Origin of the sequence: Aestuariivirga sp. (assembly GCF_044238155.1) — a bacterium.
Taxonomy (GTDB): domain Bacteria; phylum Pseudomonadota; class Alphaproteobacteria; order Rhizobiales; family Aestuariivirgaceae; genus Aestuariivirga.
Window position 1 is genome coordinate 1 of the sequence record NZ_JBIIDX010000004.1, and the last position, 44,657, is coordinate 44,657.

The 44,657-nt window shown below is 62.6% G+C and carries 47 protein-coding genes; 20 read left to right on the plus strand and 27 right to left on the minus strand.

Annotated elements, in window-relative coordinates; translation table 11 throughout:
* The 5 genes from ACILRN_RS00820 to ACILRN_RS00840 form a co-directional block, all read left to right on the plus strand.
* Nucleotides 1-965: glutamate--tRNA ligase (locus tag ACILRN_RS00820; protein WP_395684693.1), on the plus strand; the 965-nt coding region annotated here is incomplete at its 5' end.
* Nucleotides 962-1,687, plus strand: coding sequence for a glycosyltransferase family 2 protein (locus ACILRN_RS00825; protein WP_395684694.1), 726 nt, complete (start codon nt 962-964; stop codon nt 1,685-1,687). The genes ACILRN_RS00820 and ACILRN_RS00825, both read left to right, overlap by 4 nt.
* Nucleotides 1,688-1,882: 195 nt before the next feature.
* A complete protein-coding gene (locus tag ACILRN_RS00830) occupies nt 1,883-2,176 on the plus strand; it encodes an HU family DNA-binding protein (RefSeq protein ID WP_395684695.1) in 294 nt (97 codons plus the stop codon).
* 154 nt (nt 2,177-2,330) lie between these two features.
* Nucleotides 2,331-4,766 (plus strand): FAD-dependent oxidoreductase, encoded by a 2,436-nt coding sequence (locus tag ACILRN_RS00835; protein WP_395684696.1) that lies wholly within the window; start codon nt 2,331-2,333, stop codon nt 4,764-4,766.
* A gap of 4 nt (nt 4,767-4,770) precedes the next feature.
* A complete protein-coding gene (locus ACILRN_RS00840) occupies nt 4,771-5,244 on the plus strand; it encodes a YbaK/EbsC family protein (RefSeq protein ID WP_395684697.1) in 474 nt (157 codons plus the stop codon).
* 13 nt (nt 5,245-5,257) lie between these two features.
* Here the strand turns inward: ACILRN_RS00840 and ACILRN_RS00845 are convergent, their stop codons facing one another.
* The 6 genes from ACILRN_RS00845 to ACILRN_RS00870 are packed head-to-tail and all read right to left on the minus strand — an operon-like array spanning nt 5,258 to nt 11,644.
* A complete protein-coding gene (locus tag ACILRN_RS00845) occupies nt 5,258-5,788 on the minus strand; it encodes a sarcosine oxidase subunit gamma (RefSeq protein ID WP_395684698.1) in 531 nt (176 codons plus the stop codon).
* Nucleotides 5,781-8,735 (minus strand): sarcosine oxidase subunit alpha family protein, encoded by a 2,955-nt coding sequence (locus ACILRN_RS00850; protein ID WP_395684699.1) that lies wholly within the window; start codon nt 8,733-8,735, stop codon nt 5,781-5,783. Before ACILRN_RS00850 ends, ACILRN_RS00845 begins: the two co-directional genes overlap by 8 nt.
* Entirely contained in the window at nt 8,732-8,977 is a 246-nt protein-coding gene (locus tag ACILRN_RS00855) for a sarcosine oxidase subunit delta (RefSeq protein WP_395684700.1), read from the minus strand. The genes ACILRN_RS00850 and ACILRN_RS00855 overlap by 4 nt, the downstream gene beginning before the upstream one ends.
* On the minus strand, nt 8,974-10,233 hold the full coding sequence (locus tag ACILRN_RS00860) for a sarcosine oxidase subunit beta family protein (RefSeq protein WP_395684701.1): 1,260 nt from the start codon (nt 10,231-10,233) through the stop codon (nt 8,974-8,976). The genes ACILRN_RS00855 and ACILRN_RS00860 overlap by 4 nt, the downstream gene beginning before the upstream one ends.
* Before the next feature lie 49 nt (nt 10,234-10,282).
* Nucleotides 10,283-11,482 (minus strand): multidrug effflux MFS transporter, encoded by a 1,200-nt coding sequence (locus ACILRN_RS00865; RefSeq protein WP_395684702.1) that lies wholly within the window; start codon nt 11,480-11,482, stop codon nt 10,283-10,285.
* Nucleotides 11,483-11,488: 6 nt separating this feature from the next.
* Entirely contained in the window at nt 11,489-11,644 is a 156-nt protein-coding gene (locus ACILRN_RS00870) for a hypothetical protein (protein WP_395684703.1), read from the minus strand.
* Nucleotides 11,645-11,725: 81 nt separating this feature from the next.
* Between ACILRN_RS00870 and ACILRN_RS00875 the strand changes: the two genes are divergently transcribed.
* A complete protein-coding gene (locus tag ACILRN_RS00875) occupies nt 11,726-13,288 on the plus strand; it encodes a trimethylamine methyltransferase family protein (RefSeq protein WP_395684704.1) in 1,563 nt (520 codons plus the stop codon).
* 4 nt (nt 13,289-13,292) lie between these two features.
* On the opposite strand, the gene ACILRN_RS00880 is transcribed toward ACILRN_RS00875, so the two are convergent.
* From ACILRN_RS00880 to ACILRN_RS00895, 4 genes are read right to left on the minus strand one after another with little or no spacing between them, the layout of a single operon-like run.
* Entirely contained in the window at nt 13,293-14,420 is a 1,128-nt protein-coding gene (locus ACILRN_RS00880; RefSeq protein ID WP_395684705.1) for an aromatic ring-hydroxylating dioxygenase subunit alpha, read from the minus strand.
* Nucleotides 14,417-14,713, minus strand: coding sequence for a HigA family addiction module antitoxin (locus ACILRN_RS00885; RefSeq protein WP_395684706.1), 297 nt, complete (start codon nt 14,711-14,713; stop codon nt 14,417-14,419). The genes ACILRN_RS00880 and ACILRN_RS00885 overlap by 4 nt, the downstream gene beginning before the upstream one ends.
* A 7-nt stretch (nt 14,714-14,720) precedes the next feature.
* Nucleotides 14,721-15,029: a type II toxin-antitoxin system RelE/ParE family toxin gene (locus tag ACILRN_RS00890; RefSeq protein ID WP_395684707.1), complete on the minus strand. Its 309-nt coding sequence runs from the start codon at nt 15,027-15,029 to the stop codon at nt 14,721-14,723.
* Between the two features lie 16 nt (nt 15,030-15,045).
* Entirely contained in the window at nt 15,046-15,966 is a 921-nt protein-coding gene (locus ACILRN_RS00895) for a DMT family transporter (protein WP_395684708.1), read from the minus strand.
* Nucleotides 15,967-16,059: 93 nt separating this feature from the next.
* On the opposite strand from ACILRN_RS00895, the gene ACILRN_RS00900 reads away from it, so the two are divergent.
* Genes ACILRN_RS00900 through ACILRN_RS00910 form a run of 3 tightly spaced genes read left to right on the plus strand, consistent with a single transcriptional unit; the run spans nt 16,060 to nt 19,048 of the window.
* A complete protein-coding gene (locus ACILRN_RS00900; RefSeq protein WP_395684709.1) occupies nt 16,060-17,517 on the plus strand; it encodes an amidase in 1,458 nt (485 codons plus the stop codon).
* A gap of 37 nt (nt 17,518-17,554) precedes the next feature.
* Nucleotides 17,555-18,631, plus strand: coding sequence for a DUF4432 family protein (locus tag ACILRN_RS00905; protein WP_395684710.1), 1,077 nt, complete (start codon nt 17,555-17,557; stop codon nt 18,629-18,631).
* A 57-nt stretch (nt 18,632-18,688) separates the two neighbouring features.
* Nucleotides 18,689-19,048 (plus strand): hypothetical protein, encoded by a 360-nt coding sequence (locus ACILRN_RS00910; RefSeq protein ID WP_395684711.1) that lies wholly within the window; start codon nt 18,689-18,691, stop codon nt 19,046-19,048.
* Between the two features lie 37 nt (nt 19,049-19,085).
* On the opposite strand, the gene ACILRN_RS00915 is transcribed toward ACILRN_RS00910, so the two are convergent.
* The 5 genes from ACILRN_RS00915 to ACILRN_RS00935 all read right to left on the minus strand — a co-directional run bounded on the left by ACILRN_RS00915 (nt 19,086) and on the right by ACILRN_RS00935 (nt 23,199).
* Nucleotides 19,086-19,889, minus strand: coding sequence for an alpha/beta hydrolase (locus tag ACILRN_RS00915; protein WP_395684712.1), 804 nt, complete (start codon nt 19,887-19,889; stop codon nt 19,086-19,088).
* 2 nt (nt 19,890-19,891) lie between these two features.
* A complete protein-coding gene (locus ACILRN_RS00920) occupies nt 19,892-20,515 on the minus strand; it encodes a dimethylsulfonioproprionate lyase family protein (RefSeq protein WP_395684713.1) in 624 nt (207 codons plus the stop codon).
* Nucleotides 20,508-20,654: a hypothetical protein gene (locus tag ACILRN_RS00925; protein WP_395684714.1), complete on the minus strand. Its 147-nt coding sequence runs from the start codon at nt 20,652-20,654 to the stop codon at nt 20,508-20,510. The genes ACILRN_RS00920 and ACILRN_RS00925 overlap by 8 nt, the downstream gene beginning before the upstream one ends.
* Before the next feature lie 9 nt (nt 20,655-20,663).
* Nucleotides 20,664-21,782 carry an ABC transporter ATP-binding protein gene (locus tag ACILRN_RS00930; protein ID WP_395684715.1) on the minus strand — a complete coding sequence of 373 codons (1,119 nt, stop codon included), beginning with the start codon at nt 21,780-21,782 and terminating at the stop codon, nt 20,664-20,666.
* A gap of 130 nt (nt 21,783-21,912) precedes the next feature.
* Nucleotides 21,913-23,199: an aminopeptidase P family protein gene (locus ACILRN_RS00935; protein WP_395684716.1), complete on the minus strand. Its 1,287-nt coding sequence runs from the start codon at nt 23,197-23,199 to the stop codon at nt 21,913-21,915.
* Between the two features lie 87 nt (nt 23,200-23,286).
* Between ACILRN_RS00935 and gcvA the strand changes: the two genes are divergently transcribed.
* The 3 genes from gcvA to ACILRN_RS00950 are packed head-to-tail and all read left to right on the plus strand — an operon-like array spanning nt 23,287 to nt 26,187.
* Complete coding sequence (gene gcvA / locus ACILRN_RS00940) at nt 23,287-24,198, plus strand: transcriptional regulator GcvA (protein ID WP_395684717.1); 912 nt, start codon at nt 23,287-23,289, stop codon at nt 24,196-24,198.
* Nucleotides 24,199-24,252: 54 nt separating this feature from the next.
* The gene (gene moaA / locus ACILRN_RS00945) at nt 24,253-25,260 is read left to right on the plus strand and encodes a GTP 3',8-cyclase MoaA (protein WP_395684718.1); all 1,008 of its coding nucleotides are present in this window, start codon (nt 24,253-24,255) and stop codon (nt 25,258-25,260) included.
* Nucleotides 25,261-25,278: 18 nt separating this feature from the next.
* Nucleotides 25,279-26,187: a DMT family transporter gene (locus ACILRN_RS00950; protein WP_395684719.1), complete on the plus strand. Its 909-nt coding sequence runs from the start codon at nt 25,279-25,281 to the stop codon at nt 26,185-26,187.
* Here ACILRN_RS00950 and ACILRN_RS00955 read toward each other — a convergent pair.
* Nucleotides 26,156-26,917, minus strand: coding sequence for a sulfite exporter TauE/SafE family protein (locus ACILRN_RS00955; protein WP_395684720.1), 762 nt, complete (start codon nt 26,915-26,917; stop codon nt 26,156-26,158). The genes ACILRN_RS00950 and ACILRN_RS00955 overlap by 32 nt on opposite strands.
* Before the next feature lie 82 nt (nt 26,918-26,999).
* Here ACILRN_RS00955 and ACILRN_RS00960 point away from each other — a divergent pair, with 82 nt between their 5' ends.
* Both ACILRN_RS00960 and ACILRN_RS00965 read left to right on the plus strand, forming a co-directional pair.
* Nucleotides 27,000-28,037 carry a type III polyketide synthase gene (locus ACILRN_RS00960; RefSeq protein ID WP_395684721.1) on the plus strand — a complete coding sequence of 346 codons (1,038 nt, stop codon included), beginning with the start codon at nt 27,000-27,002 and terminating at the stop codon, nt 28,035-28,037.
* A gap of 8 nt (nt 28,038-28,045) precedes the next feature.
* A complete protein-coding gene (locus ACILRN_RS00965) occupies nt 28,046-28,579 on the plus strand; it encodes an isoprenylcysteine carboxyl methyltransferase family protein (protein ID WP_395684722.1) in 534 nt (177 codons plus the stop codon).
* Here the strand turns inward: ACILRN_RS00965 and ACILRN_RS00970 are convergent.
* The 3 genes from ACILRN_RS00970 to ACILRN_RS00980 are packed head-to-tail and all read right to left on the minus strand — an operon-like array spanning nt 28,549 to nt 32,083.
* Nucleotides 28,549-29,037, minus strand: coding sequence for a copper chaperone PCu(A)C (locus ACILRN_RS00970; RefSeq protein ID WP_395684723.1), 489 nt, complete (start codon nt 29,035-29,037; stop codon nt 28,549-28,551). The genes ACILRN_RS00965 and ACILRN_RS00970 overlap by 31 nt on opposite strands.
* 20 nt (nt 29,038-29,057) lie before the next feature.
* Nucleotides 29,058-30,659, minus strand: coding sequence for an amidohydrolase (locus tag ACILRN_RS00975; protein WP_395684724.1), 1,602 nt, complete (start codon nt 30,657-30,659; stop codon nt 29,058-29,060).
* Nucleotides 30,656-32,083, minus strand: coding sequence for a PLP-dependent aminotransferase family protein (locus ACILRN_RS00980; RefSeq protein ID WP_395684725.1), 1,428 nt, complete (start codon nt 32,081-32,083; stop codon nt 30,656-30,658). The genes ACILRN_RS00975 and ACILRN_RS00980 overlap by 4 nt, the downstream gene beginning before the upstream one ends.
* Nucleotides 32,084-32,156: 73 nt before the next feature.
* On the opposite strand from ACILRN_RS00980, the gene ACILRN_RS00985 reads away from it, so the two are divergent.
* Nucleotides 32,157-32,801 (plus strand): pyridoxamine 5'-phosphate oxidase family protein, encoded by a 645-nt coding sequence (locus ACILRN_RS00985; protein WP_395684726.1) that lies wholly within the window; start codon nt 32,157-32,159, stop codon nt 32,799-32,801.
* Between the two features lie 39 nt (nt 32,802-32,840).
* Here the strand turns inward: ACILRN_RS00985 and ACILRN_RS00990 are convergent, their stop codons facing one another.
* The 4 genes from ACILRN_RS00990 to ACILRN_RS01005 are packed head-to-tail and all read right to left on the minus strand — an operon-like array spanning nt 32,841 to nt 36,401.
* The gene (locus ACILRN_RS00990; protein ID WP_395684727.1) at nt 32,841-33,251 is read right to left on the minus strand and encodes an ion channel; all 411 of its coding nucleotides are present in this window, start codon (nt 33,249-33,251) and stop codon (nt 32,841-32,843) included.
* Entirely contained in the window at nt 33,248-33,607 is a 360-nt protein-coding gene (locus ACILRN_RS00995; RefSeq protein ID WP_395684728.1) for a nuclear transport factor 2 family protein, read from the minus strand. Before ACILRN_RS00995 ends, ACILRN_RS00990 begins: the two co-directional genes overlap by 4 nt.
* Nucleotides 33,604-34,998, minus strand: coding sequence for a M20/M25/M40 family metallo-hydrolase (locus tag ACILRN_RS01000; RefSeq protein ID WP_395684729.1), 1,395 nt, complete (start codon nt 34,996-34,998; stop codon nt 33,604-33,606). Before ACILRN_RS01000 ends, ACILRN_RS00995 begins: the two co-directional genes overlap by 4 nt.
* Before the next feature lie 11 nt (nt 34,999-35,009).
* A complete protein-coding gene (locus ACILRN_RS01005; RefSeq protein WP_395684730.1) occupies nt 35,010-36,401 on the minus strand; it encodes a M20/M25/M40 family metallo-hydrolase in 1,392 nt (463 codons plus the stop codon).
* A 77-nt stretch (nt 36,402-36,478) separates the two neighbouring features.
* Here ACILRN_RS01005 and ACILRN_RS01010 point away from each other — a divergent pair, with 77 nt between their 5' ends.
* Together ACILRN_RS01010 and ACILRN_RS01015 are read left to right on the plus strand one after the other, a co-directional pair.
* Entirely contained in the window at nt 36,479-38,026 is a 1,548-nt protein-coding gene (locus ACILRN_RS01010) for an SLC13 family permease (protein ID WP_395684731.1), read from the plus strand.
* 12 nt (nt 38,027-38,038) lie between these two features.
* Nucleotides 38,039-39,046, plus strand: a complete 1,008-nt coding sequence (locus tag ACILRN_RS01015; protein WP_395684732.1) for a universal stress protein — start codon at nt 38,039-38,041, stop codon at nt 39,044-39,046.
* Nucleotides 39,047-39,059: 13 nt separating this feature from the next.
* Here the strand turns inward: ACILRN_RS01015 and ACILRN_RS01020 are convergent, their stop codons facing one another.
* The 3 genes from ACILRN_RS01020 to cobT all read right to left on the minus strand — a co-directional run bounded on the left by ACILRN_RS01020 (nt 39,060) and on the right by cobT (nt 42,128).
* Nucleotides 39,060-39,704 (minus strand): hypothetical protein, encoded by a 645-nt coding sequence (locus ACILRN_RS01020; protein ID WP_395684733.1) that lies wholly within the window; start codon nt 39,702-39,704, stop codon nt 39,060-39,062.
* A gap of 202 nt (nt 39,705-39,906) precedes the next feature.
* Nucleotides 39,907-41,034 carry an Mrp/NBP35 family ATP-binding protein gene (locus ACILRN_RS01025; RefSeq protein ID WP_395684734.1) on the minus strand — a complete coding sequence of 376 codons (1,128 nt, stop codon included), beginning with the start codon at nt 41,032-41,034 and terminating at the stop codon, nt 39,907-39,909.
* Between the two features lie 68 nt (nt 41,035-41,102).
* Nucleotides 41,103-42,128, minus strand: coding sequence for a nicotinate-nucleotide--dimethylbenzimidazole phosphoribosyltransferase (gene cobT, locus ACILRN_RS01030; RefSeq protein WP_395684735.1), 1,026 nt, complete (start codon nt 42,126-42,128; stop codon nt 41,103-41,105).
* A gap of 63 nt (nt 42,129-42,191) precedes the next feature.
* On the opposite strand from cobT, the gene cobS reads away from it, so the two are divergent.
* From cobS to ACILRN_RS01045, 3 genes are read left to right on the plus strand one after another with little or no spacing between them, the layout of a single operon-like run.
* Nucleotides 42,192-43,010, plus strand: a complete 819-nt coding sequence (gene cobS, locus ACILRN_RS01035; protein WP_395684736.1) for an adenosylcobinamide-GDP ribazoletransferase — start codon at nt 42,192-42,194, stop codon at nt 43,008-43,010.
* Nucleotides 43,011-43,047: 37 nt separating this feature from the next.
* Nucleotides 43,048-43,491, plus strand: a complete 444-nt coding sequence (locus ACILRN_RS01040; RefSeq protein WP_395684737.1) for a TIGR02281 family clan AA aspartic protease — start codon at nt 43,048-43,050, stop codon at nt 43,489-43,491.
* A gap of 57 nt (nt 43,492-43,548) precedes the next feature.
* Nucleotides 43,549-43,875 carry a DUF1289 domain-containing protein gene (locus ACILRN_RS01045; RefSeq protein ID WP_395684738.1) on the plus strand — a complete coding sequence of 109 codons (327 nt, stop codon included), beginning with the start codon at nt 43,549-43,551 and terminating at the stop codon, nt 43,873-43,875.
* A 2-nt stretch (nt 43,876-43,877) separates the two neighbouring features.
* Here ACILRN_RS01045 and dusA read toward each other — a convergent pair.
* A partial coding sequence (dusA, locus tag ACILRN_RS01050) for a tRNA dihydrouridine(20/20a) synthase DusA (protein WP_395684739.1) occupies nt 43,878-44,657 on the minus strand: 780 nt, incomplete at its 5' end.

The following is a 44,657-nucleotide window of genomic DNA, read 5'->3' on the forward strand; positions in this document are numbered from 1 at the left end:
CCGCCCTGAAGCTTTCCGCCGACGACAGGGCCCGCCTCGAGGCCGAGGGCCGCAAGCCTCATTGGCGCTTCCGGCTCGATGGGCGAGCCGTGGCCTGGGACGACCTGATCAGGGGGCCGCAGCACATCGACACGGCATCGCTCTCCGACCCCGTCCTGATGCGCGAAGACGGCAGTTATCTTTATACGCTGCCCTCGGTGATCGACGACATCGACTTCGGTATCACCCACGTGATCAGGGGTGAGGACCATGTGGTGAACACGGCGGTGCAGATCGAAATCACCGAGGCGCTCGGAGGCAAGCCGCCGTTCTATGCCCATCACAGCCTGCTCACGGGAGCTGACGGCAAGGGCCTGTCCAAACGCCTCGGCTCTCTCTCCATCACCGCAATGCGCGAGAGCGGCCTAGAGGCGATGGCCGTGGTGAGCCATGCAGCGCTTCTCGGCACATCCGACAACATCCATCCGTGCACGGATTACAGTGAACTGACCGAGGGCTTTGCACTGGACAAGCTGTCGCGCGCGCCTGCACGCTTCGACGAAACAGAACTCCTGCAGCTCAACGCCAGGCTACTGCATCATCTGCCCTGGGGGTCCGTGAAGGACCGGTTGCCCGGCTGTAGCGAGGCCTTCTGGCTGGCCGTTCGCGGCAATCTCACGAAACTGGGCGATGCGGAAACATGGCGGGAGGTGACCGAGGGTTCCGTTACGCCTGTGATCGGCGCAGCAGACCGTGATTTCATAAGCGCAGCACGCGGGCTTCTGCCGCCCGAGCCATGGGATGCCAGCACCTGGAAGACATGGACCGAGGCCGTCAAAGCCGGGACGGGGCGCAGGGGCAAGGAGTTGTTCATGCCGCTGCGTCTGGCCCTCACCGGGCTCGATCATGGACCGGAACTGGCCCAGCTCCTGCCGCTGATCGGGCGGGACCGGGCGTTGGAACGGCTCGAACAGCAACCAAAATGAACGGCATTTCCGTCATCATCCCCACCCGTGGGCGCCACCATTTCCTGCGAGAGGCCATTCTGAGCGTGCTGAGCCAGGCCGAACAGCCCCGCGAAATCATCGTGGTGGATGACGGCACCGGAGCAAAAGAGGCCGTGGGCCCGCTCCATCCCCTGATCCGCGTGCTCGACAACAAGCAGCGCGGCCCGGTACCGGCCCGCAACCTGGGGGTCGCCGAAGCCAAAGCTGACCTCATCTGTTTTCTCGATGACGACGACTGGTTCATCGACAAAGATTATCTCGCGTACGCAACACATGCCTGCGCGAATGGCGCAGACTTCTGCTACACCGATGGCCGACTGGTATTCGAAGATGGCCGGCCTGACCTTCCATTCGAATTTCACGCTGACGCCTCGACGCTCACGCGCGACAACACCATCCTGATCTCCGGCGTGGTCTACCGCCGCAGCCTGCATGACGGGCTGGGATTTTTCGACGAAGCCCTTCCCTATTACTGGGACTGGGACTGGTACCTGCGCGTTGCCCGCGCCGGCCATGCACTCACGCATATCGAACGGTCGTCGGTGGCCATTCGAGTGCATGCGCGGAACATGTCTGGCGAATCACTTGAAGTGGAGCGGCGCCGGAATCTCATGTTGTTTTCCACAAAGCACGGCTTGCCGCCGCTGCCGCTGAAGAACCACCTGGACATCGCGACCGGCGCAACGGGCAAGCAGACCTAGCTCCAAGCACAACTCGTAAGGCAATGTATTTACGAGATTTTTCACTCAATAACGAGTGACCTCCCCTGACAGCATGTGATTCACAAGGGTTTTTCCAGCACGCTCCAAAAAAACCCGCGTGAAATAAGGGTTTTCCCGAATCGAAAGCTTTGTTAACGGTCTCGGCCAGCCAAAACCTCAATCAAGGAGACAACCATGGCTGACGACAAGATCCAGACGATCCCCCTCTCCAAGCTGGCGGCCGAACTGGCCGAGAAGCACGAGATGTCAAAGAAGGCCGCGGCCGAGTTCCTCGGCGCCTTCGTCGAACTCACCGTCAAGAACCTGAAGAAGGGCCACAAGGTGCGCGTCACCGGTCTCGGCATCTTCCAGGTGCGCAAGCGCCCCGCCCGCATGGGCCGCAACCCGGCCACCGGCGAGCAGATCAAGATCAAGGCTTCCAAGAAGCTGGCCTTCCGCGCCGCCAAGGAAGTCAAGGACGCGATCTGAGATCAGTCCGTTTCCTGCTTGAGAGGGCTCTGCCTCCCCGCGAGGCGGGGCCCTTTCATTTTGCGGATGAATTCTTTTCACCGCCAGCGACGATTGCGGCCTATCGGCGTCCCCGCTAAAACTCCGGAAACGTCCCAATTTGCAAGGATATGCCATGAAAACCCAGGCGCGTGTGGTGGTGATCGGCGGCGGTGTCGTCGGATGCTCGGTGCTCTATCATCTCACCAAGGCGGGCTGGAAGGATGTGGTGCTGGTTGAGCGCGACATTCTCACCTCTGGCTCCACCTGGCATGCGGCGGGCGGCTTCCATACGCTGAACGGCGACCCCAATGTGGCAAAGCTTCAGGGCTACACGATCGCGCTTTACAACGAGCTTGAAAAGATTTCCGGCCAGGCCTGCGGGCTGCACCGTTCGGGCGGCCTCATTCTTGCCGATACGCCGGAGCGCATGGAGTGGCTGAAGATGGCGCATGCCCGGGCGCGCTACCTCGGCCTCGAGACCGAGATCATCTCGATGGCCGAGGCCAAGAAGATGCATCCGCTGCTGGAAGAGAAGCATTTCGTGGGCGCCATGATCGACGCCGCCGACGGCAATCTGGACCCGGAAGGCACCACCCATGCCTATGCCAAGTCGGCGCGCATCAACGGCGCCGAAATCTACCAGGACACCCGCGTCGAAGCGCTGAAGCCGCGCCAGGACGGCACGTGGGACGTGGTCACCGCCAAGGGCACGATCCATGCCGAGCATGTGGTGAACTGCGGCGGGCTGTGGGCCCGCGAGGTGGGCCGCATGGTGGGCCTCGAACTTCCGGTGCTCGCCATGGAGCATATGTATCTCGTCACCGACGAGATGCCCGAGGTCGTCGCCTACAACAAGGAGCGCGGCCACGAGCTGCCGCACATCATCGACTTCAAATCCGAAATCTACATGCGTCAGGAACGCTCCGGCATGGTGCTCGGCACCTATGAGCGGGCCTGCGTGCCGTGGAGCCCAAAACAGACGCCATGGACGTTCGGCCGCGAACTGCTGCAGCCGGACCTCGACCGCATCGCTCCCAACCTCGAGCTCGGCTACAAGCATTTCCCGGCGCTGGCCACGGCGGGCATCAAGCGCGTGATCAATGGGCCGTTCACCTTCACGCCCGATGGCAACCCGATCGTCGGGCCGGTGCAGGGGCTTCGCAATTTCTGGCTCGCCTGCGGGGTGATGGCGGGCTTCAGCCAGGGCGGCGGCGTGGGCCTGGCGCTGTCGCAGTGGATGGTGAACGGCGACCCCGGCTTCGACGTGTGGGCCATGGACTGCGCCCGCTTCGGCGAATGGGCCACCCGCAGCTACACCAACGAAAAAGTGCGCGAGAACTATTCCCGCCGCTTCTCGATCCGCTTTCCCAACGAAGAACTCCCCGCCGCCAGGCCGCAGCAGACAACTGCGCTCTATGACGTGATGCTGGCGCAGGGCGCGGTGATGGGCGACAGCTGGGGGCTTGAAACGCCGCTGTGGTTCGCGCCCAAGGGCGTGGAGCCGAAGGACATCGTCTCATTCCGCCGTTCCAATGATTTTCCGCATGTGAAGGCGGAGGTGCTGGCCACCCGCAACGGCGTGGGCGTGACCGAGATCGCCAATTTCGCGAAATACCGCTTCACCGGACCCGGCGCTGAATCCTTCCTCTCGCGCCTGATGACCAACAAGATGCCGAAGACCGGCCGCATCATCCTGACGCCGATGCTGAACCCGGCCGGCATGCTGATTGGCGACTTCACCATCGCCAAGGCCGCCGACGATTGCTTCTACATGTGGGGTTCCAGCCAGGCGCAGAAATATCACATGCGCTGGTTCGAACAGCACCTGCCCGCCGATGGTTCGGTGAAGATCCATCGCTATGACATGGGCCTGGTCGGGCTTTCGATCGCTGGACCCAAGTCCCGCGAGGTGCTGCAGCAGTTGACGGACGAGGACGTGTCGAACGCCGCGTTCAAGTTCATGGATCACCGCGCCATGGACATCGCGCACTGCCCCGCACTCATCAACCGCGTCACCTACACGGGTGATCTCGGCTATGAAATCTGGGTTGCGCCGGAATATCAGCGCCGGCTCTATCAGGAGATCATGAGGGCGGGCGCGGCGCAGGGCATCGTCAATTTCGGCATGCGGGCGCTGCTGTCGATGCGGCTCGAGAAGAACTTCCCCACCTGGTACCGCGAACTGCGCCCGATCTATGGGGGCTTCGAAGCGGGGCTCGACCGCTTCATCGACCTCACCAAGAATGATTTCGTGGGCCGCGAGGCGGCGATGGAAGAAAAGCGCACAGGCGGCAAGCTGCGACGCGTTTCGTTCTTCGTCGACGCTGGCGACGCCGATGTGCTCGGCGACGAGCCGATCTGGCACAAGGGCAAGGTGGTGGGCTGGGTCACGTCGGGTGGTTTTGCGCATTATGTGAACAAGTCGATGGCCCAGGGCTATGTGCCGAAGGACCTCGCCGGCGACACTGGCGCGGGCGCCTTCGAGATCGAGATCATCGGCGAGAACCGCAAGGCCACCATCATCACCGAGCCGCCTTTCGACCCGGAAGGAAAGCGCATGCGGTCCTGACGCCGTGCGGCCTGCGACCGACCCTCAGGCATTGCGCGTCCAGCAGGCGCTGGGGCCCGGTTTCAGCGTCGTTGCATTCGACCAGAGCACGCATACCGCGCAGGAGGCCGCCGATGCCATCGGCTGCGCGCTGGCGCAGATCGCCAAGTCGATCATTTTCCGCAGCCAGAGTGGCAAGGCGGTGCTGGTCATCGCCTCGGGCGTGAACAAGGTCGATGAGAAGAAAATCCGTGCACTGCTGGGCGAGAAGGTCGAGCGCGCCAGCCCGGACTTCGTGAAGGAGATGACCGGCTATGAGGTCGGCGGCGTGCCGCCGCTCGGCCACGCGCGGCCCTGCACGGTGTTTCTCGACGAGGACCTGAAAGCTTACCCCACCCTGTGGGCGGCGGGCGGCACGGCCACCGCGGTGTTCGAGATCGGCTTTACCAGGCTGGCGGAAGTCTCCGGCGCCACGGTGGCGGACGTGGCCAAGCGTTAGGGCAAGTACACGTTCAACAGAACTCCAGTGCCGCATCCTCCAGCACCTCCCAGACGGTGAGGGCAAAGGTCCGCATCGCATAGATGTCAAAGGCCTCTTCACCCGTACAATGCACCAGCACAGGCGTGTGATGGAGGCCGGTGAGCGCGAAAGAACCGGGCACAAACGTGCTGGCATGGACATCTACCGCCACCAGTTTTGCCAGAACCCTGCGCGCCGGCTCGCCCTCGATCGTGATGCGGGTCCTGCTGCTGGACAGCGGCGTGACGGCAAATGGACCCTGCAAGGGCGGCATCGCATCATGAGGCTGAGATGCGACAAGCCAGTACTGGCCGGGCGCGATCAAGAAAATCGTGAGGCCGCTGTTGTCCTGAGCCCGGCCCGTCGTCTCGGGCAGGGAACCAACAAGTGCCGCAAGCCTCGAGGCCATGTCGGCTGCATTCCCCGCGACCTGCGTGAGCGTGAAGCCGGGGCGTTCGCCAATCTTGAGCCTCGCGCTCTCATAAGGCTTGGCACCGGCGAGTGCTGATCTCCGCTCAAGCATGGAAGCGCGCTCCGTCCCTGTCGATGAAGTGCGGCGAGACGATCTTCAGCCTCACCTGCTCGTCTTTGAGCGGGAATGCAGCAATGATCTCCTCGCCCTGATGCCTGAGACCACCCTGGTAGAGCCCAAGCGCGATGAATGTCTGGAGTTCTGTGGACCATGTCACGGAGGTGATGTAGCCACGTCCGTGACCCTTGATTTCATCATCTGCCGCAAACAGGATCGAGCCGCCGCGCAGCTTCTTGTCGGGCTCGAGCAACTCGAGGCCCACGAGGCTCCAGCGCTCAGGACTCTGGCAATCATCGCGGAAGCGCATGGCGCGGCCGACGTAGTCTTTTTCCCGTGACGCCATCTTGCCAAGTCCGAGATCATCCAGCGTGTTGCGATGATCAAGTTCAAGGCCGGCCACGTGACCCTTCTCGATGCGAAGGCTGGCGAGAGCCTCCAGCCCATAGGGCCTGATGCCAAGCGGCGCAGCCGCCCTGAGAATGTGCTCCCACAGCGCAATCGCATGGTCTGCGGCGACATGAACCTCATAGGCGAGCTCGCCCGAGAAGGACATGCGGAGCAGGCGCACCCTGACACCGTCAAGGAGAAAGTCCCGGCAGCCCATGTGCGGAAGAGCCTCCTGCGAGACGTCGACCAAGGGAAACGCCAGTTGAAGCGCCTCGCGCGACTTGGGACCGGATACCGCCATTCCAGCCCATTCATCGGTGAGCGAGGCCAGTTGAACGTCGAGTTCCGTCCAATGGCATTGCAGCAGATATTCCAGCCATGACATGACCTCACCGGCTTGGGCGGTGGTGGTGGTCATGTAGAATTGCGTGTCGGACAGGCGCGCCGTGGTGCCGTCATCGATCACCACGCCATCATCGTTCAGCATCACACCATAGCGGATCTTGCCAACCGGCAGCTTCGCAAAGCCATTGACGTAGACCCGGTTCAGGAATTGAGCTGCGTCCGGCCCCTGCACGTCGATCTTGCCCAGCGTCGAGACATCAGCGAGACCTACGCCTTTGCGCACCAGTTCCATTTCCTTCACGTAAGCTGTTTCCGGCGAGGATCCCGCCCAGGCATAGTACCAGGCGCGCTTCCACACGCCGGCGTCGATGAAGGTCGCACCGTTCTTCTGGTGCCAGTCATGCAGTGGCGAGCGCCGTACCGGGCGGAAGTGTGACCCGATCGTGCGCCCTGCGATGGCGCCCATGGCAAGCGGCGTATAGGGCGGGCGGAACGTTGTCGTGCCTGCCTGCGGAATGCTGACGCCGCGATAATCAGCCATCAGCGCGAGGGCGTTGATGTTGGATGTCTTGCCCTGATCAGTTCCCATGCCCAGCGTGGTGTAACGCTTCATGTGCTCGACGGACTCGTAGCCCTCCTGATGCGCGATCTTCACATCAGTCACGGTGACGTCATTCTGGAAATCGATGAAGGCCTTACCCTTGCCATCCTGCGGCGGCACCCACAGCGGCAGGATGGAGTAGCTGCGGTCAACCGTCGTCTCCGGCGCATAGACTGGCCGCGTCTTGCCAAGGCCCACGGCAGCCGCGGCCGAGGCCCCGGCATTGGCGCCACCAGCCACCGCAGCAGCAAGGCCGAAGGTGCCCATCATGGCACCCGCGCCGAAATGACCGGGCGCAAATCCACCAGGCACGAAGGCCGCAATGGCCTCATCGTAGCGAGGCTTGATGCCACCATGCGAGGACAGATGAACGGCAGGTGACCAGCCGCCCGACATGCCAACGGCATCGCACTCGATTGTCACGGCATGGGCTCCGGCGAGACGCACACGCTTCACGGCCTTGCCGCCCTCGATGTCGGCAATGCCCGTGCCGGCAAAGACGGCAACGCCCGAAGCCCCCGCCTGGGTGAGTAGATCTGCAGATACCGCGGAACGATGATCCGCGACAGTCACGGCTACACCAGCCGCCGCCAGCGAGAACGCGGCCGCATAGGCACTGTCGTTGTTGGTCGCCACCACCGCACGCCGGTACGGCACCACCGCAAACCTGTTGGCATAGCTTCGCAATGCCGATGCCAGCATCACGCCGGGACGGTCGTTGTTGGAAAAGATGAGGGGGCGTTCGATGGCGCCCGTCGCCAGGACAACAGTCCTCGTACGCAGCTGGATGAGCACCACGCGCGGCTGACCCTTTCGCGGGTCCGGCTTCAGATGATCACGCCGCTCGGCCAATACGGCGAGGTTGCCATCATAGAGCCCCTGCACTGTCGTGCGGGTCAGAAGTTCGACATCAGCCAGCGACTGGAGTTCCCCAATGCAGTGCTTGCGCCAGTCTTCGAGTTGCACATCGCCTGCGCACAGCAGGCTACCGCCCATTTCGCTGTCCTGCTCGGCCAGCACCACCCGCGCACCGCTGCGCGCCGCAGTCAGCGCCGCGGAAAGGCCGGCAGGACCGCTGCCCACAACGAGCACATCCGCAAATGCATGACGCATCTCGTAGCGGGCCGGGTCAGCCCGATCGGTGGCAGAGCCCAGCCCAGCGGCTTTCCGGATGAAAGGTTCATAGAACATCCATGAACCCTTCGTCGGGCCCATGAAGGTCTTGTAGTAGAACCCGGACTGAAACAGCGGGGCAAGCACTGAGTTGACCGCCATCAGGTCAATATCCGGCGAAGGCCAGGCATTTTGCGGCCTGGCCACGAGGCCGTCCACGAGGTCCACCATGGTTCCCGGGATGTTTGGTTCCTGCAGGGCGCCCTCGCCAAGCGTAAACAATCCGTTCGGTTCCTCTGCCCCGGCAGAGAAGATGCCACGCGGCCGGTGATACTTGAAGCTTCGGCCAATCAGCAGCGGGCCGGAAGCCAGCAGAGCGGACGCAAGCGTGTCTCCGTCAAAGCCCTCGAGCGGCTTTCCTGCGAAGCGAATGGTGACCGGCTTGCCGCGGTCGATGCGGCCGCCAGTGGGCATCCTGCGGAAATGGCTCATGGCTGTTCACCCATGACGGCATTGGTTGCGGTATTGCGCGTCAGCCTGAACCAGCGGCGGCAGCCCAGCACATGCTGCCAATATTCCGTATGCGGACCTTTTGGATTGTCGAACAGGAAGTAGTAGTCATGCCACGTCTTGAGGTCTCCCGTGCCATGAGACGGGCGCTGCTTCGTGGCGTCTCCGCCATAACGAAACTCCGCAACGTCACGGTCACCGCAATGTGGGCATGGAATGATCATTGCTTGTAGGTCCAGTTGCCAATGCCAAACTCGTCGAGTTCACGGCCTTTTTCGAATCGATCGAGGCCAAAATCACGAACAAGCTCATGCTCCTGATCATGGGCGATGGTGTGGGCGAAGGTCCAGCCGGATGCTGGCGTGGCCTTGAAACCCTGATAGCACCAGCCACCGTTGAGATAGAGGCTCCTGATGCCGGTGCGGCAGATGAAGGGGCTGCCATCGGGCGTCATGTCCTGGATGCCGCCCCAGTGCCGCAGAAGCCTGAGGCGGGACACGAAGGGCATCAGCGAAACGGCGCATTCCGCCACCGTCTGAATGCGGCTGAACTGGCCGCGCTGGGTGTAGGTGTTGAAACCGTCGATGTGGCCTCCGAATACCAACCCACCCTTGTCCGACTGCGACAGATAGAAGAGTTCTGCCCCCCAGGACACGACATGATGCACAATGGGTTTGATGGGCTCAGTGACGAAGGCCTGCAGGATGTGGCTTTCAACCGGAAGCCTGAGGCCCGCCATGCCCGCCACATGCGAAGTGTGACCTGCGACTGCAATGCCTACCTTACCTGCGCCAATGCGCCCGCGCGAGGTTTCAACGCCGGTCACACGGCCATCCGTCATGCTGAAACCGGTGACCTCGCAATTCTCGATGATATCGACGCCGAGGGCAGAGGCGGCGCGGGCATAACCCCAGACGACGGCATCATGGCGCGCCGTGCCGGCCCGCGGCTGGTAGATTGCGCCATGAATGGGCCAGCGCGCCTCTTTGGAATAGTCCAGATAGGGCAGCAGCTTCTGTACCTCGGCGCGGTCGAGCAACTCAGCATCGATACCGTTGAGCCGCATGATGTTGCCGCGGCGGGCGAAGACGTCGACCTGCGAGGGGCTGACCGCCAGCACCACCTGGCCACGCTGCGAGACCATGCAGTTGAAATTAAGCTCATGGCTCAGACCTTCCCAGAGCTTGAGTGAATGCTCGAAGAATGCAGTGTTGCCGCCGATCATGTAGTTGGACCGGATGATCGTGGTGTTGCGGCCCGCGTTGCCTGAGCCGATGTAGCTGCGCTCCAAGACTGCGACATTGCGGATGCCGTGGTTCTTCGCCAAATAATAGGCCGTGGCAAGACCATGGCCGCCACCACCCACGATGATCACATCATAGGACGGCTTGGGATCGGGCGAGGCCCATGCGCGCGGCCACTCGAGATCGGGCTGCAGGGCGTGGCGGGCGAGCGCGAGGGCTGAGTAATGCTTTGTCACGGTATCTGTGCTATCAGACTTGACGCGGTCCGGGCAAGATGTGGAAATCTCACCGGCGCGGCCTGTCTGCCCATTTGGTCACCAGCAGCGCCAGAAGCCCCAAAACGGCAAATCCGGCCACCAGTGGTATTACGGTTCCGTCATACATCTGACCGATCACGCCTCCTGTCAGGATCGCAATCAGCGAAGAGAGCGAGCCCGAAATCGCCGCTGCCATGCCGGCGATCCGGCCCATTGGCTCCATGGCGATGGCATTGAAATTGCCAAACAGCAGGCCGCTGCAGAAGAAGCTGATCAGCAGGAAGGCAGCGAGCGCCCAGAGCGGGGGATGGCCGCCAGCCAACAAGCAGTAGACGAGGAAGGCAGACGAGAGTGCGACGAGGCCGCGCAGCGCGAGGCCTGAAAGCCGACGCATGCCATAGCGCATGACGAGCCGCGCATTGACCAGCATGGCCATGGCAATTCCCGCTGCGAACAGCGCGAACCAGAGCGCGAAGTAGGCTCCCTGTCCGTACTGTTCGGCAAAGATCTGCTGAGAGGTTCCAAGGTAGATGATGAAACTGCCAAACACGAGCCCGGAAGCAAAGGTATACCCCATTGCCACCGGATGGCGCAGAACCTCGCCAGCCGCAGCGAGCAGAGCTGCCGGCGAGAGGCTGAGGCGCTTCTCCGGGGGGAGTGTCTCTTCCTGCCGCAGCCAGAGCCACAGGCCTGCAATCAGTCCGGTGATCAGGAAACCGAGAAAGATCATGCGCCAGCTGGAAACGGCAAGCACCAGCTGTCCGATACTGGGAGCAAGCATGGGCACGAGCATGAATACCATCATGACGAGCGACATGACCCGCGCCATGGCGGCACCCGCCTGCCCATCGCGAACCATAGCGATTGACACGATCCGAGGCGCGGACGCACCGAAACCCTGCACCAGGCGGCCGATGATCAGCATTGGGAAGTTCACCGCGAACAGGCAGATGAGAGAGCCCACCGCAAAGAACACGAGACCAACGCCGATCGCCGGCTTGCGGCCGATGGCATCAGAACCCGGCCCATAGACCAGAGTGCCAAGCGCCATGCCGGCAAAAAAGGCGGTCACGATATATTGCCGGCTGTTGGAGTCAGCGGCGCGAAGCTCCGTGGCAATGGTGCCAATCGCCGGCAGCATGGTGTCGATCGACATTGCCGTCATGGCATTCAGGAGCGCCACGAGCAGAATGAATTCGACGGAAGGAAGACGCCGGGTCTGCGTCATGCCGCATTAGCCGCACAGGGCCCCGCACCAGCCACCTTCTGCCTCGTCCTGGTGACCACGGTATTCATCAAGCCCACGATTCGCCTTCCACATGCCCGAGGCGCCATCATAGTCGGCCTTGTCCCAAGATGACAGACGGGCGAGGCGTCGTTTCCCGGCCACGGTCTGACGTTTCCCTTCACGACCCCAAGCCAGGTTGAGCCTAAACCGGGTTGACGTGAAAACTTCTCAACAGGTTGGCCCATGACCGACGTACAAACCGCTTCCGCCCCGACTGCCGGCCGCCGAGCGCGTGGTGGCGGAGCGGATGCCCGCCGCGCAGCCCGCACTTCCACCGCGATCCGCCAGGCGGGCTTCATCCGTCGCGCCATCAAGACCTACGAGCCCTTCAGCACCGAGCAGTTGGAACTGATCGAGAATAATGCCGAGACCGTGCTGCAGGAAATCGGCCTCAATTTCTATGAAGATGACGAAGCCATTGCCATGTGGAAAGCCGCCGGTGCGGATGTATCCGGAACCCGCGTGCGCTTTCCCAGGGGCCTGGTGCGCTCGCTCATCAAGACCGCGCCACGCGAATATGTGCAGCATGCAAGGAACCCGGCCAACAACGTCACCATCGGCGGCAACAGCATGGTATTCGCACCCGTCTATGGCCCACCCTTCATCCGCAACCTCGACGAGGGCCGCCGCTATGCGACGATCGAGGATTTTCGCAACTTTGCCAAGCTCGTCTACATGCTGCCCAGCCTGCATCATGCGGGTGGCACGCTGTGCGAGCCTGTGGATATTCCGGTGGCCAAGCGTCACCTCGACATGGTGTACAGCCACATCAAATACTCCGACAAGCCGTTCATGGGCTCGGTCACGGCAGGTGAACGTGCCGCTGATTCAGTTGCAATGGCCGAAATGGTGTTCGGCAAGGAGTTTGTCGATCAGAACTGCGTGATGACCAGCCTGATCAATGCCAATTCACCCATGGTCTGGGATGGCGTGATGCTGGGCGCGCTCAAGGTTTATGCCCGGGCCAATCAGGCGACCGTGATCTCGCCCTTCATCGTGGCGGGCGCCATGTCGCCTACCACCGCTGTCGGAACACTTACCCAGATCCTTGCGGAGGCTTCAGTCGGCATTGCCTTCACGCAGCTGTGCAGGCCGGGTGCACCGGTGGTGTTCGGCACCTTCGCAGCCTCCATGTCGATGCAATCGGGCGCGCCGACCTTCGGCACGCCGGAACCGGCACACATCACGCTGGGCGCCGCACAGCTGGCACGCCGCATGGGCGTGCCGTTCCGCTCCGGCGGCAGCCTTTGCGGATCGAAAATTGCCGACGCCCAGGCTGCCTATGAAAGCGCCAACACCATGTGGCCCACCCTGCTGGCCGGGGTCAACTTCTGCCTTCATGCCGCAGGCTGGCTGGAGGGCGGGCTGTCGTCTGGCTACGAAAAGCTGATCATGGATGCCGACCAGCTGTCGATGTTCCAGAAATTCGCGGCCGGCGTCGACTTCTCCGAAAACGGCCAGGCCATGGACGCGATCCGCGAAGTGGGACCGGGTGCGCATTTCCTCGGCTGTAGCCATACACAAGCCAATTTCGAAACTGCCTTCTGGCGCTCTCAGCTCGCCGATAACAACTCCTTCGAGCAATGGCGCGACGATGGTGGCAAGGACATCGTGCAACGGGCCAACGCACGCTGGAAGCAGATGCTAAGCGACTATCAGGCCCCGCCACTCGACGAAGGCATTGATGAGGCGCTGAACGAATTCATCGCCCGGCGCAAGGCTGTGCTGCCTGACAACGTAAGCTGACGGCTCAGGCCGCCGCGGCCATGGCCTTCAGAAGCCAGCGGTGAAAGCGGTCGATTTCATATTCCTCCGGCATGAGCCGTCCGCGGATGAAGGCTGGCGAGGAGAGCCCGCGCTGATTCATCTCGGCGGCGGCGCCATCCTGCATGAGAACCGTCTTGGCGAAGCTGGCAACCTGTGCGGCATCGAAGCCGGGCTGCGCCAGAGTGGCTTCCGGGAAGTACCACTCCACTGTCAGCCTGGTGCGTTCCGGCGATAGCGGCACGATCCTTACGGCGCGCACATAATCGACATGGGCCACAACATATAGCGATGGCCAGACCGTCACGAAGCTGTAGCCGCGCTGGCGCTCCTCTTGCGTGAGCTGCGGAAATACCGGGCCGCAGGGCTTTCCGTCCGGCGTCCAGCTCTCGGCACCCTCCCGGAGATTGCGGCGGACAGGTTGCTCCGGAGTCCAGCCTAGCGCTTCCGAAGCGCCCATGATGCCCTCGCCATAGACCGGCACCATCTCGCAAAGTTCAGGGTGAATTCCGGGGCAATGCAGGCATTCTGAATAATTCTCCCAGAAGACCTTCCAGTTGCAGGCCAGTTCCTTTTCCCAGAGATGGCCAACCGAAAGTCCTGCAATGGGCCAGTTGTCGAGCGTTGCGAGCGGAACATCCGCGGCGAGCGGCACCTCTGCCGTGCTGGCATTGAGAAATACAAAACCCTGCCACTGCCTGACCGCCACCGGCAACAGGCCATGGGAAGCCCGGTCGAAATCCGCCGTCGGCCGCGCAGGGCCTGTGGCCACGAGCGCGCCATCGGCAGCGCTGTAGGACCACGCATGATACGGACAGGTGATCAGTTTCCCCACTGGCCGGTCTGCCGCGCAGAGTTCGGCCCCGCGATGCCGGCAGACGTTATGATAGGCGGCAATCCCACCCTCGCCGTGGATCACAATCACCGGCATGTTTCCCAGGATCAGCCGGCGCAGCTGGCCTTCTGGGAAATCGGCAAGTCTTCCTGCGCACTGCCACTGCCGTGCAAAAACTGTTTCCATCTCACGCGCGAACCATCGAGGATCGATGTAAGCCTCACGCGGCAGACTTTCCGGGCAATGATCAAGGCGGGGCGAGAGCGGGTGGTGGGTCATGCCGCGGCCAGCAGCTCGATGCCGGATACGTCAATCTCCTCGCGCGCCCGCGCCAGATCCCACGCGCGCTGAAGGTTCATCCAGTATTCGGCGGTAGTGCCAAACACCCGGCCCAGGCGCATCGCGGTATCGGCCGATACGGCGGTCTCACCCCTCACCACCCGCTCGATGCAGGTGCGAGGCACATTGACCCGCTTGGCAAGGGCGATTGGGGTCAATCCAAGCAGCGCGAGGTAGCGTTCCCGAAGAACGTCGCCAGGATACGGTGGATGGTCAAGCAAGGACATGGACATGGCTCCCTCAATCATAGCCGGCAATCTCAACGCCCGCCGGCCCCTGCTCCGTCCGTTTGAAACAGATCCGCCATTGATCGTCGACCCTCACGCAATGCTGGCCGGCGCGCTTGACCCGGAGTGCCTCAAGATGACTTCCGGGCGAAAAACAAAAGTCCTCGAGAACCACTGCCGCATCGGGCGCCGAGAGCATCGCCCTGGTTCTTCTGATCGGACCAGGCAGAAATCGCCTGCCGAAACCGTTCCGAAGCGCACCTGCCGCAAGCTTTCCCTGAACACTCACGATCGCAGCGTTGCGTATCATGGTACGGTACATGTCGCAAGAGATCGGCTCAGGCGGGGGCGGGGCTCTTCAGCTCCCGCCAGCTGTGATAGCCGACACCGCCCACCACCAGCGCGGTGCCAATGGCATGGGCCAGCGTAAACTCCTCCCCAAGCAAGATAACGGCAAAATAGATTGTCAGCAGTGGCGACACATTGGAAATGATGGCGGTTGATGTTGCACCGATGCGCGCAAGTCCCGCATTGACGAAGAAGGAGGGGATCACGGTAGCCAGCAGGCCGGTTCCCGCCGCCAGGAGAAAGTAATGGGTGGACATCGACGTATCGAGCCCGCCCCGCATGAGCGCCACATGCAGGAGTGTCGTCACGGCCGCCGCCGACAGAGCGATCGAGGTGAAGAGCGCAGATCCCATCTCGCCAATATAGCGCTTGGCTACCAGCTGGTAGATCGCAAAGGCCACGGCCGACCCCAGTACCAGCACCGTTCCCAGCAGAATGTTGGGGCCGCCCAGCGAAAAATCGGAAATGAAGACTGTGGCCAGCCCGAGATAGGTAACGAATGCGGCAATGACCGCCGATGCAGTCAGCCGCAGACCGAACAGGGCAGCGCCGATGAAGATGAGAAAGATCGGATAGGTGAACAGCGCGAGGCGCTCCAGCTGAGCCGTGACGTAGAGAAGCCCGGTGAAATCGAGAATCATGGCGAGGTAGTAGCCAACGAGGCCGATGCCGATCGCGCCTGCCACCGATGACCGCTGGGGCATGGGCTGCCCATCCCGCTTCCGGCGCAAGATCTCAAACAGCCCGACGGCGGCGAAGACCGGAAGCGCGAACATCATGCGCCAGGCAAGGATCAGCAGGGCATCCGGGCGCTCGAGATAGGCAAGCTTCACGAAAATCGCCTTCGACGAAAAGAGCGTGGCGCCCGCAATGACGAGCAGATACCCGATGATGAGGCCACGACGGTCCATGGGGGCTGTCTACACGTTGGACGCACGCCCGTCTGCAGGGGGTCTTGCAGTTCTGGCATGCAGGGTTAGGCTGGCTCCGCGATAGGAGTTTTCATGCAAGTCCGCCCCCTGCACTTCCGTTCCGCCACTGAGTTGGCGCGGCTGTTGCGCGCCAGAAAGACCACGGCCACCGCCCTGCTCGAAGCCTGCCTGGCGCAATACGAAAGACACAACGGCCGGGTCAATGCCGTAGTGGTCACGGATCTCGTGCGGGCCCGCAAGGCGGCGTCGGCCGCAGACCGGCGGCTGAGGGCCGGACAGCCCAAGGGTCCGCTTGACGGCGTGCCAATGACCGCCAAGGAAAGTTTTGACTGGTCTGGTACACCGTCAACTTGGGGCGACCCGCGCTTCAAGGACAACATTGCGTCGGTTGATGCGGCTGCAATCACCCGGCTCACTGCGGCCGGCGCCATCATCTATGGCAAGACAAACGTGCCGCTGATGCTGGCAGACTGGCAGAGCTACAACAGCATCTATGGCACCACCAGCAATCCGTGGGATCTCACTCGCTCTCCCGGCGGCTCATCCGGTGGTTCCGCTGCTGCCCTTGCCTCCGGCATGACCGCGCTCGAGATCGGGTCCGACATCGGCGCCTCGATCCGCAACCCGGCGCATTACTGCGGCGTCTACGGCCACAAGCCGACCTACGGCTTGGTACCCTATCAGGGCCATCTGCTTCCTGGCATGGTGCAGCCGGGCGACATTACGGTAGCAGGGCCTCTGGCCCGCTCGGCCCGGGATCTTGCCACCATGATGAAGGTTCTGGTGGGCCCAACCGGTCCTGATGCACGGGGCTGGTCGGTAAAACTTCCACCCGCAAGACAACGGTCCCTCAGGGACTTTCGCGTGGCCGTGATGATGACAGACAGTCAGTCCGAGGTGGACCTTCCCGTCCAGGACCTCCTCGGAAAGCTCACCCAGTTCCTCGGCAAGCGCGTCAAGGCACTGTCCACGACGGCAAGGCCAGGCTTTTCCACCAAAGAGGCCATGGACATTTATATAGGGTTGCTACGTTCGGCTGGCAGCCGCCGCCAGTCTGACGCAGAATTTGCGGCCAATGCACAGCGGGTCGCTGCATCTGATCCGCAAGACGACAGCTATCTCGTGAAGATGCTGCGCGCCTATGTCCTGCACCATCGCGACTGGCTGAAATACAATGAGCGGCGTCACCAGATGCGTCTGTTGTGGGATTCGTTCTTTGATGACTGGGACGTCATGATCTGTCCGGTGGCTGCCTCGGCGGCATTCCCGCACAATCAGACCGGCGAGCGCCACGAACGGACCATAATGGTCAATGGCAGGCCCGTGGCAACGACGGATCAGCTGTTTTGGGCGGGCTATTCCGGATGCTTCTACCTGCCCTCGACCGTGGCGCCGATGGGCCTGACACCAGACGGCCTTCCTGCCGGAGTCCAGATCATCGCGCGGCAATATGGTGATTTCACGTCAATCCGCTTTGCCGAACTGCTCGAGTCGCAATATGGTGGCTTCGTCGCTCCGCCCGGATATTGAGGGGCGAGGCAAATCACTGTCTCCAGAGGTTGATCGCATGTCCATCCGGCTTGATCTCCACTCCGTGCAATTCGGCGACAAGGAACGCCTGGTTGCCGAAGGTGGCGGCTTTTATGTTGCCGCATTCAGGTATGACAGCGGCATCGCGGCACTCCGTGTGAGAAGCCGGCGCGGGGAAATCATCGTGCTGCCCTTCATGGGCCACCAGATCTGGTCCTGTGTCTTCGACGGCCGCAACCTGACCATGAAATCAATGTTCAGCGAGCCGGTGCGCACCAACCACTATCTTGAAACCTATGGTGCGTTTTTCATTCACTGCGGCGCAACGGCGATTGGCGCCCCGGGGCCCACGGACCGCCATCCGCTTCATGGAGAGTTGCCGCTGGCACCCTTCCAGAAAGGATGGATCGAGATCGACGAAGTCCGCGAGACCTGTGCCATCATTGGAACCTATGAGCACACAGTGGCCTTTTCCTACCATTATCTGGCCACGTCGACCTATGTGATGCAGGCAGACTCGACCTTGCTCGACGTCTCGCTTCAGGTCGACAATCTCAAGAAGACCCCCATGGATCTGATGTATCTCGCGCATGCCAATTTCCGGCCCGTGGACAATGGCGAACTCGTCTACTCGGCTCCCTACACGCCGCAGGCCGTGCGGGTGCGCAAGTCAATCCCCGCCCACATCACGCCAAAGCCCGGCTATCGCGAATTCCTCGAGGAACTGGCGGTCAATCCCGCAATCCACCACATGCTGCGCCCCGATCTCGCCTTTGACCCTGAAGTGGCGATGATGATCGACATGAAGGCCGGCGAGGACGGGTTTGCACATGCGTTGCTAAAGCATCCCGGCGGCTTCAGCGACTACATGCGCTACCGGCCGGAGCAGTGCGGCCAGTGCTGCCGCTGGATATGCCGCACGCCGGACCAGGACGCGATCGGCATGGCCTTCCCCTGTACATCGGAGGTTGAGGGTTACACGGCTGAGAAAAAGAAGGGCCTCTACGCGGTGGTCGAGGGCGGCAAGTCCTGGCGTGTGGACATGAGAATGGGCGCACTGTCCGCTGCCGAAACCGCGGCGGTCGTTCGCGAAATCCAGGCCATCACGGGCTGACCTGATCCTCCAGCCGGGAGGGAGCGTACCCACCACACAATGTGGGAGAAAATCATCATGAAGAACTTCATCTCGGCTGCCCTTGCGGCAGCTTTTATTGCTGTTGGCGGCGCTGCGTGGGCCGGGGGCACGGCCACGGGCGAGCAGATTTCAACCGCCATTTCTGGCAACACCGTTCAGGGCAGCATGATCGCCTCAGGCGCCTACACTGAGTTTTACGGCGCCGATGGCGTCATCAAGGGCAAGGACTATTCCGGCAAATGGCGCGTCGAGGCGGACACCATGTGCTTCCAGTATGGCACTGACCCGGAAGCCTGCTGGCAGGTCAAGATCGATGGTGACCAGGTGACCTGGGTGAAGAACGGCAAGGACGATGGGACCGGCACCATCGTGAAGGGAAATCCGAACAATTTCTGATTACGATCGCGCCCGTTGACTGGTCGCGCCGCTCAAACTACGGCGCGACCATTGTCTTTTCAAAAAAATCTATCTCGCGCGCCCATACGGCAGGGGCGGCAATGATCTCGTGACCAGCCTGCGGTATGATGACCAACTCCTTGGGATCATTGGCCATGGCGTGAAGCGCTTTGCCCTGGCTGGCGGGCACCACCCTGTCCTCATCGCCATGCTGAATGAGCAGGGGAACGTTCACCGCTTCGATGTGATCGCGTGAACGAAACTGGTCCTTCATAAGCAGCCTGACGGGCAACCACCAGTAACGCTCCGCCGCCACATCGACCGCTGCGGTAAAGGGTGCTTCCAAAGCCACTGCGGCGACCGGCCTTGCAGCCGCCAGCTGGACGGCAACGCCTGTGCCAAGCGATTCGCCCACCACCGCGATCCTGTCGGCCTGGACGCCCTGCCCGAGAAGATGATCGTAGGCCGTCACCGCATCGAGCAACAATCCCTGTTCCGACACCGTTCCGGAACTGCGGCCATAGCCACGGTAGGATACGAACAGGGCGCCGAAACCCCGTGCCTGGTAAAACGCCATGCGCTCGGACCTATCCGCCAATTCGCCGCCATTGCCGTGGAAGAACAGGACAACGGGCATGCCAGACTTTGGTGCGGCCTGCCAGACCACGATGGTTTCACCATCCGCAGTGGCGAGCTGTTTCTCGACAACACCGGCCAGGCCCACGGCTTCAGGCGGTGTTCCGATGCGGGAAGGAAAATATTGCAGGCTGCGCTGCTGGAAATACATGAACAGCGCGATGGCGGCGTAACCAGCGCCCGCGAGCAAAATCAGCCGCAGCACCCTCACGTCACCCTGAGTCGCGCCGGCGTCGCGGTGTCGCGCGTCCAGCTCCACACGGCCAGCAGCGGCATGTCCCTGGTGATCGTGGCATGCATTGCCATTGGTGCATGCCAGATGGTGGCACCCTGCTGCTTTTCCACAAAGGGCCCGCTGTCAACGCTCCAGTGGCTGGCTGTGGTGAGCGGCCAGTAGAGCTCGGGAGCGGGATGAAAGTGATCGCGGTAATGACGTTCCGGGCCCAGCATGAGAAGCCCAAGCAGGAAATCATCCCCCGGGAAGAAGCCATTGGGACCGATGATTTCTGCCCAGCCGTAATTCGCGGTAAAGCCCTCGCCCAGCAGTGCGTCGCTGTAGCACGCTGACTGGCGCCACTGCAGACTTTCCTCGACAGACGCAATGGCGGCTGCAAGGTCGGCATCGAGCAGCATCGCCTCGCCCAAACAGTGCGGCAGATGTGCAAGCACGGGGAGGGCGCGTGGCTCCGGCGCAGCGAAACGAGCAGTGTCCAGATCCTGTTGGGCAAGGCGATCCAGTACATCGGCAACGCCCTCGCCATGACGCGCACCAAGCCCGCGGGCAACCGCGCCGATCAACCAGCGCACATTATCTTGCAGAGTCTCAACCACCGGTGAAGGCCTCCCGCAGGACCCGGCCTGCTCGCGACAGCGCCGTTCGGCTGCGGTTACGGCCGGACGCGATCAGACACATGAATCTGGCGGCCTCGCGAGGAATGCGACGAACCGGAAGCCCGCCGCTGAACATCATGACATCATCTCAGTGGCGGAACTCGGCATAGTCGAGGGCACGGCAATCAGCAGCCTTCCACCCGACATTCACCTCACGGCCCTGGCTGACCCCGCCAGCGGCACCCTTGTTTGGCACCTTGACGATGAAGTTGTCATCCCCCGCAACTTCCAGCCGGGCACGAATATGATCGCCAAGATAGATGAGCTCTGCAATCCGCGCCTTGAGGACCACGTCGGACGACTGGTTGGCGGGATTGATCTCGACACGCTCCGGGCGCACCGAGAGCAGCGTGCGGCCACCCTTTTCGCGCGATCCGATCGCCAGCGCCTTGACCATCTCGCCCGTCTCGAGGCGCACCGTGGCCACATTGTCCGCCCCGATCTCGGCAACCGTGCCCTTCAGCTTGTTGTTTTCTCCGATGAACTGCGCCACGAAGGAATTGACCGGCCGCTCATAGAGATCGGCAGGCGTCGAGAGCTGCTGCACCACGCCATCATTGAACACCGCAATGCGGTTCGACATCGTCAGAGCCTCCGACTGGTCATGCGTGACGTAGACGATTGTCACGCCAAGGCGCTCATGGATGTGCTTGATCTCATATTGCATCTGCTCGCGCAGCTGCTTGTCGAGCGCACCGAGTGGCTCATCCATCAGGACAAGGTCAGGCTCAAAGACAAGGGCGCGGGCCACCGCGATGCGCTGCTGCTGCCCGCCAGACAACTGGCTTGGGCGGCGGGTGCCCATCTGCGGCAGTTCGACCATCTTCAGAACCTTGGCAACCCGCTCCTCGATCTCAGCCTTCGGCACATTCCGCACCTGCAGCGGAAACGCCAGGTTCTCGTTGATCGTCATGTGCGGGAACAGCGCGTAGTTCTGGAACACCATGCCGATGCCGCGCTTGTGCGGCGGCACGTTGTTGATCGGCTGGCCCTTGAGATAGATTTCGCCATGGGTGGCCGGCTCGAAGCCTGCCAGCATCATCAGGGTGGTGGTCTTGCCCGATCCCGACGGGCCGAGCATGGTCAGGAATTCGCCCTTGGCGATGTCAAGATTGAGATTCTTGACGACAAGTGTTTCCCCGTCATAGCTCTTCTGCACATTGGCGAAGCGAACCATCGCTTCGCTTGCTGGACCGTCTGTGGCCATTCCCCAGTTCCCCACCCTTCGCCGACCCTGTATTTATGATAAAATATCATAGGCCGCGCACCAGAGGATGCAAGCCCCCCGCGCGCGGCCGATGCGGTCACGACCCGGCGGCCCGCGCCGGGGCCGCGCCTCAGCGCTTCTTGGCCGCCTTCCGGGCCGGAGTCCTTTTCCTCGCAGAGGCCTTGCGCGACCCACCGCCCGCCTTGACGATCAGGTGCTCAGGTCCATAGGGGAAACCGGTGATATTGCGGTTGCCCTTTTCGGTGATCACCAGAATGTCGTGCTCGCGATAGCCTCCAGCCCCCTTCTGGCCTTCCGGGATCATGATCATCGGCTCCATCGAGACAACCATGCCCGGCTCCAGCACCGTGTCACAATCCTCCCGAAGCTCGAGGCCGCCTTCACGGCCGTAGTAGTGGCACAGGACGCCGAAGGAATGGCCATATCCGAAGGTGCGGTATTTCAGGAGGTCGTGCTTGGCATAAATATCGTTCAAGGCCTTGGCAACGTCCGAACACCTGTTGCCCGGAACCAGCAGCTTCTTGCCTTCGTCATGAACGTGGCAGTTGATCTCCCAGAGACGGATGTGCTCCTTCGAGGCGGTCTCGGCAAAGAGGGTGCGCTCGAGGGCGACATAGTAGCCTGCAACCATCGGAAAGCAGTTGAGGCTCAAGATATCACCACGCCTGATCTTGCGCGAGGTGACCGGATTGTGTGCGCCATCGGTGTTGACGCCCGACTGGAACCAGGTCCAGGTATCGAGCAGTTCGCCATCGGGCCATACCCTGGCGATCTCGCGCACCATGGCCTGCGTCGAGTGCAGCGCCACCTCGTGCTCGGGCACACCAACCGCAACGGCCTCCACGACGGCGGCGCCACCGATGTCGGCGATGCGGGTCATCTTGGTGATGTGCTTGATCTCCTCAGCACTCTTGATCATCCGCAGGCGCATGGATGGCGCGGCGGCATCAACGAATTCCACTCCCGGAAAGGCATCCGCGAGCTGGGCGCGGAAATCGAGATTGACATGGTCGAACTCGATGCCGACACGCTTGGCGCCCTTGAGCAGGCCGCGCAGGGCGACGAAGTAATTTTCCTTGGACCAGTCCGTATAGGTGACGTTGTCACCAAAGGTGCGGCGCGCCGGCTGGCCGCCATCGATGGCAGCCGTCACCGAGGTTGCCTTGCTGTGGGTGATCACCAGACCATACTTGCGACCGAAGTAGCAGTAGAGGAAGTCCGAGAGATAGTTGATGTTGTGGTAACTGGTGAAGACACAGGCATCAACCTTCGCCTTCGACATCCAGCCACGGATGGCATCCTGGCGGCGCTTCATCTCGGCGGGGGAAAAGGTGGGCTTGGGCTTCTTGCCATTGTTGCGGTAGTCGACAAGTGCAGGGCGTTCCAGGCGGGCCATTGACGTTTTCTCCATGATGGAATGGACACGGGCTGATACCTCCTCCGGACAGGGGCTTGTGTCAAAGGACGTTCCCTCAGATACTGCATGAGAAATTCTCATGGAGCGTTGCCGGTGACCCGCCTGCCCTCTCTCAATGCCCTGCGCTGCTTCGAGGCGGCGGCGCGTTCGGGAAGTTTCTCGCGTGCGGCGGAGGAACTGAACGTGACCCAATCAGCGGTCAGCCACCAGGTGCGCCAGCTCGAGGAATGGTTCGGTGTCAGCCTGTTTGACAGGCTTGGCCGCCAGACCATGCCGACCGCCAAGGCCCAGGACCTGGCGCGGTCACTGGCCGAGGCCTTTGATATCATGGCGGCAGCCTGCCGCCGGCTGCAGCAGTCGGAATCGGCCCCGGCGCTGACCATCGCGGCCTTGCCGTCCTTCGCCACCATCTGGCTGATCCCGCGGCTCTCGCAGTTCTTCGAGGACCACAGGGATGTTTCCGTGAAGGTGGTCTACGCATTTGCCGGACAGAAGCTGGATTTCGACGAAATCGACATTGGCGTTCTGTGGGGAGCGGGTGAATGGGAGGGTTGCCGCAGCACTCGGTTGCTGCCAGGCAGCACGGTGCCGATCTGCAATCCCATCTATCTCGAAAAGGAAGGTCCCTTCGACCTGCCGCAGGCCATTCTCGGTAAACCACTGCTCCACGACACCGACCGGCTCGACTGGCAGAACTGGATGCGCCATGCCGGGCTGAGACATGCCGGCCCTTCGCCGGGTCCGATCTTTCAGGACTTCAACCTGCTGCGCGCTGCCGCCCTCGCCAGCCAGGGCATTGCGCTCTGCCCCAGAAGCCTGATCGCCGACGATCTGGCCAGCGGGCGGCTGGTACAGCTCTTCGACATCGCCATCAAGCAGGACTATGCCTATTGCATCGTCGAGCCGGGAAACGGCCGCCGCTCGGAGGCACTCGAAACCTTCAAGGATTGGCTGCTGGCCACGGCAAAGGCAAAATAGCCGCGTCCAAGCGCGTGGTTGACCTTTCCGATATCTATGGTCAGATATAACGCCATGAGACCAGACTCCTCGCTGATTGACCCCTTCGGCCGGCATGTGACCTATCTGCGCGTGTCGGTGACCGACCGATGCGATTTCCGCTGCGTCTATTGCATGGCCGAGGACATGACCTTCCTGCCCAAGCAGGAGCTGCTGTCGCTGGAGGAGCTGGACAGGGTATGCTCGGCCTTCGTGGCGCGAGGGGTACGCAAGATCAGGCTCACCGGTGGCGAGCCTCTCGTGCGCAAGGGCATCATGAGCCTTGTCGAGAGCCTTGGCCGCCACCTGAAGACCGGCGCGCTTGAGGAACTGACGCTCACCACCAATGGCTCGCAGCTGGCCCGGCATGCCGCCCGGCTCGCCGAGCTGGGCGTGCGCCGTATCAACGTCTCGATGGACAGTCTCGACGAGACCAGATTTCGTCAGATCACGAGGTGGGGCGAGCTCTCCAAGGTGCTGGAGGGCATCCGCGCCGCACGATCCGCCGGCCTCTCACTGAAGATCAACGCAGTGGCGCTCAAGGGCGTCAATGATGCTGAGATTCCGGAGATGATCCGCTGGGCGCATGGCCAGGGCATGGACCTGACGCTGATCGAGACCATGCCATTGGGCGACATCGACGGCGACCGGACAGACCAGTATCTTCCGCTGTCGGTTTTGCGCGCCAGCCTGATGGACCGTTTCACCCTCGAGGACATTCCCTACAAGACCGGGGGTCCCGCCCGCTATGTCCGCGTGAAGGAAACCGGCGGACGGCTGGGCTTCATCACGCCCATGACCCATAATTTCTGCGAAAGCTGCAACCGCGTACGGCTCACCTGCACCGGCACGCTCTTCATGTGCCTCGGCCAGGATGACGCGGCGGACCTGCGAACACCGCTGCGCGCCTCGGAAGCTGACGGGCTGCTGCACGCGGCCATCGACGAGGCGATTTCGCGCAAGCCCAAGGGGCACGATTTCGTCATTGACCGGCGGCACAACAAGCCGGCCGTGGCCCGCCACATGAGCGTCACGGGCGGCTGATCCGCCCGGATCCCGATCATGAGGCTGCTGCCGCAGAATGCCGCCCTCCGCGCCGGCCTCCTCATGGTGCTCGCCATGGGATCGTTCGTCTGCAACGACACGCTCGTGAAGCTTGTCGGTCAGAGCTTGCCTGTGGGCGAGCTGATCTTCATCCGGGGCAGCATCTCCGTCCTGCTGATTGGCGCGATCTGCCTCTGGCAGGGCTTGCTGCCGGAACTGCCGCGCATCCGGCAGAAAAGCATCCTGCTGCGCAGCAGCTGCGATGTGATTGCCACCATCTCCTTCGTGACGGCGCTCATGCACATGCAGATTGCCAATCTCACATCGGTCATGCAGGCCGTGCCACTCGCTGTTGCCCTGCTCTCGGCGGTATTTCTTGGCGAGGAGGCAGGTTGGCGCCGCATGGCGGCAATCATCGGCGGCTTCATCGGGGTCCTGATGATCGTCAAGCCATCGGTCACCAGCTTCAACGTCTATGAGGTTCTGACGCTGCTCATCGTGGTGTTCGTGGCGGTGCGCGACCTGCTGACCAAGACCATTCCGGCCCGCATTCCGATCTTCGTCGTGGCTCTTGCCAATGCCTGTTTCGTGACGCTTGGTGGCGGGGCGCTGGCTGTGGTGCAGGGCGTTCAGCTGCCCGAGGCCTGGCAGATTGGCATGCTGGCACTCGCCGCGTGCTTCCTGTCATCCGGCTATCTGCTGATGGTGGCAACCCTGAGGGCGGGCGAGCTGACTGCGACCGCGCCCTTTCGCTATTCGGTGATGGTGTTCTCGATTCTCTCCGGCATCCTTGTATTCGGCGAGGTCCCGGACAGGGTGGCGATCCTCGGCATGGCGATGATCGTGGTGTGCGGGCTCTACGCCGCACGGCGCGAGGCGATGCGGGCACGGATGCTCAGTGATAGCGCCAGAAAGCCAGCGCCGTGAGGCAGACGGCCCAGACCAGGATGCCGCGCCGCACATAGACGTGCGGCACCCGCATGGCGATTCGCGCGGTGAAATAGCCGCCAATCATCGCACCTGACATCATGATCAGCGAGGGCAGCCACCGGATAACGCCCGCCTTGGCAAAGATTGCGATCGACAGCACAGTCATCAGCGTGATCGTCACATTGCGAATGGCATTTGCCTGATGGATCGTCATGTGGGAGAAAATCGAATAGATCGCAAACATCACGATCCCCATGCCGAGGCCAAAATAGCCGCCATAGACGAAGACGGCGAATTCGAGCACAAATGACAGCCACAGCCAGCGGCTGCCGTCAAAGGCGAAGTCGCGCTCCAGTTTCAGCTTGATCCATGGCCCCAGCGCAAAGGACAGGGTTGCAAATGCAAGCAGCCACGGGATCACCCGCTCGAAGGCCGCCTGGCCCGTGCTGATCAGGATGTAGGACCCCAGCACCCCGCCCACCGCCGCCAGCAAGAGCCTGAAACCCAGATGCTTCCGTACTGAGCGCAACTGGCCGCGATAGACGAAGCTGCCCACCACATTGGCAGGCAGAACCGCTACGAAATTGGACGCGTTGGCCTCGATCTCCGACATCCCCGCCGCCAGTAACAGCGGGAAGGTCATGAAGCCTGCGCCTCCAGCCATCACGTTGATGAAGCCCGCCAGCAGGCCGCCGCCGAACAGCAGAAAGATTTCAGTAATGTCCAAGGCGGATCTCGCGTAAACTCAACTCTTATGAGGCGTTCGCGTCAGGGCCGCAAGCGGCTCGACAGTACAGGAGAGATGCAGAATGGCGGGATTATTGAGCCTCGCGACCGCAGTACCGCCGTTCGAACTGCGGACTGAGGAGGTCATCCGCGAGGCTCGCGCGATCTTTGGTGGCCGACACCAGGATTTCGACCGGCTGGTGCCGGTGTTTGGCAACTCTGGCATCGCGCGGCGTTTCTCGGTCAAGCCATATGACTGGTTCCACCAGCTGCAGGGCTGGCCCGAACGCAGCGCCGCCTTTCTCGAGAGCGCTTGTGCCCTTTTCGACGAGGTATCGTCCGCGGCGCTCGACCAGGCAGGGTTGCAGCCTGCCGACATCGACAGCATCGTCATGGTGTCATCAACGGGAATTGCCACCCCTTCGATCGAAGCCCGCATGCTGAGCGGCATGGGCTTTCGTCCGGATGTGCAACGAGTGCCAGTCTTCGGGCTGGGCTGCGCAGGTGGCGCATCGGGTCTGTCGCTTGCAGCACGGCTCGCACAGGCAACACCGGGCTCACATGTGCTCCTCGTGGTGATTGAGCTCTGCACGCTTGCTTTCCGGCCTGACGAAATGTCGAAATCCAATGTGATCGCAACGGCGCTGTTCGGCGATGGCGCGGCAGCTGCCGTTCTCTCCACCTCCGGCCAGCCGATGGCTGTCATCGAACACGCAGGCGAGCACACCTGGCCAGAGACCACCGACATCATGGGCTGGCGGATGGATGCCGAGGGCTTTGGCGCCATTTTCTCACGGTCCATTCCGGAACTTGCCACCACCGACCTGCGCCCGGCCGCAGATCAGTTCCTGGCGCGCCACGGCCTTGCGCTGGCCGATGTGGCCAGTTTCTGCTTCCATCCGGGCGGCGCAAAGGTCATCATCGCGCTGGAGCAAGCCTTCAACCTCTCAGCCGGGCAGTTACAGAGCGAGCGCTCGGTACTGAGGGATTTTGGCAACATGTCCGCACCTACAGTCCTGTTCGTTCTGGCCCGCGAACTGCAGGCTGCAAGCGCCGGACGGCGCTTCCTGTCTGCGCTCGGGCCGGGCTTCACCGCCAGTTTCATCACCATGCTGCACTGAGGTTCACCATGTGGCTCAACATCACGATCCTGGCCTTGGTCACACTGCAGAGGCTGGCCGAACTCCACATCGCGCGCCGCAACACCCGCAAGCTTCTCGAGAAGGGTGGCGTCGAACTCGGATCAAATCATTACCCTGTCATCGTGGCGCTGCACACCATCTGGCTTGCCGGCCTCTGGTATCTGGTGATCACCAGAGCGCCCGAGGTCGCGATGGGTTGGATCATCGCCTATCTCGTGCTGGAGGCGGGTCGCGGCTGGGTCATCGCCGCACTGGGCAGCCGCTGGACAACCCGCATCATCGTGGTGCCCGGCGAGACGCTGGTCAGCGAAGGGCCCTACAAATACATCCGCCACCCCAATTATCTGGTTGTGGCAGGCGAGATCTTCATTCTGCCCATCGCTTTCGGGCTGTGGTGGTATGCCGTGTTTTTCGGCGTGCTGAATCTGGGAGTGCTGTGGTGGCGCATCCGGGCGGAGGATGAGGCCCTCAAGCCGCTGCGCGAGGAAGCTCAGCCGCCGGAGCCCTCGCCCGAGGAGTGATCATGGCTGCCTGCCGCCACATCACCCACCGGCACCTGAACGCTGACTGAGCCCGCCTTCTCGAAGGTCAGTGTCAGCTCGATCATTTCACCCTTCACCAGCGGGCGGGCAAGGCCCATCAGCATGATGTGGTAGCCGCCCGGCTTCATCTGCAGCGTGCCGTGCGCGGGAAGCGCAAGCGGCCCGGCAGGCGCCATCTTCATCACGCCGTCCTCCATCTCGGTCTTGTGGATCTCTGCCGCCTTCGCCGCCGCGCTTGCAACGCCGGTGAGCAGGTCATCCTCGCCATGGTTCATCAGGCTGACGTAAGCCGCAGCCGAAGTTGCAGCAGGCGTGGCGGAAGCGCGCGCAAAGGCCTCCATGACCATGATTGCGGAGGCCTGTGCGGGCATCGCGACAAGCAGGGCCGGAATGCAAGACAGGATGAAGACGAACCGTGCATATGGCGAAAGAGGCATGAAACCATTCCCTGGATCGGTCATGAGGGGCGTTCGAGCGCGCGGTCGGCCGCGGTGGCCGGAATCCACCACTCCCGGCCGCGTGCGGTTTCAACATACTCAGGCCAGGGGAAATCAACGGGCGGCTCATAGTCGCACCACGGGTGGGGATCGGACGCCTCGGCCTTGCGGCGCCGGAACTCCTCTGCAGCCCGGGCCAGGGCATCAGGGTTCGTCATCAGCTCGAGTATGGCCCCCGACACGGTCCTGGCCGCCGTCTTGACCGTGGGATCGATGGTGGCGGGAATGCCACCCAGCGCATTCAGTGCCCACTCGGGATAGGCAAAGCCCGGTGGCGCCTTCAGCACCGCGCGACCCACATAGAAGCGTGCCGTGGGCGCATGCCAGGTCATGTCGGTGTAGTCATCGGATGTATAATGCGTCTGCCAGGACGGCAGGTCCCTGCGCAAGCGGCGTTCTGCCTCCTGCGGCGTCACCAGCTCGCTCAATTCATCGGCAAAGGGACTGTCCATCGGCTCCAGACCCAGCTCTGCCTGCAGCGCCCGAGCGACACTCACCGCCTCGGCGCCAAAACTCGGCGGCCCTGCATGCTCGAGGTTACGGTACACCAGCTCCGCCATTGCATGATTGGCAAGTCCGGGCTTCGACTTCGAAATCCAGTGCCGTTGCACCGTGCAATGCGCGGCTGCTGCTGCCGCCTCGGCATTGCGGTCGAGCACGGCGTAGATGTTCTTCAGCATCGCCACGTCAGGCGCACGCGCTGCAAACATGATCTGCGCCATCTGCGCCGCGAGATTGTCAGCCGTGGCCTGCCCGCTGGCAAGTATGGTTTCGTTCAGCGTCCAGGTTCCACTGTGCGCCAGCATGTGATCACGCATCATCTTGGACAGCGTGTACATGGCCACCACCGCGTCATTGGCGCCCGGCGCCCTGGCGGCCGTGTGCGCTGCAGGGATGGGGGCTCCTGTGGCGCCGCTCGCGGCGCCCTGCAGCCAGGTCTGGGGCTCTTCACACAGGAATTCATAGATTGCAGCATAGTAGGGGCCGCAATGCGTGTCCCAGCGTACCGTGTTGCACAAGGGAAGCATGTAGAAGGGATGGAAGGAGATGATCGCATCCAGCCCTTCATAATAGCCTTTGGCGGCATGGATGGGTTTGGAGCCACGAACCTTCTCTGCAGGTTCGCCCATGAAGCGAATGGTGCCGGTGATGCCGTGGCGCTGCATGGCGGCCTTGGCGGCAAGTGCTCCGGCGAGCGCACCCATGCCGAGTGCTGAATGCGGGTCTGTATGTCCGCCCGCGAAGCGCGACAGGCCGGCGCGTGGCTGCCGCCAGGGCACAGCGGCCTGGCAGTTTCCCGGCACCGCATCATATTCGGCGTAGGCCATGACGGCGGGCCCCGATCCGTTCGACCAACTGGCGGCAAAAGCGGTAGGCATGCCGCCCGAGCCGTCCTCGACGGTGAAGCCCTCGGCGCGCAGCCTTGCAACATACCAGGCCGCAGAGCGGTATTCCCGCCAGGCCGTTTCGGCCAGATGCCAGATGTGGGAATTCCACGCCGACCAGTGCGGGCGGTTTTCTTCCACCCAGGCAAAGGCTGTGGCGCGGGCAGCGTCAATCATGACAGGACCTCGATCAGTTTCGTTGCGGCAGCCTGCAGTTGGGCTTCATCATAGCCTGCAAAGCTCAACAGCAAGCCTTGCTGGCGAGCCCCGCCGGCATAATGGCTGGACAGTGACTGCACCTCAATCCCCGCCCGTGCAAGCCGAGCCACGGCCTGCCCGTCCCTCAGCGGCCGCGGCAGGCGCAACAGCAACATCAATCCTGCAGGCGAGGCTTGGATCTCATAGAGGCGGCCGTCACCCGGCCTCAGCGCCTCAATCAGGGTCCGCCGCCGGGACGCATAGATTCGGCGCATGCGGCGGATGTGAATGGCGAAGGCTCCGGAGTCCATCAACTCGGCCAATGCGGGCTGGGCCATCAGCGATGGCGGCGCGCCGTGAGACAGCCGGTCGGCCCGGAAACCGGTCACCAGGGCCTTCGGCACCACGCAATATCCCAGTCGCAGGATCGGCGAAAAGACCTTGGAGAAACTCCCCGTGTAGATGACGCTGGCGCGTGACGCGAGGCTCATCAGCGCTGGCAGGGGCTTGCCAACGTAGCGATACTCGCTGTCGTAATCATCCTCGATGATGGTCGCGCGTGCCTGCGCCGCCCACTCCAGCAACTCAAGACGCCGGGCGAGCGGCATGGTGACGCCGGTGGGATATTGCCGGGCGGGCGTCACGAATGCAGCACGCGCACGAGCCGACCGCTCGACACCCTGCGCCACGACAAGACCCTCCGAATCCACCGGCACGGGCACCACCTTGGCGCCAGCCTGCGAAAAAATGCGCCGCGCCGTTGGGTAGCCAGGCTCTTCGAACCAGATGGCATCGCCCGCACGCAGGCTGGTCCGGCAGATGAGATCGAAGGCATCGAGGCTGCCCGCCGTGATGATCACCTGCTCTGCCTCGCAACTGATCGCACGCCACTCAAAGAGGTGCCGGGCGATGGATTGCCTCAACGGCAGCCAGCCAAAAGGGTCATTATGCTCGAGCAGCGCCAGCGGTGGATTTCGCCACAAACGGCCCAGAAGCCTGCCCCACTCATCATGCGGAAAGCCTGCCCAATCAACGAGCCCTGAGCGAAATGCGCGCGCCGGCTCGCGCGTCACGGCAGCAGTCTCGCGCATTCTTGCCGGTGCGCGCGAGGCAGTGGCGAGCAAGGCTTCCGGCAGTTCGGCCGCCACTCGGGTGCCTGAGCCGAGGCGGGTTTCGAGATAGCCTTCACTCACAAGCTGCTCATAGGCCTCGACCACGGTTGCGCGGGCCACCTGCAACTCTTCCGACAAAACCCGCGTCGAGGGCAACCTGGCACGGGGCAAAAGCCGGCCCGACAGAACGAGAGCGCGGATCTGCTTTGCGATCTGCTGCTGAATTGGCAGCCGGTCTTCGCGATCAACACCGATCTCGCTGGTCGATATTCCTGAAAGTGGTCTGCTCATCCGTGTCTGATCTGGATCTTTCAACCAGACCATAACTCAGGCATCACAGCCTCACAATCGGAGGATTTCAGGCATGGACGCCCCAACCGAACGAACCCGCGTGAAGCGCATGAACAAGCGTGGCAAGTATGACGCTGACACCGTGCATGGCATCCTCGACGCCACGCCGATCTGCAATGTCGGCTACGTCTTCGACGGCGCACCCTATGTGACGCCCACACTGCAGTGGCGGGAGGGTGATCATCTTTTCTGGCATGGCTCTTCGGCCAGCCGCATGCTCGAGGCCTGCGAGAACGCGGAGGTCTGCGTCACGGTCTCGATCATCGACGGCTTCGTGATGGCCCGCTCGGCCTATAATCATAGCTGCAACTACCGCTCGGTGATGGTGTTCGGAACCGCCAGGAAGCTGACGGACCCGGCCGAAAAGGAGGCGCGCCTCAAGGCCTTCACCGATGGCCTCTGGCCCGGCCGCTGGGACATGCTGCGCAAGATGACGGCCCAGGAACTCAAGGCCACGACGGTGCTGGCCCTGGCGCTCGATGAGGCCTCGGCCAAGGTGCGCACCGGCCCTCCGGGCGATGACGAGGCTGACTATGCCCTGCCGATCTGGGCCGGCGTCATACCGGTCAGGCAGCAGATCCTTGCGCCGGTCGATGATCCTCGGCTGCTCCCCGGTGTCACGCCACCGAGGCACATCACGGATTTCAGCTTTGGTTAAAGCAAGAACCGGCCTGATTGAATCGCGACGTCTCTTGCTCTAGCCGGTGCGCCGGACCAGCTCCACCATATAGGCGGTTGACCAGCCAAAGCTCAGAAAGCCGTTTGCGGCGGTGATGCCCGAGAGCAACCGCCAGTCATCGCCGAGAATAATGTCACCAAACCCTGCCGTGGTGAAGGAAACGGTGGTGAAGTAGAGCGCGGGCTCGAGTCCGCTGATTGCGCCAACCAGCAAGAACGTCAGGGCCCAGACCCACACCTGGATGGTGATGACCAGCATCACGAACAGCACGGAGACGACAATCGCCGCAGTATTGGCGAAGCGGCGAAAGCGGCGGCGCAACCACAGTATCAACGGCTCCAGCCGATTGCTGAAGGCACTGAACATCTCGGCCTGGATCGCCACATTGACCACGATCAGCAACGAACCGAGCGCCAGATGGGCAATCATGCGTCCTCGACCTCAACCCTCGTGATCAAGCCTTGTGCATCGAACTGTACTGTCTCGGTACCACTGCGACTGACCAGCGTCCCCGATGACCGGGCAGTGGCCTCAAGCCGCCAGATGGACCGCGCCGAACGAGGGCCCAGCGGCACGATGCTGTCATCCACGGCGCACTGGTCGGGATGTTCGGCAAAATAGGCGCTGAAAGCAGCGATGATGGCATCCCGCCCGTCGATGCGGCCATTGACACCAGGCGAGACGTAGATGGCGTCCGGCGCAAACATCCGTCTCACCACTTCGGCGTCATAGTCGTTCAGTGCGGCATGATAGCGCCGCACTGCTGCAACGGGATCGGGCGTCATGCCCCGAACTCACCCATGATGCGCACCCAGCTGCGAATGCCACGCCGGAAACTCTCGACATCGTATTTTTCATTGGGGCTGTGGATGGCGTCGTCATTCTGGCCGAAACCCACCAGAATGCTGTCCATGCCCAGAATGTCCTTGAAGGAGCGGCAGATCGGGATCGAGCCGCCAGACCCCATGAGCACCGCCTCGCGCCGGAATTCGTCCTTCAGCGCCTTCGCCGACTTGGCGATGATCGGGTTGTCCTCGGCAATCTCGGTCGCCGGGCTGCCGCCGCCACGTCCCGAGAACGTCACCTTGCAGTCCTTCGGGATGAGGCCCTTCACAAAACGCTGAAACGCCTTGAGCACCTTCTCCGGTTTCTGCCGGCCCACCAGCCGGAAGGTGAACTTGGCATGCGCCTGGGAGGGCAGCACCGTCTTGGTGCCTGCACCCGTATAGCCGCCCCACACGCCGTTAACCTCTGCCGTTGGCCGGGCCCAGACCTGCTCGAGCACGCTCCGGCCCTTCTCGCCCGCCGGCAGCTTCAATCCAACCTCCCGAAGGAAGCGTGCCTCCGAGAAATCGAGCGACTGCCACTGTTTCCTGGTGGCTTTTGGCAGTTCGGCAACGCCGTCATAGAAACCGGGGATGGTCACCCTGCCCGTCTTGTCATGCAGAGCTGCAATCACTTTGCTCAGTACACGGATCGGGCTCATGGCTGGACCGCCGTAAACACCCGAATGCAGGTCAATCCGCGGGCCGGTGATGGTGACCTCCTCGTGCACAAGCCCGCGCAGCCTCGTGGTGATGGCGGGCGTGCGGCGGTCCCACATGTTGGTGTCGCAGACAAAAGCCGCGTCGCATGAGAGCTCTTTGGCATGCGCCTTGAGGAAGGGCACCAGCGAGGGCGAACCCGACTCCTCCTCGCCCTCGATCAGGAAAGTGGCTTTCACCGGAAGTGATCCTGTTGCCTTGATCCAGGCGCGCGCGGCCTCGACGAATGTCATGAACTGGCCTTTGTCGTCGGCCGTGCCGCGGCCATACATGCGCGCCACGCCTTTCTCCGTCTTCACAACGGGCTCGAAGGGCGGCGTCGCCCACAGTTCCAGCGGGTCTGCGGGCTGCACGTCGTAATGGCCATAGAACAGAAAGTGCGGTGTGCCGGGCCTGGCTTGCTTTGGAGTATAATGCGCCACCACCATGGGCCGTCCCTTGGTCTTGCGCGCCTCCGCCTTGAAGCCCAGTTGCTTCAGGTCTGCGACGATCGCCTTTGCCGCAGTCTCACAATCGGCAGCGTGCGCTGGATCGGTGGAGACGGAAGGAATTCGCACCAGACGGAACAGTCGCTCCAGGCTGTTGTCAAAGTCGGCCGCAGCGGCAGCCAGCACGGCATTCAGGTCAGTCATGTCGATCTCTCTCAGGATAATTCAGCGATGATGCGTGTCCAGGCGCGGGTGCCACGCCGCAGGCTTTCAAGGTCATATTTTTCGTTGGGTGAATGTTCGGCATCGTCAGGCTGGGCGAAGCCTACCAGCAGGCTGTCGATTCCCAGATGCGTCTTGAAGGACTCAACCACGGGGATCGAGTAGCCCGCGCCGGCCAGCACCGGAGCGCGGCCAAACTCATCCTCGAGCGCCCGGCTTGCCGCACGCACCCACGGCGTATCCTCCGCGACCACGAAGCCTGCTGAATCACCCCCCGCATCCGTGAAGCGCGCCGTGCAGTCCACTGGCAGGCGGGCGCGCACGAAGTTGCGGAAAGCACGCCGGATCTTCTTCGGATCCTGGCCCTCGACGAGCCGGAAGGTAAGCTTTGCCGTTGCTTCGGAGGGCAGCACTGTTTTGCTGCCCGGCCCCCGGTAGCCGCCAAAAATACCATTCACTTCTGCCGTAGGCCGCGCCCAGATCTGCTCGAGCACGGAATAACCCTTCTCGCCCGCCGGAACCGAGAGACCCACTTCTGCAAGAAATGCCTTTTCCGGAAAGGCGAGCCCGCGCCAGGCACGCCGTACCGCTGGCGGGATCGGTCTCACGCCCTCATAGAAGCCAGGAATGGTGATCCGCCCGCGGCCGTCATGAATTGCCGCAAGGATGCGGCTCAGCACCTTGATCGGGTTTTGCGCCGGCCCGCCAAAATAGCCCGAATGCAGGTCGATGCGCGGCCCCCTCACCGTCACCTCCTCGCCGATGCAGCCACGCAGACGAGTGTTGATGGCCGGCGTGGTCCGGTTCCACATGCCGGTGTCGCAGATGAAGGCAACGTCCGCGGCAAACTCCCGGGCGTGCCGCTTCAGGAAACGGTCCAGATGGGTGGCATCGCCCTCCTCGTCGCCCTCGATCATCACGGTGAGCTGGAACGGCAGCGATCCATGCAGCTTGAGCCAGCAGCGGCTGGCTTCCAGAAAGGTCATCAATTGGCCCTTGTCGTCAGAAGCGCCACGGGCGAATATGGACTGCCTGCCGCTCTTGCCCTTCCGGATCTGTGGCGCAAACGGGGCGGAGGTCCACAGGTCAAGCGGGTCGGCGGGCTGAACATCATAATGTCCATAGAACAGAACATGCGGACACCGCGTCCGGCCAGGCGGGCGGTAGCGGCCCACCACCAGGGGCTGGCCGCTCGTCTCGCGCAAACCGGCCTTGAGCCCCATCTGCGACAAGCTCCCCGCCAGCCACAGGGCGGCCTTGCGGCAATCTCCATGATGGGCGGGGTCCGTGCCGATGCTGGGGAAACGCAGCAACTCCGTCACGCGTGCAAGGCTGTCGGGAAAGCAACGATCGACTTCGGCAAGGGCGGCTGTGAGATCCGTCAAATTGGCACCAGGCTCAGTGGACATGCAAATCAAACTGACAATGTCACGGCGGCCACCTGCGCGGCAAGGGCCGAGGCATGAACGAGACCGCCTCATTTCAACTTGCCCGCGATAGCCTGCAGGCCCATGAGCCGTCAGCCGGGCTGCGGCGCATCCGCCGCCAGGGCTATCAGCGCTTCCTCGCCTTCATGGGTGAAATCAACCTTGCCCTGCTCTGGCGCCGGCGCTGGTTCTTCATCACCATGATCGTGGGTTTTGCGCTGATGGCCGCCCCCACCCCCGCAGGCCTCAGCCACGAGGGCAAGATCGTACTGGTCATGTCGCTGATGGCGACCATGCTGTTCATCACCGAGGCCATTCCGCTGCCCACCGTGCCGCTGCTCATCATCATTGGTCAGGTCGTCCTGTTGCGAGTCGATCCAACTCGCGTGGCTCAGAGCCTGATGACGGATTCGGTGCTGTTCATCATGGGCTCGCTGATGCTGGCGGTGGCCATCGTGCGCCAGCGCCTCGACAAGCGCATCGCCTGGTGGATCGTGCGCATGACCGGCACCAATATTTATGCCATCAGCTTCGGCATCACGATGGTGTGTGGCGTGATCGCCGCCTTCATCGGCGAACACACGGTAGCGGCGATGATGCTGCCGGTGGGTGTCACGCTGATCACGCTGACGTCGAATGATCCGCGCAAGGTGCGCAACGTTGCGGCGGTGCTGCTGTTCTCGATTGCCTATGGCTGTTCCATCGCCGGGGTCGCAACGCCCTCAGGCGGTGCGCGCAACGCCATCATCATCAGCTACTGGAGAGACTTCTTCTACAATCCAGCTGATCCGGAAACCCGCCGCTTCCTGATGGATTACATCACGTGGATGATCTACGCCTTCCCGATGTTCCTTTTGCGGCTGCCTCTGGTAACGCTGTTCCTCGTTATGACCTTCAAGCCGGAGTTCACGGATATGTCGCGCGCCGTGGCGCGGCTGCGCACCCAGGTCTCGCTGCAGGGGCCGATGCGCGCCAACGAGTGGCTGACCATCATCATATTCTCGCTCACCATCATCGGCTGGGTGACCCTGTCGGGCACGCTGGGCCTCGGGGTTGTGGCGCTTTCAGGCGCGGCGGCCTTCCTTGTGCTGGGTCTCGTGCGTTGGGAAGACATCAACTCGGGCGTCAACTGGGGCGTGGTGCTGCTCTATGCAGCTGCCATTTCGCTGGGCGTGGAGATGAAGATCACGGGCGCTGCGCAATGGGTGGCCGAAAGCGTCTTCCTGGCAATGCGCGAGATCGGCGCCAGCAACACCTTCGGCTTCAACACCGTGATCTCACTGCTCACCATTGCAGTGTCCAACACGATGACGGCGGGCGCAGCCGTCGCGGTGCTGGCCCCCATCGTTCTCAAGACGGCAGTGACCGCCGGCCAGGACCCGATCAGCGCAGGCTTCATCACGGCGATCTCCTCCGCCTTCGGCTATCTCACGCCTGCCGCGCAACCGGCCTTTACCATCATTTACGCCTCGGGCTTTCTCAAGGGCACCGACTTCTTCCGCATCGGCGTGCGGATGATGGCCCTGTCCTTCACCGTGCTGATCGTCATTTCGGTGCTGTACTGGCCCCTCCTTCATCCTTAAGCTTCGAGCCTCATGGTGTTCAGTCGATCCACCCTCTCCGACCGGCAGGAAGCCGCTGTCCAGAAAACGCTGCAAAATCTGCGTGCGCAGCGGCGCAGCCGATTCCGGCTCCTCGCCTGCATCGATGGCAGCGAGGAGGCACTCGTGACCGTGCGCTTTGCTGCCCGGTTCGCGGCACAGGAATCCTGCGATCTGATCGTGCTGTTTGTTCGGCCCATCGATTCCGGGTTGCAGTCCGGCGGGCTTCAGGTGCGGCTGGCCCGCGAGAACATGCTTGAGGCAGGCATTGACCTGCCGGGCGTCAGGCATCTGAAGCGCGCCCTGGAAATTCTGAAAGACGAGGGCATCGATGTATCGGGCTGGCCCAAGGAGGCCCAACGCAGTGAAGCCTGGGGGGATCCTGCGGGCGACAACAAGCTCGAGTTCCGCAGCCCGTTGGGCCGCGTGGTGGTTTTGAAGCTCAAGACCGCGCCGGATGTCGCCAACGGTATTCTCGATCAGTACGAGCTAGGCCCCTACAATCTCATCATCATGGGTGAGCCCTCGCGCTGGTCGAACGAGGTGATGGCATTCTTCCGCCCTGGCGTCGTCCAGACGGTGACCACCATGGCGCCCTGTTCGGTTCTCGTGGCGCGTGACAGCCTCTCAAAACAGGGCTTCTTGATCTGCACCGATGGCTCTTCCCGGTCCATGCAGGCGGTGCGGCGCGCGGCCGTGCTGGCCAGTGTGGCGGGCGAACCGATCACGCTGCTCTCGGTCGCCGACAGCGAAGCCGGGCAGCCTGCAGCCGAAGAAGCCGTGGCTAACGCCCGTGCACTGCTCAGGGCTATGAAGATCGAAGTTGCCGAAACGCGCGTGGCGGTCGGCAGGCCCGCCGAGGAAATCGTCGAGATCGGCTCGCTCTACAGGGTCATTGTGGTAACCGATGAAGGCGGCACGCGTCTGCAGCGCCTGATCAGGGGGTCAACAGCCACCGAAGTGGTGCGCAAGGCGCGCACCAGCGTGCTTGACGTCAGGTGAGTGGCGGCTGCCCTCAGGCCCTTTCTTGTTCCATGGCGTCGAGATACTCATCGAGATGCTCAAGGTTCTCGAAACGCATCCAGCCATCTTCGGTCTCCGCCTCGACCGTCCCGTCAGACAGAATGCGCGCGGGTCGATGCCGGATGATGCGTTCGTCGATGACATAGAGCTGGCCGGAGACTACGGCCTCCTCATCAAGGGGAGGCGCCCCACTTGCAGCGGCAGCGGCGCGCGAGGAGACCGGCTCGCCGTCGCCGGACGGAGCCTTGCCCTTGAAGACTTGCTCGATACTGGTGCGGGCAACGTCCAGCGCCCCAATCATGTCGCGAGTGGACTGCGACATCTCGCCATCGCTCACCACGTCGGGCTGCGCACTTGTTTCCGGCGCCGCTGGCTTGGTGTTGCGGGGGTCGAATTCTGGAATTTCCGTTGCAGCGGAAGCCGGGGCGAGCGACACCTGGGCCTGGCTCCTGGCAAGTTTATCATGGCCATCGATGACTGTGCCCATTCCAATGGCCAGCATACCGCCAACCAAACAGATGATGGCCGTTTCGAGCGTTACGCCATTCACCGGAACGGTGGGAAACAGAACAATGACGCCCATGGCCAAGCCCGCGGCAGCAAACAGGATGCCCGCGATCCACATGAACTTGGCCATCACACCCTCCCTGTACGGCTCCGCCGTCTACCCCTGATTGTTGATTCGCAGCGCGCCGGAGACTTATACTTATGAGCGGTTAATCATAACAATTGGTAAGTTCCACGCACAGCGGACCCCCAAGCACTTCGCCGCAAATCACAAAAAATCTCTTTAAGTCTCTGTTTTATTGCGTATTTTCATTGAAACTTGACTCAACTTTTTAGCTTGCTGCGACTGGCGGCTGGCCGTCGACCACAATTCGCGGGGCAGGCCTTGCCAGGCCACCCCCCTCGAGAGCCGCCCAAACCTGGCGGGCAACATCCCGGTAGATGGCGCTGTGCAGGCTGTCCGGCATGCTTGCCACTATGGGCTCGCCCGCGTCCGAGCGCAGGCGGAGTTCCTTGTCGAGCGGCACCTCGCCCAGGAACGGCACCCCGATGCGGTCGGCCTCTGTTCTGGCGCCACCATGCCCAAAGATCTCGTGACGTTCGCCGCAGGCAGCGCAGACGAAATAGCTCATGTTCTCGATGATGCCGATCACTGGCACATTGACCTTTCTGAACATGTTCAGCCCCTTGCGGGCATCGATCAACGCCAGATCCTGTGGAGTGGACACGATGACGGCGCCGGACAGTGGTGTCTGCTGGGCAAGCGTGAGTTGCACGTCACCTGTCCCAGGCGGCATGTCGATGACCATGACGTCGGCGGGGCTCCACTCCGTCTCGCGCAGCAGCTGGGTCAAGGCCGACATCACCATCGGCCCGCGCCAGATCATCGGCGTATCCTCGGGAACGAGAAAACCGATCGACATCACATCGAGGCCGTGGCGGCGCATCGGTTTCATCTTCTTGCCCGCCGCATCGGAGGCTTCGGGCTTGCCGCTGAGGCCGACAAGCTTCGGCACCGAGGGGCCATAGACGTCGGCATCAAGCACCGCGACGCGCAGTCCCAGCGATTGTAGTCCGAGCGCCAGATTGACGGCTGTGGTGGACTTGCCAACACCACCCTTGCCAGATGCCACGGCAATCAGGTGCTTGATGCCGGGAATCGCTCCGCCACGTTGAGCGGTGGCCGGGGTCGCCTGACCCGATGGTGCAGGGCGCTCGGCGGTGAGCGCAACCATCGCCTTACTGACACCGGGAATGCCGAGCACGGCCTTTTCCACCGCTGCACGCAACATTTCCATGGCCGGCATGTGCTGCTGCGATGCAGTGAGAGCAAACATCACGGTTCCGCCCTGAATGGCAATATCCGAGACGAGGCCGGCCGACACCACATTTCCCCGCCCATCCGGTGCCGCAATGCGTTTCAACACTGCCAGAACATCTTCCGCCGCAACCGTCGTCATGACTATGGAATCCCTTTGATCACGGATATTTAGGTGCAGGCACTGACACCTTCAAGCCAGCTCTTCGTTCAACCGGTCTTATTGGCAACGCCGGCGGACTCAAACGTGGCCATGCCGGTATGGAGCTCTGCCGCGGCCTTGACGATGCCCGCTGCCATGGCCGCACCCGAGCCCTCGCCCAGGCGCATGCCGAGATCGACAAGGGGCCGCAGGCCCAGCTTCTCAAGAAGGCGGCGGTGAGCCGGTTCGGCCGAAAGATGGCCCGCCACGCAATGTGCAAGCGCATCCGGGCGCAGCGCCCAGAGCACGGCGGCCGCCGCACCCGCCACATAGCCGTCAATGATCACCGGAATGCGCTGCAGTCGGGCTGCAAGTATGGCGCCTGCCATGGCGGCCAGTTCCCGGCCGCCAAGCCGGCGCATCACTTCGAGCGGATCTGCAAGATGGGCCTGGTGCAGATCGACGGCACGGCGCACGGCGTCGGCCTTGCGCTTCAGTCCAGCGCCGTCAACGCCAGTACCGGGGCCAACCCACTCTTCCGCCTCCCCCCCGAACAACGCCAGCGCAAGAGCCGCCGCCACGGTGGTGTTGCCGATCCCCATCTCGCCGATGCAAAGAATGTCACAGCCCTCCGTTGCCTCCATTCCGTAGGCCATGGTCGCGGCGCACTCGGCCTCCTCGAGTGCCGCCTCGCGGGTGATGTCGCCGGTCGGCTTCTCGAGCGCCAGTTCGAAAACCTTGAGGCCCAGTCCGAAGCTCTTGCAGATCTGGTTGATCGCCGCTCCATCAGTCTGGAAGTTGGCCACCATCTGACGCGTGACCTCCTGGGGATAGGCGGTAACACCCTGGCTGACCACGCCATGATTTCCGGCGAACACCGCGACGACGATGCGCCCGGCCCTGGGCGGATGGCATCCCTGCCAGGCGCAAAGCCACTCGGACAGCTCTTCCAGCCGGCCCAGCGCACCCGGCGGCTTAGTCAGCTGCGCCTCGCGCGCCCGGCAGGCGGCAATTGCGTCAGCATCGGCCGGGGGCAGCTCGTTCAGCAAGTTGCGGATATCATCGAAGGGCAAGCCCGATGCGGCATTTGTCATTTGCTGAGAAGGCTCCTATTTTCGCAATCCATTCACCATACGGACAAGGGTCTAGCACACATCATGAGCGACGCGTTTGGGCCTCACAGCGCACATCGGGGGCGTTTCCGGCCATTTGCAGCGTTCCTCGTGGCGCTGCGCTTTCTGACTCGCCTGCCTGCGCCGTTCATCCGCACGGTTGACCCGCCGCGCCTCAAGGATTCGATGGCCATGTTCCCCGTGGTGGGACTCATCACCGGCAGCCTTGTGGCCGGCGCGCTCATCCTTGCACATGAGCTGCGCCTGCCAGAGCTGTTCTGCGGTTTTCTCGCCATCGGCTTTGGCCTCATGCTGACAGGCGCCTTTCACGAGGACGGGCTAGCCGACCTGGCCGATGGCTTCGGAGGCGGCGCCACCCGGGAAGACCGGCTGCGCATCATGAAAGATAGTCACATCGGCGCCTACGGAACTCTGGCACTGGTGGTGGCCATTCCTGCACGTGCCGTGCTGCTGGCGGAGCTGCTCAGCCTGCCAGCACTCACTGTCCTCGTTCTCATGGCGGGCGCGGCCGCCTTTTCGCGGGCACTCATGGTGGATCTGCTGTCCTCGACACGGCCTGCACGCAGCGATGGACTGGCCGTCCTGGCCGGCCAGCCAAGCCGCCAGACCGGCCTGCTGGCCATCGCCATCGGCGGATTGGCAGCCGGGCTCGGCGCCTGGTTCGCGCTGTCCTGGGAGGCCGCGGTGGTGGCATTGATCGCCGCGCTGCTGGCGGTCGCCACCGTCCGGTGGCTCGCGATGCGCAAGATTGGCGGCCAGACAGGGGATGTCTGCGGGGCGGCTCAGGTACTGGCGGAAACCGCAATGCTTGCCGTCTTTGCCGCAGCCCTTTCCTTTACGTGACCAACAGGGCATACTGCAACCTCAAAAAGAGGTTTCAATGTTCGCTTCGCGTATCCTGATGATTGTCGCTGTGCTGGCCTCCTGGTTTCCAGACACCAGCCCCGCCACCGCCGGCATGACCGAACTCAAGGCCGTACAGGGTGGTCACTTCGTTGCCATCGCCGACATCAACGGCACGCCGGTGCGTGTCATGGTCGATACCGGCGCCACAACCGTGGCGCTCAGCTACGAGGACGCGGAAGCCGCGGGCCTGAAGCCAGCGCGGCTTGACTTCAATGCCCCTGTTGCCACCGCCAATGGCACGGTCGGAGCAGCGCGCGTCACCATCCGGCGTGTCGAGATTGACGGCGTCCGCGTCAATGACGTGCCCGCCATGGTGCTTCCCCAGGGAGCCATGCGCGGCTCGTTGCTGGGCATGAGCTTCCTGTCGAGGCTTCGCAGCTTCTCGGTCGAGGATGGGGTGCTCCGCCTGCGCGACTAGAACGAGACGGATTGAGATGGACTGACGCTCAAGCATCCCTTCCGGCAGGGGGGTACGTTGGCCAGGGTTCAGTGCACGCTGGACGTTTTCCGGCAGTTGAGCGGCGCTTCCCGGCGCGGCGGCGTGCAGCGGATCGCTATGCTTCCTTCCATGAACGCGATGAACCAGACCCCGATCGAGACGCCCTGCGTCAAGATATGCGTCGTCGACCCCGAAACGGGGTTCTGCATTGGCTGCGGCCGCACGCGGAGCGAAATCGGCGGCTGGCTTGGCATGACCGCAGAGACGCGGAGGCTGGTGATGGCTGAACTGCCGGAGCGTGTCGCCACTCTCACCCGACGGAAGACACGGCGCGGCGGCCGTGCCGGGCGGCTCGGGCAATAGGTTCACTCGGCTGCAAGCGGCGCCGGCGTGTCCCGGGCAGCGACCTCCGCTGCCGCCTGCTCGAGAACCTCGATGCCCGCGCCCGGTCTTACGCCCTCTTCCGAAAGTATCCGCCGCCACAGCCTTCCGCCGGCGACGCCATGGAAAAGGCCCAGCATGTGGCGGGTCATGGCGTGGAGCGGCACGCCATGTGCGAGTTCGGCCGCGATCAGGGGCTTGCAGCTTTCGACCACGGCCAGGCGGCTGCGCCTTTGCGGCGGCGATCCGAAGAAGCGGCTGTCGACCTCCTGCAAGATCCATGGCGTCTGATAGGCTGCACGGCCAATCATCACGCCATCGACATGGTCGATATGTGCCTGAGCCTCCGCCAGCGTTGCAATGCCGCCATTGATGATCACCCTGAGATCAGGGTGGCGCTGCTTCATTCGGTATACGCGGCCGTAATTGAGCGGCGGGATTTCGCGGTTCTCGCGTGGCGACAGGCCGCTGAGCCAGGCCTTGCGGGCATGAACGATGAAGGTCGTGACACCTGACTGGCGCACGGTTTCGACGAAGTGGGTGAAATCTTCCTCCTCGTCCTGTGCATCAATGCCGATGCGGCACTTGACCGTCACCGGCAGCTTGACAGCCGCACGCATCGCGCCGAGGCAATCGCGCACAAGCGCCGGTTCGGCCATCAGGCAGGCGCCGAAGCGGCCGGTCTGCACCCGGTCGGACGGACAGCCGACGTTGAGATTGATCTCGCAGTAGCCAAATTCCTCACCCCATTTGGCGGCTTCCGC

Excerpts from the sequence above, each read along its gene's own strand:
- ACILRN_RS00825 (WP_395684694.1), top strand. The coding sequence starts at position 962 with ATGAACGGCATTTCCGTCATCATCCCCACCCGTGGGCGCCACCATTTC.
- ACILRN_RS00830 (WP_395684695.1), top strand. The coding sequence starts at position 1,883 with ATGGCTGACGACAAGATCCAGACGATCCCCCTCTCCAAGCTGGCGGCC.
- ACILRN_RS00835 (WP_395684696.1), top strand. The coding sequence starts at position 2,331 with ATGAAAACCCAGGCGCGTGTGGTGGTGATCGGCGGCGGTGTCGTCGGA.
- ACILRN_RS00845 (WP_395684698.1), bottom strand. The coding sequence starts at position 5,788 with ATGCTTGAGCGGAGATCAGCACTCGCCGGTGCCAAGCCTTATGAGAGC.
- ACILRN_RS00850 (WP_395684699.1), bottom strand. The coding sequence starts at position 8,735 with ATGAGCCATTTCCGCAGGATGCCCACTGGCGGCCGCATCGACCGCGGC.
- ACILRN_RS00855 (WP_395684700.1), bottom strand. The coding sequence starts at position 8,977 with ATGATCATTCCATGCCCACATTGCGGTGACCGTGACGTTGCGGAGTTT.
- ACILRN_RS00865 (WP_395684702.1), bottom strand. The coding sequence starts at position 11,482 with ATGACGCAGACCCGGCGTCTTCCTTCCGTCGAATTCATTCTGCTCGTG.
- ACILRN_RS00875 (WP_395684704.1), top strand. The coding sequence starts at position 11,726 with ATGACCGACGTACAAACCGCTTCCGCCCCGACTGCCGGCCGCCGAGCG.
- ACILRN_RS00880 (WP_395684705.1), bottom strand. The coding sequence starts at position 14,420 with ATGACCCACCACCCGCTCTCGCCCCGCCTTGATCATTGCCCGGAAAGT.
- ACILRN_RS00885 (WP_395684706.1), bottom strand. The coding sequence starts at position 14,713 with ATGTCCATGTCCTTGCTTGACCATCCACCGTATCCTGGCGACGTTCTT.
- ACILRN_RS00890 (WP_395684707.1), bottom strand. The coding sequence starts at position 15,029 with ATGTACCGTACCATGATACGCAACGCTGCGATCGTGAGTGTTCAGGGA.
- ACILRN_RS00895 (WP_395684708.1), bottom strand. The coding sequence starts at position 15,966 with ATGGACCGTCGTGGCCTCATCATCGGGTATCTGCTCGTCATTGCGGGC.
- ACILRN_RS00900 (WP_395684709.1), top strand. The coding sequence starts at position 16,060 with ATGCAAGTCCGCCCCCTGCACTTCCGTTCCGCCACTGAGTTGGCGCGG.
- ACILRN_RS00905 (WP_395684710.1), top strand. The coding sequence starts at position 17,555 with ATGTCCATCCGGCTTGATCTCCACTCCGTGCAATTCGGCGACAAGGAA.
- ACILRN_RS00910 (WP_395684711.1), top strand. The coding sequence starts at position 18,689 with ATGAAGAACTTCATCTCGGCTGCCCTTGCGGCAGCTTTTATTGCTGTT.
- ACILRN_RS00925 (WP_395684714.1), bottom strand. The coding sequence starts at position 20,654 with ATGATGTTCAGCGGCGGGCTTCCGGTTCGTCGCATTCCTCGCGAGGCC.
- ACILRN_RS00930 (WP_395684715.1), bottom strand. The coding sequence starts at position 21,782 with ATGGCCACAGACGGTCCAGCAAGCGAAGCGATGGTTCGCTTCGCCAAT.
- ACILRN_RS00935 (WP_395684716.1), bottom strand. The coding sequence starts at position 23,199 with ATGGCCCGCCTGGAACGCCCTGCACTTGTCGACTACCGCAACAATGGC.
- gcvA (WP_395684717.1), top strand. The coding sequence starts at position 23,287 with ATGAGAAATTCTCATGGAGCGTTGCCGGTGACCCGCCTGCCCTCTCTC.
- moaA (WP_395684718.1), top strand. The coding sequence starts at position 24,253 with ATGAGACCAGACTCCTCGCTGATTGACCCCTTCGGCCGGCATGTGACC.
- ACILRN_RS00950 (WP_395684719.1), top strand. The coding sequence starts at position 25,279 with ATGAGGCTGCTGCCGCAGAATGCCGCCCTCCGCGCCGGCCTCCTCATG.
- ACILRN_RS00960 (WP_395684721.1), top strand. The coding sequence starts at position 27,000 with ATGGCGGGATTATTGAGCCTCGCGACCGCAGTACCGCCGTTCGAACTG.
- ACILRN_RS00965 (WP_395684722.1), top strand. The coding sequence starts at position 28,046 with ATGTGGCTCAACATCACGATCCTGGCCTTGGTCACACTGCAGAGGCTG.
- ACILRN_RS00970 (WP_395684723.1), bottom strand. The coding sequence starts at position 29,037 with ATGCCTCTTTCGCCATATGCACGGTTCGTCTTCATCCTGTCTTGCATT.
- ACILRN_RS00975 (WP_395684724.1), bottom strand. The coding sequence starts at position 30,659 with ATGATTGACGCTGCCCGCGCCACAGCCTTTGCCTGGGTGGAAGAAAAC.
- ACILRN_RS00980 (WP_395684725.1), bottom strand. The coding sequence starts at position 32,083 with ATGAGCAGACCACTTTCAGGAATATCGACCAGCGAGATCGGTGTTGAT.
- ACILRN_RS00985 (WP_395684726.1), top strand. The coding sequence starts at position 32,157 with ATGGACGCCCCAACCGAACGAACCCGCGTGAAGCGCATGAACAAGCGT.
- ACILRN_RS00990 (WP_395684727.1), bottom strand. The coding sequence starts at position 33,251 with ATGATTGCCCATCTGGCGCTCGGTTCGTTGCTGATCGTGGTCAATGTG.
- ACILRN_RS00995 (WP_395684728.1), bottom strand. The coding sequence starts at position 33,607 with ATGACGCCCGATCCCGTTGCAGCAGTGCGGCGCTATCATGCCGCACTG.
- ACILRN_RS01000 (WP_395684729.1), bottom strand. The coding sequence starts at position 34,998 with ATGACTGACCTGAATGCCGTGCTGGCTGCCGCTGCGGCCGACTTTGAC.
- ACILRN_RS01010 (WP_395684731.1), top strand. The coding sequence starts at position 36,479 with ATGAACGAGACCGCCTCATTTCAACTTGCCCGCGATAGCCTGCAGGCC.
- ACILRN_RS01015 (WP_395684732.1), top strand. The coding sequence starts at position 38,039 with ATGGTGTTCAGTCGATCCACCCTCTCCGACCGGCAGGAAGCCGCTGTC.
- ACILRN_RS01020 (WP_395684733.1), bottom strand. The coding sequence starts at position 39,704 with ATGGCCAAGTTCATGTGGATCGCGGGCATCCTGTTTGCTGCCGCGGGC.
- ACILRN_RS01025 (WP_395684734.1), bottom strand. The coding sequence starts at position 41,034 with ATGACGACGGTTGCGGCGGAAGATGTTCTGGCAGTGTTGAAACGCATT.
- cobT (WP_395684735.1), bottom strand. The coding sequence starts at position 42,128 with ATGACAAATGCCGCATCGGGCTTGCCCTTCGATGATATCCGCAACTTG.
- cobS (WP_395684736.1), top strand. The coding sequence starts at position 42,192 with ATGAGCGACGCGTTTGGGCCTCACAGCGCACATCGGGGGCGTTTCCGG.
- ACILRN_RS01040 (WP_395684737.1), top strand. The coding sequence starts at position 43,048 with ATGTTCGCTTCGCGTATCCTGATGATTGTCGCTGTGCTGGCCTCCTGG.